Below are 55,629 nucleotides of genomic sequence, written 5' to 3'. Positions count from 1 at the left end.
AGGTTTGGGAGATGACCCAGGAACAGGGTGAGGACATCCTGTTCGTCGATGTGCGGGATCCGGTCGAGATCATGTTCATCGGGTTTACGGACGCGGTGGATGCCAATATTCCATTCCTGCTGGTGGATCGCTCCCGATTCAGTGAAGACCGCGGAGTGTTCGCGATGGACATCAATCCGGATTTCGTTGCGGATATCGAGGCGGCGTTGGCGGAGAAGGGGCTGAACAAGGAATCCCTCATCGTCACCATGTGCCGCTCCGGCTCCTCCCGTGGCAAGCCCAGCGCGGAATACCTGCGTGAACGGGGCTTCCCGAACGTGAAATACATTAACCACGGGTTCCAGGGCAGTGCTGTCAGCAGCGGCGAGATGGCAGGGTTTCGTGTGAAGAACGGATGGCAGAATGCCGGGCTGCCGTGGTCGATGAACATCAACCCAGAGAAGATTTATCGTCCGTGACGGTTGCTCTGCTGCCTGATCGTTGGCCGTGATGGTGAGAGAAAGTGAATGCGCCGGTCCGTTGCGACCGGCGCGGTTGCTCAAAACGTAAAGACTCTTACATTCGAATCCAGCATCTGCCCTGACATGCCGTCAGGCATGGCCACAGCAACGCCGTCCAGCAGGTCGGTTTTCTGATGGTGGCTGTTGGGCAGGTACAATGCGCAGACTTGAGCCGATCCACCTTTTTTAAGCAATGAGCGGAGCATCTGTCCCGGGGTGATGCCTTTGGGGTTCAGAGCCTCTCCCTCGTAATGCCTCAGCGCCAGGTCGCCCGCCTGGTCGCACAACAGGACATCCACGTCCGCACCCTGCTTTGCCATGGTATTCGACAGGACCATGGCCATGCCCTGCGTTTGGGGGGAATCGCTGGAAAGAATCACAAGTACGTCTTCCACTTCCGGGCCGTGATTTTCGGCCTGAAGGCTGAATGGTGCGGCGACAAACAGTGCAGCGATCATTAGCTTGCGGATGGTGGTCTTCATAACTCGGTCTCTTTGTTGCGAAAAATGGGGTCAGTGCGCTGGTGATGCTAAATCGCGTGCTCGTGATGGTCAGTGACATTATCACCGACGAGTCGCGTCCGAACTGAAAAGCCGGGCGGCGCGGGCCCGGCTTGGTAGAGGAGTCAGTCCCAGGCCGCGCCGTCCAGAGCATCCAGTGGGATCTTGAGGTAGCGTTTGCCGTTACTCTCCGGTTCCGGGAGTTGTCCTCCGCAGGTGTTCACCTGGAGAGCCGGTAAGATCAGCTTGGGCATCGGGAGTTCACGGTCACGCTGTTCGCGCATGGCGACATACTGAGCTTCGCTCGTCCCTGCCAGATGTTTGTTGCGAGTCCTCTGTTCGGCAACGGTGCTCTCCCATTCCGGCTCCCGTCCACCGGGTCGGTAGTCATGGCCGGTGAAAAGCCGCGTCTCGTCAGGCAGCGACAGGATATCCCGGATGGACGCCCAGAGCTGGTGGGCGCTGCCGCCCGGGAAATCAGCCCTTGCTGTACCAAAGTCCGGTTGAAAAATCGTGTCGTGTACAAAAGCGGCATCGCCAATCACATAGGTCACCGATGCCAGCGTGTGCCCGGGTGAAAACCGGACATGGCCGCTCAGGCTGCCAATGCGGAACTCATCGCCTGCCTGAAACAATTGATCCCATTGGCGCCCGTCCGCCGGAAAGTCGGGCCAGTTGTAGATGTCTTTCCAGAGCGATTGAACATCCCGAACGTAGCCTCCAATCGCCGTCGGTGCGCCGGATTTCTCTTTCAGGTAGTGAGCGGCTGAAAAGTGATCCGCGTGCGGGTGTGTGTCCAGAATCCATTGGAGCGTCAGACCCTCTCGTTGGATGTAGTCGAGAAGTTCGTCCGCGTGATGGGTGGCTGTTGCGCCGGACTTTTCATCGAAATCGAGTACCGGATCAATAATAGCGCACGCGCTCGTCTGCGGATCACTAACGATGTATTGCACGCTGAAGGTGCGTGGGTCGTAGAACCCCGCAACATCTGGCGTTCCCGGTTTTCGTGATTGCGATAGCCGAAACGTGACCACGGTCATCCTCCTGTGAGTTGAGGGAGTGTTTTCTTTCTGGTTATAACGATATAACCGAAAAGTCGTTTGCGGCCAATTGCAGGTGATTATCCGGTGTGTTGTTGTGAGCTATCGTTAGTGGTGTCGTTATTGAAGGTGTAAATTGATGGCGGTCGATCGTCCTCAGCACGCCGGTGTTGGGTCTCGCCGACCGGCCTCACCTCAAGTAATCATGGGAGTCTGTTGTGCCGTAACACCGATCGAGATGACTTGGCGTTAAACCCCGCACGGGAGGTGATCCGTGCATGGAAAAGGGGGATTGCAAGGCCCCCACCTCATGGTGATAGGGGCAACAGAGCCGCCGGATAGCGGCCCTGAGGCCGCTGGGTTACTGCCCGGTCTGACAGGTTCGAATGCCGAGCAGCGAATACGCCGGGCAACGACTGAACGCGGCAGTGGCCAATGGAATGACACCAACCCAGCCCCAGGCCGTCTGCGGTCCGACAAACACCAGGGCAATCAGTGCCAGCCCAAGCAGTGTGCGCAGTGAACGATCGATGGTGCCGATATTTTTGCTCATAACGAGATCCTCTTATCCGTTTCGATGGATCGAAATCCCCGGTGTCCTGTTATGTCTCGAGTCGTCCGCAATGTGCGATAGACCAGCAAATGAACGACACGGACCCGTCGCCAGGGAGGTGGTTTCAACATACCGGTATGGCCACCGTCACTCAGTGATAAAGTCACATCGTCCCGTACAATTGCCGGGGTAATGTCAGGGTTTTCGGATATAGGGGTGTCAGGCGATGGAGGAAACGGTCATCCGGTGGTTAACGGCGCAAGAGCGTCGATCGTTGAAACGCCTTGACCTGCCGGCGGCGGCGCCCGTGTTCCAGCCCGGCGATGCCTGTCAGGGGTTACCGGTGGTGCTTGCCGGGTGTGTGCGGGTGGAAATGACCGGCGCCTCCGGGCATCGAATTGTTCTTTATCGGATGGAAGAGAGCGATCTTTGCACTCTTTCCATCGGTTGTTTGATGACAGGCAGAGGCTATCGGGCCGAAGCGGTGGTTGAGGAGCGTGCGACGGCCGTTCTGATCCCCCGGGCGGTCTTCCGTTCGGCGATGGCGCGCTCGGACGGGTTCCGGCAGGCCGTTATGGCAGCCTACGGTCGGCGTCTGGACGACTTGATGATGCTCGTCGAGGAGGTCGCCTTTCATCGGATGGATGAGCGGCTTCGTGAATGGCTCGCTGAGCGGCGTCAGAAGAGGGTTCTTAATCTGACTCATCAGGCGGTTGCCGTCGAGCTGGGGACGGCCCGTGAAGTCGTCAGTCGCTTATTGAAAGAAATGGAAAAACAAGGGTGGGTCAGACTGTCCCGTGGGACAATCGAGGTGTTGCCAGCGTTGTGGGCAGACCATGGAGACGGTTGATTAGCCCGGCGGAGGCGTCCGCTCCGCCGGGAGGGTCGGCGGCTCAGAATCGGTAACGCGCGCCGATCATGTAAACCAGTGGGTCGATGTCGACATCCACTTCGCTGGTCACCGGGCCAATGTTGGTTTGAGCGTCAATGGTTCCGGTCGTGTCGAGATCGACCCACCAGACGCCCGCGTTGAGTCCAAGCCGCTCGGTAATGGCGTAATCCGCACCAACTTCCACTGCGACGCCCAGAGAGTTGTCGAGATCCAGGCTGGTTGATGACGCCGTGACACCCAGGTTCTGGCCACTCGCCAGATCCCCCAGTGCCCCGATGCTGTTGGTGAGTGTGCTGGTTGTCTGCTCATCGAAAAAGATGGTGTAGTTCAGGCCAACGCCGGCATAGGGCTGAAAGCGGCTCTGGCTGTCCATCGGGTAGTACTGCAGGGATACGGTCGGTGGCAGGTGTTTGATGTCGGCGAGTTTTCCGGCCCCCGAGAGGCTCCCGGCGGCATCAATATCGTGCGAAAACGGTGTCGACGCGAGCAGTTCCACGCCCCAGTGATTGCTCACCATATACGTGCCCGCCAGGCCAAGTTGTGTGTTGCTGTCAACGGAAACCCGGGAGCCGGGCACCTCGCCGAGGTTAGGCTGTGTGATACGGATCGCGGAGCTGTTCTCGTGAGGCTGTACATGGGCAATCCCGCCGCGGATGATGACATCGCCGCTTTCATAGGCCAGTGCGGGAAGGCTCGTAAGCAGCATGGGAACTGCGATCGCGATTGAATGACGTGCTTTCATGTCCGACTCCTTCATGAATGACAACGGATTGCGTTGCATCCTATAGAGTGCGGCGACTGAGTGTCTTGATTTGGCTCAACTCAGGAGCGGTCTGGACGACGTCTGCAAAACGCCCTATGTTCCAGGGGACTGGAGGAGCGAGTGCAATCCCTCCAGGTCGAGCGACTCAACGGAACGACCGTTAATGGTTGCCAGACCCTGGCTCTGGAACCGGGTGAGAACCCGACTCACGGTTTCCACGGCCAGCCCCAGAAAATTCGCGATATCGTTTCTCGCCATCGGGAGGCGGAATGCCGTGGGAGGCATCTGGCGCCGCTCGTATCGACTCGATAACGACAGCAGCAGGGAAGCGAGCCGCTCCTCCGCCGTCTTCCGGCTCAGGAGCAGCGAGAGCTGCTGCCCGTTTTGAATCTCCTGGCTCATCAACTGGAAGAAGTGGTGCTGTAGGGTGGGAATCTCAAACGACAGCGATTCAAGCTGATCCATAGGGATTTCACAGACGCTGCTGCGCTCCAGAGCGATTGCCGAGCCGGCATATTCCTCGGCGTGCAGGCTGTCCAGACCGATGATTTCGCCAGGCAGGTAAAAACCGGTGATCTGATAGTCGCCTTCGGCCGTCTCCACACTCGTCTTGATCGCCCCACTGCGTACCGCATAGCAGGAGCGGAATGGGGTATGTTGCTGGAAGATCGCTTGACCCCGATCATAGACCGCGCCTCGATTGACCACTTCGTCCAGCCGACCCATATCGCCGTCAGAGACGGCAAGGGGCAGGCACAGATTGCTCAGGCTGCAGTGGTTGCAGGAGGGGCTAAGGGCAAGGCTGTGTCGCGTGGGAATCCGTTCGCCCATGAGTACCTCGAATCGGGGCCGAAAGGGGGCGGTTCTTTGACCTGAATCAAGGATATCAAACCTCTAGTGTTCCGTCTGGTTCATTCGTTGATCGACTGCGTACCGCCGACGCCTCTGGCCAAGGCGCCAGCCCGCCGGTGTGGTGGTTCCAGGTAGAAGTCATGCCAGGAGACGGGCCCCCAAACAGGGCCCGCCATGCAACGGGCCGTCAGTGAACGGCGTGGGCCACATTGTCCTGGTGTGCGCTCTTGAACGGCCGCACCTCGGCCTTTTCACCATAGACGACATCGTAGTCTTTCAGGCGGAACACGTTCAGGCGGCGTTTCAGCGCGCTGAGCGACCATGGCCAGGCGGCGAAGTTGCGGCCATTCTGATCGAGGTAGTAGCTGCTGCATCCGCCGCTGTTGAACACGGTGCTCTGCAGGTTCTTCTGGACCTTCCGGTTGTGTTTACTGAGCACCGAGGGTTTGATCTTCAACTTGCTGACCCGCTTCTCCTTCATCTTCCACAGGCCATCGATGATGTAATCAAGCTGCGCTTCGGCCAGGCGGATGAACGAGTCGTAGACCAGCACGTTCGGGCCGAGAATCAGAAAGGCGTTGGGCGTGTTTTCGATGCTTGTGCCGAGGTAGGCTTCCGGAGAGCTGTTCTTCCAGAGGTCGGCCAGCCGTTCGCCGTTCTCGTTGACCACCTTGTTGCCGATGGGCGGGTGGGCCACATCGAAACCGGTGCCCCAGATGATCACGTCCACCTCGCGCCGCTCGCCGTTGGCGCCAACGACCGTGTTGCCATCCACCTCAACCAGTCCGCTGGGGATCAGTGAGGTGTTGTCCGCCTGAAGCGCCGGGTAGTAGTCGTTGGCGAACAGGATGCGCTTGCAGCCGAGCAGGAAGTTCGGGGTGACGGCTTTTCTCAGTTCCGGGTCGCGGATCTGCAGGCGCAGCAGTTGCTTGGCGGCGACACTGACCGGCTTCATGGCCACCGGGTTGCGAAGGCCGAAATTGATCACGCTCAGGGATCCTGCCACGGCCTTTCGCCAGGTGCGCTGGATAACCGGGAACCGATCGATGGCCTGCTTGCTGGTCTCGTCCAGTGGCATGTCCGGCTTGGGCAGCACCCAGGGTGGCGTACGCTGGAACACATGCAGTTCTTTGACTTTGGGCTGGATCTGCGGGACGAACTGAATGGCCGATGCCCCGGTGCCAATCACCGCGACGCGCTTGCCAGTCAGATCGTAGTCATGGTTCCAGGTCGCTGAATGGAACATCTCGCCCTTGAACGTTTCCAGGCCGGGGATGGGCGGCGTCTGCGGTTCGGTGATCGGGCCGGTTGCGAACACCACGGAGCGGGCCAGGTACTGGCCGTTGGTGGTGTCCAGGCGCCACAGATGCCGGTCTTCGTCCCAGGCCGCCTCGTCCAGAGCGTTGTTGAACTCAATCAGCGGGGTAATGCCGTAGTGATCGCTGACCTCTTCGAGATAGTTCAGGATTTCCGGTTGCTTGGCAAACAGGTGGCTCCACTTGCTGCTTGGGGCGAACGAATAGGAGTAGAGCGATGAGGGCACATCGCATCCACAACCGGGATAGGTGTTCTCGCGCCAGGTCCCTCCGACCCGGTCCGCTTTTTCAATAATGCGGAAGTTGTCGTAGCCCGTTTCCCTGAGCTTGATCGCGGCGGCCAGGCCGGAAATGCCAGCGCCCACGATGAAGGTGTCGTAGATATGCGAGTCTGTGCGTGCCATGCGTCGTGTTCACCTGTCTGAAAGCGTAAAAGGCCCGGATCCCGGGCCGTTTATCAAGTTGTGTGGTTGGATCAGGCCCGGACGGGCGGCACCACCTCTTTGGTCAGGTAGGGCGTCAGCAGGCCCTTTTCCGGGTCGAGGAGACGCTCCTTGTAGTACGCCAGATACTCCGACGTGTCGTGGTCGTTGGGGTGGAAATCCGGGCGCAGGTAGTCAAAGACGTGACTGATGGTGCTGCCATAGACGCCGTCCTTGCGACCGACGATCAGATCGAGACTGCGTTTGGCGTCTTTCCAGAAGCTCAGGCTGATCAGGTTGCGGGGCTTGCGGATAAACGGAATCAGGACGCCGCCCAGCGGCACCAGGAACCAGATGGTCACCAGCGCCATCGCGAACCCGCTGATGCGCAGTGGATAGTTGCCGGACAGTTGCTCGAAGACATCATAGGCAATGTCCTTGTGCTCGGACTCCTCCAGCATGTGCCACATCCAGAGTGCGCGCTGTTTTTCGTCCTCGCTGTGAAAAAAGTGCGCCTCGTGCTTCATCATGAACTCGGCAAGCACGGCGGTGAAGTGTTCGATCCCCGCCATCAGTGACAGTTTCATTGGCTGAGGAAAACGCCGGAAGCCGTGATCGAACACATTGCGGGCCAGGAACCGGTAAAAGGTGACGGGGAACCGGTGCGCTTTCAGCACCTCATTCCACTCTTCATGGACCTTGGAGTGCAGCGCTTCCTGACCGATGAGTGCCGTCACGCGCTGTTTCAGATACGGATCCTTGATGAGATCCCGGTGATAGCGGGCGGTTTCGATCACCAGATCCTCGCCGTAGGTCAGGAAAATCGACAGGGCCTCGAAGTAGGCGCTGGCCAGCTCCGTATTGACGAAGAACCGGGTGTCGGCCTCCTTGGCGTCGAACCCGAAATTCATGTGGCGGATGGGAATGTCCGGCCGGTCCTGATCCGTGGTGTGCTCTCGGGCTTGAGGCGGCGTCATTGTGGCTGCGGTCATGTCGACTACCTGCATTGGAAAACGAAAAAGTGAGGTATTTTCTAGCATTCAGGCTAGGGCGCTTTTGTGTTCGGGTTCAATTCGGAGCCATTCGCCCTACGAGGGCGCTCCGGTTCGGTAAGGGTAATGCCATCGACTGCCCCGAAACGCCTCAACCACGGGGTCTGGCGACGAACAGTGTGGCTGCCATCACGCTGCCTCATGAGCGCGCCCGCGAAGTCAACCGAATGCTTGTTCGGATTTTGTTTGGCGTATCCAGGAGCGATTGCGACAGTGGAATACGGGATGTGTATTGAATGGTCGACGGCTTTTCTCTAATTTCAGCGGACAACCGATCAACAACCATAAGAATGAGGCAACTATGGCCGAGCAGGCGGATGTCATTGTCGTGGGTGCGGGCCTGGCAGGTCTTGTCGCCGCCACTGAGCTGGCGGATGCGGGTCGCCGGGTCGTGATCGTCGAGCAGGAGCCCGAACAGAATCTGGGCGGTCAGGCGTTCTGGTCCCTGGGGGGCCTGCTGTTCATCGATTCGCCCGAGCAGCGACGGATGGGCATCAAGGATTCCCCTGAGCTGGCATGGGAAGACTGGCTGGGTACGGCCGGTTTCGACCGGGAGGAAGACTACTGGCCGCGCCGGGTCGCGGAGGCCTACGTCGATTTTGCTGCCGGTGAGAAACGCGAATGGCTGCGGGCGATGGGGCATCGGGTGTTCCCGGTGCTCGGCTGGGCGGAGCGGGGTGGTTACGATGCCGGTGGCCACGGGAATTCCGTGCCACGGTTCCACATTACCTGGGGCACCGGCCCCGGGATCGTCGAGCCGTTTGAGAAACGGGCGCGCGAAGCCGAGAAGAAAGGCCTGATCCGGTTCTGCTTCCGGCACCGGGTTGATGAGCTTCTGACGACCGGCGAGCACGTCGATGGGGTGCGCGGTCAGGTGTTGGCGCCCGACCACGCGGAACGCGGCGTGCAGACCAACCGGGATGAGCAGACACCGTTTGAATACCAGGCGCAGGCCGTGATCGTGGCGTCTGGCGGCATTGGTGGTAACCATGAGCTGGTACGTCGCAACTGGCCGGACCGTCTGGGCAAACCGCCGGAGCGCATGGTCAGCGGTGTGCCCGCGCACGTCGATGGCCGGATGATTGGCATTACCGAATCCGCAGGCGGGCGTGTGATCAATCCGGATCGGATGTGGCACTACGTGGAGGGCATCCAGAACTGGAACCCGATCTGGCCGAATCACGGCATCCGGATCCTGCCGGGGCCGTCCTCACTGTGGTTTGACGCCGAAGGCCGACGCTTTCCGGCGCCGCTGTATCCGGGGTCCGACACGCTGGGCCAGCTCGCGCATATCCAGTCCACCGGCTACGACTACAGCTGGTTCATTCTCGATCAGAGCATCATCAAGCGGGAGTTCGCCCTGTCCGGTTCCGAGCAGAATCCGGACATCACCGGTAAGAGCTGGTTGCAGACGCTTCAGCGCCCGTTGGGTAAAAAAGGCACGGGGCCTGTCGAAGCGTTCAAGGAGCACGGCGTGGATTTCGTGGTCCGGGACAATCTGGAGGACCTGGTGAAGGGCATGAACGAGCTCAGCGGGGACCACCTGCTGGACCCGGTCGATATCCGGCGCCAGATCGAAGCCCGGGACCGACAGCTTGATAACGCCTTCACCAAGGATTTCCAGGTCATGGCCATGCACAACGCCCGTCAGTTCACGGGCGATAAGATCGTGCGGACTGCCAAGCCACACCGACTGCTGGATCCGAGCCATGGACCGTTGATCGCCGTCCGGCTCAACATCCTCACCCGTAAGACGCTGGGCGGTCTTGAAACCGACCTGGACGCGCAGGTGCTCAACGAACAGGGCGAGCGGATTCCCGGGCTCTATGCGGTCGGAGAAGCCGCCGGCTTCGGCGGCGGCGGCATGCACGGCTACCGGGCGCTGGAAGGCACCTTCCTCGGGGGGTGTCTGTTTTCTGGCCGTAATGCCGGTCGGGCAGCGGCGAAGGCGATCGGGTAACGGCCCACCGGATCAGGGGGGTGTGGTTGGATCGATCTCGAACCGACCCTGTCTGAGAAACGCGCGGATCTGACGGTGCACCGTTTCCGAACGTCGGATCGATACATGGGATTCGGGGAGCACAATAAAATCGTCCATGCCGTCCAGAAGCGTGGAGGCGACGGAGACCGTGCTGTCATTCGGTGAGTCCAGGAAAGGAATGGGCACCGGCGACGGATTGTTGTTACCGGCGATGACGCCGATCGGCGTCGTCAGCGTGGCGCCCGGCAGTCGCTGTGGCCGGGATTCGCTCAACGGGGCAGCGGCGCTGCCGATCAGGCACGCCAGAAGCGGGTGCCCCTCGAAATGGCTCACCACAGAGGAGCCATCATTGGGTGGCGCGAGCATAACGACGCGTCCTCCGGGCGGGAGGGCGTGGGTGGCCAGGTAATAACGAGCGGCGAGGCCGCCCATACTGTGGGTGACCAGATGGACGGGGCCACTCGTCAGCGTCTGGCATTGCCGGACCGCTTCCGCCATTTCCTCTTTGGCGACCGCCTCCAGGGCCTTGCCGGTGGAATCGTAATCGATACTGACGGTGTGGAAACCGCTTTCCCTGAGGCTGTTGGCCAGCGGTTGCATCGCCCACGCGTTGCGCCAGAGGCCGTGGACCAGCACCACGCATTCGCCTGTGGCGACCTCCGGTGATGGCTGCGTCGTGGTACAGCCGCCGGTGGTGATCAGAAGCGCCAATGCCCACAGACAAAGCCGATATCGTTGCACGTGCGGATGACAGTAAGCGATAGTCAACGTCCCTTCGTACGTTCCGAAGAACAATGGTACCGAATGTCCACAGCCAAGGAGAATCTATGTTTATCGCAATGAATCGATTCCGGATCACGCCCGGCGAAGAAGCCGCTTTTGAAGACGTCTGGCGCAATCGTGACAGTCACCTGGAAGGTGTCCCCGGCTTCCGTGAGTTCAAGCTCCTGCGCGGCCCGGAACGTGAGGACCACACACTCTACGCCTCCCACACCATCTGGGAGTCCCGGGAGGCCTTCGAGAACTGGACGAAGTCCGAGTCGTTCAAGGCCGCTCACCGCAACGCCGGTGACAACAAACACATGTACCTGGGCCCCCCGGAATTCGAAGGCTTCGACATCGCCGTGGGTTGATCGTGACCTTTGAATCCGACGTTGATCGCATCATCGCGGATCGCCAACACGGCTCCTCGTGGCTGGTGGCGGAGATGATCCGCGCCTGCCGGTCGCTGAGGGGCGATCCACAGGCGACCGGGCGTCTGCGCGATGCCTTCGGTCGGTTCCGGGCCATCGACCGGTCAATGGCCGTCGTTCACCATTTTCTGGACGCATTGGAGCCGACCCTTGGGGGCGACTTTTTTGGAGCACTGCAAGCGTATGAGCATTATTGGTCCCGTGTTCCTGAGCGCGTGGTCCAGACGCTCACAGACCAGCTTGATACCGGTCCGGTCCGGCTGCTGACGCACAGCCACAGTCAGGTCGTGATTGATGCGCTTGTCGGTTTGTTGGAGTCCGGTGTCGATCTGTCGGTCTGGCAGACCGAGTCCCACCCCGGAGGTGAAGGCCGCGCGGCGTTGAAGGAATTGCGCAGACATGGAATTGAGGCGGAGCTGGTTCCGGACCGGCCCGCCGATCATGACCTTGCCGATGTCACGGCCCTGGTTCTTGGGATGGATCAATACACCGCTGAAATGTTTGTGAATAAGGTGGGGAGTGCCGGCCTAGTGGCGACGCTACTCGCGTTGGGGAAGCCAGTCTACGTGCTCGGTGATCCGCGCAAGCGTGTCTGTCGACTCAGACATTCCGATGCGCTGTTCGAGGCGGTCCCCTGGCAGCCGGGCGTCATGCTGGTGACCGGAGAAGGAATGGCATCAGCCGACCCGGGGGTGGCCGCGGGATCGGCTGATGGAGATCGTTAGACCAGCCCCTGCTCCTCGGCGAGCGCCCGGGCCGCGCGCGGACCGGTCCAGAGTGAGGGCAGGATGATGAACGACACCGGGATGGCGGTCAGCACGATAAACTGCTGCAGCACGCCAATCTGACCGGCGCCCATGTAGAGCAGTAGCGCCGCCATCAGCGCCATGGCGCCACCCCAGAACACCCGCACACCTGGATGCGGTTCGTCATGCCCGGAGCCGACCATTGCAATGGCGTAGCTCATGGAGTCACCGGTCGTCGCCACGAAAATCGTCGTGAGCAGCAGGATCGCGGCCGCCATGAACGTGCCGCCGGGCAGGGCCTGCGCCACGGTGAGTGTCGCGACGTCGAACTGGAAGTTGGACAGGGCGTTGGTCAGGTCGAACACGCCATTGAGCTGGTAGTAGATGCCGGAGCCGCCCAGCAGGGTGAACCACAGGGTCGTGGCAACGGGGGCGAGAATCGCCACGGCGAGAATGGTCTCGCGGATGGTCCGGCCCCGGGAAATCCGCGCCACGAACACCGCCATCAGCGGTGTGTAACCGATAAACCAGGCGAAGAAAAAGACGGTCCACCACTTCATCCACCAGTCCGGGGCGGACTGGGAGGTCATCGTTGCCATGGTGAAGAAGTCGTCGACGTAGGCACCCATGGACTGGAGGTACGTGTCGGCGAGAAACAGTGTGGGACCAAAAACAATGATCACGGCGGCAATCGCCAGCGCCAGGAAGACGTTGAAACGGCTCAGCATCTGGATGCCCCGGTGAAGGCCGGTCATGGCGGAGGTCATATACACGGCAGCCAGCACGACCAGAACGATCAACTGCGTCCGGAAGCCGTCGCTCAGACCGAACAGCTCGCTCATGCCGAAGCTCATCTGCGTGGCCAGAAACCCGATCGGGCCGACCGTACCAGCGACGACGGCAATGACGCAGCAGGCGTCGATGATCGCGCCCAGTTTGCCCTGAATAGCACGCTCACCGAACACCGGAAACAGCAGCGTTCGCGGTTGCAGCGGTTTGCCCTGACCGTAATGGGCCCGGGCAAGCACAACGGCCGTTAGCGATCCGAGCACCGCCCAGGCGAGCACCCCCCAGTGCATGAAGGACTGTGCCATGGCAGGCGCGACGGCGGCGGGCGTGCCAGCCTCGGTGGCTGTTGCGGGAGGCGAAACCAGAAAGTGGTAGACGGGCTCGCCAGCGGCGAAGAACACGCCGCCACCGGCGAGGAGCGTGCACAGGATCATCGACAGCCAGCGGAACCGGCCGATTTCCGGTCGATCCAGACCGCCGAGGCGAGCCTGTGCGCTTTTGCCGAGTGCGACCGCCATGGCCACAAAAAAGGTGCCCAGAAGAAGAAGCTGAAAGAAGGAACCAAAGTAGGCGGCCGTCCAGGTGAAGCCCTCGCCAATCAGAGAAGCGAGCCACTTCGAGTCGTAAATCGAGGCGCCGACGAAGAGCACGATAAAGCCAATGGTGAGGCTGAGGACCAGACGGTCCGTACCAGCCTGTGGCCGCTCGCTCGCGGCGGAAGACAGGGTGTTCGGAGATGACATTAGGGAGCTATCCATCAGGGAAAGGGCCGCGGAGGCTATCTGAGTTGATTGACCGGGTCAAAGTGTTGCGGTCGCGGATTGTACGAACAGGCGGGGATACGTCGCGAACGGGCCTCTGGATGGTAGGAACAGCAAAAAAGCCCCGGCCGGGCAGGACCGGATCGGGGCTCGTCACCGAGTGGGCGGATTAGCATCAGGCCGTTGCGGATTCCTGTGCGGGAGTGTCGTTCTCTGTTTCGGTGGCCGCTTTGCGATCCGCCCGAGCTTTTTCGGCCACCGCTTCTGCGTAGTCGGCGTATTTCGCGATCAGCTCTTCCTTGCGGTCCGGGTCCCAGTTGATCTTGCTGAGGTCGCCCTCGTAGTGGTCGATAACGCGCTTGTCCATCATCTCGTACCACCAGGACGGTAGATACGCGGGGAGCAGCATGGAGGCATACCCACCCGGCAGCTGCGGTGCCTCTTTGAAGTGCCGCAGGGCCTGGAAGCTCCGGGTCGGGTGCGCATGGTGGTCCGAGTGGCGCTGGAGCTGATAGAGGAACAGGTTCGTCACTGTGTGGTTGCTGTTCCAACTGTGCTCCGGCTGGGTGCGCTCGTACCGACCGTTCTCTTTCTGCTCGCGTTTCAGGCCGTAATGTTCCAGGTAGTTGACCGTCTCCAGCAGGCTGGCACCGTAAACCGCCTGACCGGCCAGGAACGGAATGGCGCGGGGGCCACAGACCAGGGTCGTGGCGCCGAAGAAGCCGGCACTCATGGCCCAGCCCTGAAGCAGCTCGTTGTCCAGTGACCAGAACCCTTTGCCACGGCGCTTGAGTCGGGCCTTCTCGATCTCCACGGCGGACTTGATGCCGCCGACGACCGTGCGCGGCAGGAACTTCCAGAAGCTTTCGCCCATGCGGCTGCTGGCCGGGTCTTCCGGCGTCGCAACGCGCTTATGGTGGCCGAAGTTGTGCTCGACCACGAAGTGGGTGTAACCGGTCGGTGCCAGCGCCATCATCGCCAGCAGCTTCTTGCTCTTCTCCGGCTTATGGCCCAGTTCGTGGGCGGTGTTGATGCCGATGCCGTTGATCGCGCCCACTGTCAGAGTCAGTCCGAGCTTGTCGGACGTCGGCGTCTTCTTGCGGCTGGCCAGCCAGGCGCCAAGCGCTGTCACGGCGTACTGGGTTGGAATGAACGCCTTCACGATGCGCTCGTAGTACTTGTCTGCTTCCAATTCGCTGACCGCGGAATCGGGCGGGTTGCTCGGGTCCTCGCCAATCGCGCGATCCAGCGCGGGGATGATGCCGTGCACCAGTGCCGGGCCGGTCCAGGCCAGACCGCGCAGCTTCTTCGGTGCAATGGCATAGCCACTCAGGGCCACCAGGCCAATGCCCGGCAGGGCGGGGCCCATCAGCCAGAGGTAGCGCTTCGGGTCCCGCCAGGAGCGGCCCTTCTGATTGGTCTCGGTTGGCTGGGCTTCGTCCAGGTTGTCTTGGATCTTGGCATTCATGGGAGACGACTCCTTGCTGATCTGTATCATTGACTTTATGTCAGACAATATAACAATTCAACAAGAGAGGCGTATTTTTTCTGAACGGAATCACAAATGTCCTGTCTGGTTCGGTGAGATCCGACTGGGTAACGGGCATTCTGCAGAGACGAGAGGGATTGTCCGCCGTTAGACTGGCGTTTTATCGGTCAGGGAGGCCGCATGCTGGCGGACATGACACTGTCGGAAATGGCCGGTCAGGTCGTCGGGCTGATCGCGCTCGGCTTCTGTATCGCAGGCTTTGCGAGCACTCGGGATGAGCGGCTCATGGGCCTTCTGATTGGCGCCAATGTGGCCTTTGCCACTCAGTACGCGTTGTTCCAGAGCTGGACGGCGGCCGCGTTGACGGTGCTGGTGATTGTCCGCATTGGTCTGGCCCGGCGTTTTCTCGGCAGCGTGCCGGTGATGATGGGGATGCTGGCGGTCAGTGCGGTTGTGGTGGTGCTGACCTGGCAGCGCTGGATTGACGTGTTTCCCACGACCGCGATGCTTCTGGGCACGATCGGTATGTTCATGCTGCGCGGCATCCCCATGCGGTTGTTCCTGGCGGGGGCAGGGCTGGCATGGATGGCGAACAACATCGCCATTGGCTCGATTGGTGCGACCCTGGCGGAAGGACTGGTTGTGGTGACCAACCTCGTGACCATCGTCCGGCTGTCGCGGATGAAACGCCGTTACCCGGATCTGGATCTGTCCTGACCCGGTTCGTGGTGAGACGGCTATTTCAGGAACGGCAGCTCCGACCGGGACAGCCGCCCGAGAACGCCGGGCGTCAGCCTTTTTGCCACATACAATCCCCAGGCTTCCGGCGAGACCGGCTGAACAGCGACATTGTGGCGCACGGCCTTGAGAATGGCCTGGGCGACCTGCGCTGGGGTGTAGTTGCGCTTGTGGTAGAAGTCCACGATCTTCGACTGCCGGTCACCCTCGCTCATTTTTCCCTCCATCACCGATTTGGCGACGATGGGCGTGTCGATGATGCCCGGGCAGATCGCCGTGACGCCAATGCTGTGCTGCGCCATGTCGGCCCGCAGCGCCTCGGTAAACCCCTGCACGGCGAACTTGCTGGCAGCATAGACGGGAATGTCCGGTGCGGCATAGTAGCCAGCGGCCGAGGCGGTGTTGATGACATGTCCGCCTTCCCCCCGCGCCACCATGTTGGGGAGGAACGCGTGACAGCCATGGACGACGCCCATCAGGTTGATGTCCAGGGTCCGGCGCCAGTTCTCCAGCGTGGTGTCCAGAAACCGGCCAGCGGTGCCGACGCCGGCATTGTTCATCAGCACATCCAGAGCTTCGATCTCGCCATGCACTTCCTCTGCCATGGCCCGCACGGACGTTTCGTCCGCGACGTTGCAGTGCAGGGGGTGACCAGTCGTGCCTTTGTCCCGGACCAGACGGGCGGTTTCCTGGTTGCCGGTCTCATCAATGTCGGCCAGCCACGAGCGGGCACCGGCTTCGGCAAAGGCGAGCGCAGTTTCGCGGCCGATCCCGCTGGCACTGCCGGTGATCAGTACTTCCTTATCGCGAAAGTCTTTCATTGGCATGGGCTCCTCGTTCGGCGGCTGATGAACATGGCACCGCCGCCTCAGTGGCGACTGAGCCAACTCATCGTCCATTTGGTGGATCGGCTGGGCAGCACCTTGTCCATCAGGGTCATCAGTCTGAAGAGACCGCCCACCGGATTATGGACCGGAGTCGGGCCGTTGGCTGCTTTGTACACCTCCCCGGCGATGTCGTCGGCCGAGAGGTTCACCCCGAGCCGGTCCACCACGGGGGCCCGGTATTCCGCTTCATCCAGCATCGGCGTTTTTACGAAGGGCGGCATGATGTCCACCACGCGGATGCCCTGGCGTTCCCACTCGATATTCAGTGCTTCGGTCAGCCCCCGTACGGCGAACTTGCTGGCGGAATAACTGGCAAAGTCGGGCGTGCCGTACAGCGCCGACGCCGAGCTCATGTTGATGACGGCTGGCTGATCGCCTTTTTTCAGGTGCGGCAGGGCGGCCAGGCTCATGTTCATCAGGCCGTTCACATTGACGTTGATGATCTGCGCGTGCTGATCGGCGGCGATGTCCTCGAACGCGCCCATACGCAGGATGCCGGCGCAGTTGAAGAGCACATCGAGTCCATCATGCGCCTCGGCAAAGGCCTCGCAGGCCTCGATGCAGTCGCTGTGACTGGTGACGTCCAGCCGCTGGTACCAAGCGCCGGCCAGTTCGTCTGAGAGCGAGACCAGCGCGTCGTTGTTCACGTCCAGCAGACCCACAGTCCAGCCGTTGCGGGCAAACAGGGTGGCGGTCGCGCGTCCGATGCCGCTGGCGGCGCCGGTGATCAGGATGCGTTTCATGCGTGTGACGACCCTTGTGATGGTTTGGCGGGGATGAAGTCGTAATCGTCCGTGGCAATGGCCCGGGTCCGGCGCCGGTAATCAAAGGTAAAACCCGGCCAGTTGTTCGTGTTTTTACCGCTGGCGGTCTTGTACCAGCTGTCGCAACCCTGGTCCCAGACGGTGTTGCGGATCTGCGCCTGCAGCCGGTCATTGAAGCGGGACTGGGGTTCCGGACGGACTTCCATTGCCTGTACGTCCGGGCGGTCAAGTGCGTCAATGCACTGCAGGACGTAGTCGATCTGGCTCTCGAGCATGTAGATGATGGAGTTATGCCCGAGGTTGGTGTTGGGCCCGTAAAGCATGAACAGGTTGGGGAAGCCGTGGACGGTGATACCCAGGTACGCTTCCGCGCCGTCTCGCCAGGCGTCATTCAATGACTTCCCGTCACGCCCGGTGATCGTCATGGGGGAGAGGAAATCCGTGGCCTGGAACCCGGTGCCATAGATGATCACATCCGCCGGGTGGTGGGTGCCGGTGTCGTCCACCAGTCCGTTGCGGGTCACGGACTCGATGCCGTGCCCGACGACCGAGACATTGTCCCGGGTCAGCGCATCGTAGTAGTTGTTGGACATGAGAATGCGTTTGCAGCCCATCGGGTAGTCTGGTGTCAGTGTCCGGCGCAACTCCGGGTCCTGGACCTGCTTTTTGAGATGGCGCTGGAACAGCCACTCATAACCGACCATGGCCTTTTTGAAGACGGTAAAGCCGAGCACCCGGGTCTCGAACGTGGTGTACAGTTTCAGCCGATCCAGAGTCTGGGTCACGGGCAGTTTGCTCATGACCCAGTGCTCGGTGGGATGGTAGAGCCGGTCGGGCTTGGGCAGCACATAGGCGGCGGAGCGCTGGAACAGGGTGAGGTGACCGGCGGACTTTGCCACTTCCGGAACAAACTGGATGGCACTGGCGCCGGTGCCGACCACGGCGACGTTTTTACCGGTCAGGTCCACCCCGTGATCCCAGCGGGCGCTGTGGAAGTGCGCTCCCGCAAAGTCGTCAATGCCAGAGAGCGGCGGGTACGCGGGCCGGTTGAGCTGCCCGGTTGCGGTAATCAGCGCCCGTGTCGTCAGCGTGTCGCCGTCGCTCAGCGTCACGGACCAGAGCCCGTCCTCATCCCGGTAATGCGCTTCACAGACCTCGGTGTTGAACCGGATACGGTCGTCCACTGCGTACTTGCGGGCACAGTACTGCAGGTAATCGAGGATCTCGGCCTGGGGCGCGAAGCGTCGGCTCCAGGGGTAGTGCCGCTCGAACGAGAAGGAATACAGGTGTGAGGGCACGTCGCAGGCGGCGCCCGGATAGGTATTGTCCCGCCAGCAACCGCCCACATCGTCGCCTTTTTCGACGATCAGGAAGTCATTACGGCCGCGCTCTTTCAGTCGGATGGCCATGCCAAGACCACCAAAACCGGCGCCGATGATAAGAACGGGAATATCGGGCTGCATCTGTTTCACCTCTCCAGATTAGTGTAATCACTCTAACCGGAAAACGCCCGTCGGGGGATGACTGCAGCGACCAACAAAGTGTTCATATCCGCCAAGGCAGTGTCCTGGCCATGAACCAGCGGCAAGCGAGTCGATGACATGGACCGGGCCTGCTACGCTTGAGCCCGATGTTCGCTGGTGACGACTCACAATGTTGATTCTCAAAGCACTGCGCCGACCCTCCCGACGGGCGATGACCCGCCATATCCAGGTGGACATGGGCGCGCGCCTGCGTCGTGTGCTGGGGTGGCTGCTGTTGCTGTCCGGTCTGCACGTGGTGGCGATGACTGGGTTCGAGTCCCTTGGGGTCGGCGATGCGGTCTGGTTGACGCTCACCACACTGACCACCGTGGGCTACGGCGATTTCTCGGCCACCACGGCGATGGGGCGGCTGGCGACAACCGGCTTCCTTTATCTGGCGGGCATTACGCTCATGGCGCAGCTGGCGAGTGACTACATCGACTACCGCCTGAAGCGCAAAGACGACATGATTCAGGGCCGCTGGAGGTGGCAGATGCAGGACCACTTGCTGATCATCAACAGTCCCAACCGCAATCCCGACGTGTATTTCCGCCGTTTGCTGGACCAGCTCAAGGCCACGCGGGAATTTGCGGACACGCCGGTTCAGATTCTGACGGATGGGTTTCCCGATGGCTTGCCGGCCGGTCTGCGGGAGCAGGGGGTCGTTCACCACCACGGTGATGCGACCGATCCGGAGGCACTGGCGGCGGTGACACCAGCCCAGGCGCGGGCCATCATTGTGCTTGCCGCGGACGAGGACAGCCGCACCTCGGACAGTGTCACACTGGATGTGTTGATGCAGATCGACCGGCAGTGCGACGGGCGCCAGCCGCTGACGGTGGCCGAATGCGTGACCACCGATAACCGCGAACGGGCCGAGCGCCTTGGTGCCAGCTCAACGCTGCGCCCGATCCGGGCGTATCCGGAGATGCTGGTGCGGGCGCTTGTGGCACGGGGGTCGGAGAAGGTGCTTGAGAACCTCTTCACCCACCACGACGACCATCCGGTCCGTTACGAGGTGACGCTGGAGAATGTGGTCTGGGCGGACGTTGCCTGTCGTCTGCTGGTTGCCGGCATGGGCACGCTCATGGCCTACATCACCGAGGATGAAGAGGTCGTGTGCCACCCGGCTCATGATCATCGGTTCAGCGCACGGGCACTGATCGTGATGGTGCGTGAGGAGGCGATCCCGGACCCGGCTCAGGTCGACGACTGTATCCGCGGTCCGATGCCGGATTTACCCGTTTCGGCCTCCTGAGCCCGACGGGACACTAGCGTCCGGCGGCGTGGGTGCTCTCGAAGATCTTGTCTGCCGAGGCCGGTACGAAGCCACCGTACAGCTTGCCGTCTTTGTCCGGATAACGCTTGGCGAACTCGTAGAAGCAACTCGGGATGCGTGCCGTTCGGTCACGAAACCGGACGTCGGCCTCGTCGGCCAGCGTTGAGGACTGTTCCAGCAGGACTTCCGGCGAGCCTTTGATCTCGCCGCCGGAGTCGTTGAGACGGTAGCCGGCATCCTTCAATGCCTCGTTGACTGACGCCAGGGTCGTGTACTGCTCCAGCGCATTGACGCTCACAGTGAAGTGATTCGGTCGCCAGCCCCAGGCGGCCATCCAGGCTGCGTATTCGCTTTCCTCAAGCAGCGTCCGGTACGTGGCCTCATCGATGGACCAGTGGGCGCCGGAATAGAGAAAGTCGTCCGCATCCACGGCTGCAGGATCGACCTGCGCGACAAGATCCCCAACGATTGCCTGCAGTGTCGGCGAGCATTGGTCGACGAGCAGTTCCGAGATAAAGACCTTCGGCGCCGTCGGGTCAGGATGCTCGTAGTGGCGGGCATACAGTTTCTTGGCATCAAAGTGATACTCGCCGCCCCTCTGATAGCCGAGTACCCGGAAGTGCTCGGCCAGCCGGTCAAGGCGCACCGGGTCAAGGTTGAAGGTGCGCAGGGCGATGTGATCATTGACGATGGCTTGCCCCTGGGTGCCGCCCAGCAGCCGGTGAATGTCCTTTGCCGAAGGTGTCACGGTCAGGTAGTGCTCCCACAGCTTCTGGAACAGGGTGTGACGGTCAGAGTGCATGGGAAACCTCCTTTGGCATGGTGGCCTGAGCCGCAGGGCTCAGACGGGTGAATCCAATGGTGTCGCCGCTGGCGCAGTTCAGTTGTTCGAGAACGTGGCCCGGTACCAGCAGGCGATTGTGGCGCGGCAGGTAAACAGCCTGGTCGGTCACCGTGGCCCGGAAATCACTCACGCCGCCATTGGCAATGGCGATGGTGTCATGATGATGCGTTCCGTGAGCCTGTGCCAATGTGGCGTCGGTGTCTTCCAGGGGCTGGACCGAGCATCCGATGCTGTCACGGATGCTGCGGATGTCGTCTCGCCGGACTTCGAGCGTCGGGCCGGCATCGAATGGGTCGACATAGCCCGTATACCGGAATCCCTCTGACTCCAGCATCTGACGTGCGGGGCGGGTCTGCTGATGCACCTCACCGATGGCCCGGCAGGCCGCGTCATCCAGAAACCGTGAGTAGATCGGGTGGCGTGGCATCATATCGGCAATGGCCCGGGTGTGGCCCAGACCCGCCAGCCGGGTGACGGTCTCGAAATCAAGGTTGACGAAGTGGCGCTGGAAGGCCTGCCAGAACGGGGATTCGCCATTGTCGCCGGAAACGCCGCGCATTTCTGCGATCACCGTGTCGGCGAAGCGTTCCGGATGCTGGGCCATAAACAGGAACCGCACACGCGAGAGTAGGCGGCCGGCATTGGCGCGCCGGAACTGTGGCCGCAGAAACAGGCTGCAGACTTCGGAACAGCCGGTGTAGTGATTGCACAGGTGCAGCACATCCTGCTGGCAGGCCAGCCCCAGCTCCGGTGAGCGATGACGGACATGGGAGATCTGGAAGTGGTAAAGCGGGTTGCGGTGCCCCACGGCGGCTTCGATGCCCGTTGTTCCCATGATGTCGCCGGTATCCGGGTCCTCCAGAACGAACAGGTATCCCTCGCGGTCCGGGGCGTCCACCGAGCGACGGAAGCTGTCCATGGCGTGGGCGATTTTCTGCTCGAGAAACACGCGGTCATCAATCAGTGAGTTGAATCCGGGTCCGGATTCCACTGCGATGGCCTGCAGAGCGGGCAGATCGCTGTCAGTAATGGGGCGGATGATCATAAGCCATTTCCTGCGCCGTTTTCAGTGCGTTGGCGCCAGTATGGCGATCGTGACTGTCAAATTGTAGTTTCGAAATGATCGATTTGATGCCAGTATTGATCAAAATAACGAAGTAAGTGATCAATATGATTGGTTCGCAGGATGAGCGCCTGATTGCGCTGCTACGACGCAATGCCCGCGCCAGCATATCGGACCTCGCCCGGGCCCTGAATCTGTCGCGCTCCACAGTCCAGAACCGCTTGGAGCGGTTGGAAACCCGGGGGGTTATCCAGGGTTACTCGGTTGAGCTGGGCGGTGATTATGCGGCCCGGCGGGTGCAGGCTCATGTGTCGATCAAGGTCCACCAGAAACTGACGGTGAAGGTCAACGCGGCGCTGGAGCAGCTCAGTCACGTTACCCAGCTCTATTCCGTCAGTGGCGAGTACGACCTGATAGCCATCGTCGAGGCCCAGTCTCTGGAGCAGCTGAGTGCCGTGCTGGATGATATTGGCAACCTTGACGGTGTGGAACGGACCAACTCGGCTGTGGTTCTGGAAACCCGTTTCCGGCGATGACGGGTTTGACCGAGGTGACCGGTTCCGTTGCATCGCAGCCAATGTCGCCTGACAGCGCACGGGGAATACTGGGACCGATCGATACCCAATCGCTGACGACGACAAAAACGAGGCTGCCATGAGCGAGAAAACGGCCTACTGGGGGTTCCCCATTCGAAACGAGTTGCACGAGGAAGCGCGGGAAACCGCCGAGCGCATTCACAGAGGCGACGCCGGTGCGAAGAGGCTCAGCGGTGACGCGGCGAACATCGTCATCCAACTGACGGACCATGGGCTGGAAAGTTATTACCAGCGCCCGACGGAAATCGTGCCCCTCAGTGGTGGTATGCAGAAGACCGCCGATTCCGGAATCAAGGCGGTCATGAGCGCCATTCGGATGGTGATCCGTCAGTTCTTCAGCAAACGAAGCGAAGATGAGCTCCGGGAACTGAGCACCTATCTCGAGAGCATGCTCTGGGTTCACCCGGAGACGGGCGAGGCACACCTGGTTTTCACTATTGATGCCGATCTGCATCGGCGGGCGACCGACCTGATCGCGCAGACCCGCAATGACAGCAACCCCGAGAATTACATCGGTGATGTGATCGACACGCTTTGCGAAGTGGTTGAACTGAGCATCCATCATTACTACCACCAGCCGACCAACAAGGTGGCGATGGGCGGTGTGACCAAAAAGAGCGCCGATATGGGCATCAGCACCGCAGAGAAGGGGATTCGTCGGTTGTTGGACAAGCTGCTGCGGTCACTCAAACACGAGCAGCTTGTGGAGTTGTCCCATCACCTGGAAAGCCTGATTCACGATGAGAGCCGGGCGTCGTGATCATACCATCGGATACGCGATAAAAAACGGGCACCCCGAGGTGCCCGTTTTTTCGCCATACTCTGTGGCGGTTCACTTGGTCTGGCGTCTCACTTGGCACCGATCTCACGGCGCCAGCGATGTAGCAGAAATTGCGTATCGTGCTGCCAGGGGTGGAAGCCCGGCTTGAAGTAGTCCAGGAACTCCGGAATGGTCCGGCTGAATAGGCCGCGACGGCCCCAGAGTCGGGAGAGCCCGCGGACCGTGGAACGAATGTTCAGCAACTGGCGATCCTGGCGCATCAGCTCCAGTGTGAACGCATGGATGGCGAACAGGATGAAGGTGGTTGCCAGCACCATGATGCCCATCCGAAGCGCATAATCCACCACGTCCTGATCGTAAAGGGCCTGGTAGGTGTCAAAGGCAACGGCCTTGTGCTCGTTCTCCTCAATGCAATGCCAGACCCAGAGTTTGCGCATCGATGGGTCAATGGCCTCGACCATGTCTTCCTGTTTCATCAGCTGTGCCGACAGAATACCGGTAAAGTGCTCCAGAGCGACGGTCCCGGCCAAGTGGCACCGCTTGTTGTTCAGAAAGGGCACTTTCTTTACGTCCAGCATGCCGCGAATCCAACCCTCAAGGCGCTTGATGTTGAACCCATGGGTAAGCGCCGCTTCATTGAAGGCGCCATGTTCCTTCGCGTGCATGGCCTCCTGGCCGATGAACGCACCAATGTCTTTCTGGAGCTGAGGGTCGTCGATCTGATCCCGGACAGCGCGGACACTGTCCACGAAAAACGTCTCCCCATCCGGAAACAGAGAAGACAGCGCATTGAAAATGTGGGTCATGAACGCGTCATTATCGACCCAGTGCTTTGGCACGGATGAAAACTCAAAGTCCTGCCGCCGTACCGGGAAGGACGGTTTCGCCGCAGCGGTTGCCATTGGGTTGCTCCCCTGTTGTGTGTCGTTCTGGTACTCAGTTTACGGCCAACGGGAAGGGAGCGACCGATCAATGGGGGACAGATACCGGTCCGGCCAGTGAGGTTTCTGGCCGGACCGTATCAGACATCACTCCAGAAACGCTGGAGATTGGCGAGCGATTTGGTCAGCAGATCGAACTCATGGGTTTTTCCCTGCTTTTCGAAAAGCTGGCGGCGGGCCGTGTCCAGATCGAACAGGACCTCCCGTTGTGCCGGATCCCGAATGGTGCTCTGTGCCCAGCCGATCGCCACGCGACGCTCTCCCCGTGTGACAGACTCGACCCGGTGCAGTGTGGATGAGGGATAGACGATGGCGGCGCCCGCCGGCAGTTTGTAGGTCTGCTCGCCGGCGGTGGTATCTGTGACCAGTTCGCCACCGTCGTAATCCTCGGGGTCATCGAGAAACACAGTGAACGAGACGTCTGTTCTCAGACGGCCGGGTCCCTGGCCCATGATCGGATCGTCCACGTGGTTGCCATAAGTCATACCATCCCGATAGCGACTGAAGACCAACGGTGTGATGCGGTGAGGGCGGACGGCCATCTGGAATACGGGATGGTTTTGCAGGTGTTCAAGCACCTCCTGACGGAGCGCGTCCATCGTAGTGTCACCGGTGATCATCTGTTCGTTCTGTTTCACCAGCCTGGCGTGCCAGCCGGCCGTTTTCCGGCCGTCGGCAAAGGATGCCTGGTCGACCGCGCTTCGAATTCGTATGAGCTGCTCTTGAGAGAGAATGTTGCCGATGTTGAGAATCATCCCGGTTTCCGTATTGAGTTATTAATGCGAACTATTTACATTGTTGGCCCTGTACACCCAATAATGCGATGCCGATGCTCACTGTGGCAACTAACACGGGGGCCGAAGCGTCGTGGACACCTCAGAAACAGGATGCGTTTTCGATGAAGACAACAACCAAACTCTGGATGGGCATCGGTGTTGCCACTGTACTGACAGGGCAATACGCCGTCGCTCATGAGGGCGAACACCACACCGATTCAAAAGAGGCCGAGGCGAGCGCTTCGCACGGTGGAGAATCCGCCGGGCATCAAGGCGGCGAAGGCGGTGAACACCACGGTGGTGAAGGCGGCGAACACCACGGTGGTGAAGGCGGCGAACACCACGGTGGTGAAGGCGGTGAACACCACGGTGGTGAAGGCGGTGAACACCACGGTGGTGAAGGTGGCGAACACCACGGCGGCGAAGGCGGTGAACACCACGGCGGCGAAGGCGGTGAACACCACGGCGGTGAAGGTGGAGAAAACCATGCCGGCCTTGGTGACGCCTTCAGTTACTTCGCTGCGGGCGGCGAAGGTGGTGAAGGCGGAGAAGGCGGAGAAGGCGGAGAAGGCGGAGAAGGCGGAGAAGGCGGCTCCGTCCCCTCTGCTGTTGAGTCCGATGGCGTATACCTGGCTCTCCTTGGCCAGATGCGCGGTCACCTGATTGCTGCGCGAGAGCTGTTGACCGCGGATCAGGTCCCGGCCGGTCGTCCCCACCTGACACATCCATGGATTGAGCTGAATGACGCGGTTGAGGCCGGTGCTGAAGCCCGTGGTCAGGATGCTCTGAGTGGCAAGCTCAAGGCATTGGCGGAGGAAACGGATTCGGTCACCAACTGGGCAGGCGTCAAAGCGGAGTACCAGGCGGCGTGGTCGGCGATTGATCAGGCCGCTGATGCCGTCCCCGCGGATGTTCGCTCTGAGCCGGCCACGATAGCCCGAGTGGTGCTCGTGCTGACCAAGCAGGCGGCACTGGAATACGACGAAGCCATAGACGGTCAGAGGTTCGTCGCGGATCATGAGTATCAGGATGGGCGTGGATTTGTGCTTGCAGCTCGGGATTACCTGAAGGAACAGTCCGCCAGTCTGAAAAAGGTGGATGCGGATGCCTACCGTGACGTGATGCAGTCGTTAGAGAGCCTCTCTGCGGCCTGGCCATCGGCCATTCCTCCGAAAACACCGGCGCTGCAGCCCGGCGACGTGTATGCGAACCAGTCACGGCTGGAGTTGAGCCTCTCCGATTTTTTATAGCACCCGTCGACCTTTGCCGGGCTCCGCCGGGAGCCCGGCCTATTCCCTCCCTTCTCTGCTGACACCGGCAATGCTCAAATCAGTTTGCATCCTGATATGGTTGTGCGAAAATTGATCACCACACGGCAGTTCCTTGTCTGATCCAACCGGTGTGTGGAAACCGGTCCTGGAGAGGGGAGTTGACCATGACATTGACGCGGTACTACTTCATCAGCGACGACCTCGATGACCTTGAGGCCTTTGAGGAAGAACTGGAACGGGAGAACGTCAGTACCACCCAGATTCATCTGCTGACCCTGAACGAGTCAGAAGCATCCCGTCACCATCACCTGCATCAGGTGACCTCGTTCATGAAACAGGACATCATTCATTCAACATTGATCGGCATCGGCGTTGGCGTGCCGTTGGCGTTACTGGTGCTGTTGGTGGCTTACACCGCCGGCTGGACCGCAACGTCGGCTGGCTGGGCGCCGTTTGTGCTGCTGTCTCTGATCGTCTTCGGGTTTTGTGCATGGCAGGGCGGACTTTGGGGCATCCAGACACCGAACGTGGCGTTCAAACGCTTTGACAAGGCGCTGAAAGAGGGACGTCACGTGTTCTTCGTCGACGCGGCCCGTGATCAGGGCGACACACTGAAACGGGTGGCCGCACGGCACACGACCGTTGAGGCGGTTGGTTATGAACGGGGCGCTCCCGCCTGGCTGGTGTTTTCCCAGTACCGACTGAAACGGTTCTTCACCGAAACGTTCCCCTGAGTCCATTGTTGGGTGTGGACGACGGGGTGTCTTTCGCGGAAGGCGGTCTCCTGTGTTATAACAGGTAGGTAGCAACGAAACTAAACGCCTCCCGGTCGGCTTGATGATGAGCGACAGCAACCGGGAGACTGGTCGGGTGGGCCAAAGGATGTTTCCGGTGTCGTTCATGAGGAATCGACTGAATCTGGTTCTGCTGCTGGTGGTGCTGTTTGCCGGTGCCACGGCGTGTTACCAGGCCGATCTTGCATCCGGGCCGGCGTACAGCCATATCGGCATTGGGCTCTCCGAAGATGCCGGTGTGGGCGAGGATGGTACGTCTCCCCTGGGCATCCTGCCCGTACTCTGTTGGTTTTTCCTCCTGGCGATTCCCCGTTGTCTCGGGCGCCTGCCGCTCCTTCCCGGTCGCCGGGTCCGGCCCAGACTCATTACATACCCCGCTTTGCCACAGGGGCCGCCACGCCGCGCCTGAATCCGGTGTTGTCATCGTGACGATCCGCCAACGTCAACGTGCGTCTGAGGACCGTCCGAATCATCCGATTTCAGGAGGTGTGCCATGAGCAGCCACTATCATTCCCTGCCCACTGTGGAACAGCTGGGTACCCAGCACATCGCTCACCCTGAGGTTCACGCGGACCTCGACAGCGAAGATCCCGCCCGCTCCGTGATGACCGATTTCCGGGACCAACGCCCGCCGGTCATCAGCGAGAACATGGACGTGGGCGACGCCCGTCTCCGTATGAAAATGGCCGACTCGGCGCTCAAACTGGTGGTCAATGGCGCCGGTGACTGCATCGGCCTGGTCACTCTCAAGGACGTACTTGGCCGCAAAGCCATGGCCAGGGCCTATCGCATGGGGATGAGCCTCGAGGACGTGAATGTCCGCGACATCATGCAGCCGATCGGTCAATTGCCGGCTATCGATATCCGGGCTCTTAAGGACGCCCGGGTCGGGGATTTGGTATCCACCTTCAATAAGGCCCATGCTGAGCACATGCTCGTTGTGGATCGACAGTCGCAGGACCCGGCGCTCGCCGGCCTGCGGGGGCTGATCTCAGCCAGCCACATCACCCGACGCCTCAAGGTGTCGTTGGACAGCCGCGCCCGGGCGACGTCGTTCTCGGAGATCGTGAATGCCGTTCAGGGCCGGTTCGATTAACGGAGGGTTTTCCATGTCCATAAAAAAGGTGCTGATCGCCAATCGCGGTGAGATCGCGGTGCGGATCGCCCGGGCCTGCCAGGAGCTGGGCATCAAGGCAGTGGCCATCTATTCGGAGGCGGATCAGTACTCGCTTCACGTCAAGAAGGCGGACGAGGCGCACTGCATCAGTCGCGATCCGTTGTCCGGCTACCTGAACCCGCATCATGTGGTGAATCTGGCGGTGGAAACTGGCTGTGATGCCCTGCATCCCGGCTACGGGTTCCTGTCGGAGAATCATGAACTCGCGTCTGTCTGCCGTGATCGGGGCATTCAGTTCATCGGGCCAGCGGCTGAGGTCATCCGCTCCATGGGTGACAAAACCGAGGCGAGGACCACAGCCATCAACTCCGGTGTGCCCGTCACGCCGGGGTCGGAGGGGAACCTCCGGGATGTGGAGGATGCCGTCGTGCAGGCCAACCGCATTGGTTACCCGGTCATGCTCAAGGCCACCTCCGGTGGGGGTGGTCGTGGCATCCGGCGCTGCGATAACGATCAGGAGATGCGACAGAACTATGAGCGGGTGATTTCCGAGGCCACCAAAGCCTTTGGCAGTGCCGAGGTATTCCTGGAGAAGTGCATCGTCAACCCCCGCCACATCGAAGTGCAGATCCTCGCGGACCGACAGGGCAACGCGGTGCATCTCTACGAGCGGGACTGCTCGATCCAGCGCCGTAACCAGAAACTGATTGAGCTGGCACCTTCGCCCCAGCTCTCCGAAGAGCAACGGGAGTACATCGGGGATCTGGCCGTGCGGGTGGCCAAAGGCTGCGGGTATGAAAACGCGGGCACTGTCGAATTCCTGCTGGACGATACGGGCGATTTCTACTTCATGGAAATGAACACCCGCGTTCAGGTCGAGCACACCATCAGCGAGGCAATCACCGGGATCGACATCGTCAAGGCGCAGATCCGAATTGCCGCCGGTGAGCCGTTGCCGGTCGACCAGTCCCAGATCCGCTACCGGGGCTTCGCCGCCCAGTTCCGGATCAATGCCGAGGATCCGAAAAACGGCTTCCTGCCCAGCTTCGGGCGGATCACCCGGTATTATTCAGCGGGCGGTCCGGGCGTACGTACCGACGCCGCCATGTACACGGGGTATGAGATTCCGCCTTACTATGACTCCATGTGCGCCAAGCTGATTGTCTGGGCCATGACCTGGCAGGAGCTGCTGGAGCGCAGCCGGCGCGCGCTCAATGACATGGGCATCTACGGGGTGAAAACCACCATCCCCTACTACCAGCAGATCCTGCAGCATCCGGACTTCGGGGCTGCCAACTTCAACACCAGCTTTGTCGAGAATCATCCGGAACTGCTGGACTACAGCACCAAGTCCCGGCCGGAATCCATTGCCACCGCCATTGCCGCCGCCATTGCCGCGCAGGCCGGCCTGTAATTCGCGAATCGGGAGAGATCACCATGGCAAAACGCAAGATTCACATCACCGACGTCATCCTGCGGGATGCGCATCAGTCCCTGATCGCCACCCGGTTGCGCACCGAAGACATGCTGCCGGCCTGCGAATGGCTGGATCAGGCCGGTTACTGGTCACTGGAGTGCTGGGGTGGGGCGACCTTCGACGCCTGTGTGCGTTTCCTGAAAGAAGATCCGTGGGAGCGGTTGCGCCAACTGAAAGCCGCCTTGCCCAACACCCGGCTGCAGATGCTGCTGCGGGGGCAGAACCTGCTGGGGTATCGCCATTACGCCGACGATGTGGTGGAGGCGTTCGTGCAAAAGGCCGCTGACAATGGCATCGATGTGTTCCGGATCTTCGACGCGTTGAACGATGTTCGGAATCTGGAAACCAGCATCAGGGCGGTCAAAAAGACCGGTAAGCACGCCCAGGGCACGCTCTGTTACACAGTCAGCCCGGTGCACGGGACCGAGGCGTTTCTCGATCAGGCCAAAGCGATGGTCGATCTGGGTGTCGACAGTATCGCCATCAAGGACATGGCCGGGTTGCTCACGCCCTCAGCGACTGCGGATCTGGTCAGCGGCCTGAAAAAGGACTTCAGTGTTCCGGTATTCCTGCATTCCCACTACACCTCCGGTATGGCCACCATGTGCCAGTGGGCCGCCATCGAGGCGGGTGTGGACCATATCGACACGGCGCTGTCGTCGTTCGCTGGTGGCACCAGTCACCCACCGACCGAATCGCTGGTGGCGGCGCTGCATGATGCCGGTTATGACACCGGGCTGGATCTGGAGACTGTGGACAAGGCCAACAACCATTTCCGGGAAGTGCGCAAGAAATACCACCAGTTCGAGAGTGACTATAACGGTGTCGATACGGGCGTTCTGCTGTCCCAGGTGCCAGGTGGCATGATGTCGAACCTGGCCAACCAGCTGCGGGAGCAGGGCGCTCTGGACCGGATTCGGGATGTGTTCGCCGAGATTCCCAGGGTACGGAAGGATCTGGGCTATCCGCCGCTGGTCACGCCCACGTCCCAGATCGTCGGTACCCAGGCGGTGATCAACGTCCTGTCGAGCGCTCGCTACGAGACCATCACCAACGAGGTGAAGAAGTACCTCCAGGGCTGGTACGGCAAGGCGCCGGGCGAAGTGGACAAGGCGCTGCAACGTCGTGCCGTGGGCAAGGAGGAGCTGATCGATGAGCGGCCGGCGAATCGGCTGACCAATGAGTTCCACAAGCTCAAGGAACAGGTGGGTGATCTGGCGACGACCGAAGAAGACGTTCTGACCTACGCCATGTTCCCGGATCAGGCCCAGACCTATCTGGAGCAGCGCCGGGACGGCACCCTGCAACCGGAAGTCCTCGAGCCGGTGCCCTCCGGAGAGACGAGTGGGGTGTCCACTGAGTTCAAGATCCGCGTGCACGGCGAGACCTACGACATCCACGTCACGGGCGCCAGCCCGTCCGGCGACTCCGAACGCCGGTTCTACATGACCGTGGATGGCGTGCCGGAGGAGATCCAGCTGGAGTCGATTGGCGCGCCTGCCGGTGCCGGAGGTGGCAGTGGCCATCGTGCCCGGGCGAGCAAGGAAGGCGATGTCACCACGACCATGCCGGGCAATATCGTGGACGTGCTGGTTCAGGAAGGGGACTCGGTCTCCGCCGGCGATCCGGTTCTGATTATTGAGGCGATGAAGATGGAAACTGAGGTCAAGGCAACCGTTTCGGGAGCCGTCGCCGCCGTTCATATCCAGAAAGGGGACCGGGTCACACCCGGCGACGTGCTGGTCGAGATTGAGTAGATCGGCCGCTGACCGGATGCGAAGGGTTATTCTGCATCCGGTCGGATCACGCCCTCGGAGGGAACATCGCGCAGATCGGCATACGGTCGGTAGATGGCGTCGGCGTTGACGGCGTCGATGGCGCTTTCAAGCCGCTGGTGCAAGGCGGTGTCACTGGCCCTAATGGCGAATCCCGCGTCCACCTGTTCGATTCGGCGGTAATAGACCGGCTGCTCCGCTTCCTTGCGAAGCCGTGTCATGACCGAAACCCGCTCAAAAACGACCGTATCCACCCGACTGGCGAGTAGCATGTTCACCACATTCTCCAGTGTGCCCTCCACAAACCGGTCCTGATCCAGCCCGGTGAGCTCGGCGATGAACCCCGTGTTTCCGAACGGAGTGCCAACGAAGGTGTTGGTCGCCTCTTTCAGCGCCAGGTGATCCCGGGACAGACTGAAGGCTTCCAGCCGGGTGGTGACGCGATGGCTGAGCTCCTGAGCAAATTGGTAGAAACGATCACTCTCCAGGCCGTATGGGGTGTGGCCGATCAGATCCACTTGGTCGGCCATCAGGGAGATCTTCGCCCGACTGTAAGGCATGATGTTCAGGCGAAGCGTCATGCCCGCTTCTCTGGCGACCGCGCGCAGCCATTCCACGCTGTATCCGGACGCCTCCTCCGTAATCAGTGGCGGAAACGGCTCCAGCCCGACCCGGAGTGTGTCTGTCGCACTCCGGACTGGGGCCGATACTGCCAGGATCATCAGGACCAGCGCAGCGCCGTGTCGCAATCGGGGTGAAAGAGTCTGTCGCATCACGGTTCATCGTAGCACCTGTGCGCCGCCTTTTCGGTTTACGATCGGTAAAAACCCCCCGCAACGGATGGCCAGAAAGCGATCCGAAACGTCCCCGGGTGACGCAATGGTCATCTCCCGGTAATGGCAGGGACGGGGCCGCTGTGTAGACTACAAAGCCGCTTTACATCAGACCAACGCGAAGGAGTCGTTATGACACGTGAATGGATTGCCGGATTATCGCTTGTCGCCATGCTCGGCCTGGCCGGTTGCAGTGACAGCAACGAAGGCGTCGATATGGATGAGGCGGCGGATAATGCCGAGGAAATGGTTGAGGATGCCGGCGACAGCATGGAAGAGACGGCCGAAGACGTGACGGGCACTCAGGAAGACACCATGGGCCAGATGAAGGAATCGGCCGAAGAGGCCGCTGAGGAAGTGGAAGAAGCCGCCGAGGAAGCCGGCGACGAAATGGAAGAAGCCACCGACGGAGACAGTCACTACTGATCCGACTCGGATGCGATCAGAGCCGGGCCTTCGGGGCCCGGTTTTTTTTGTCGGGTCGAACCGGGCGTTTTGTTGTATCGTGGCGTGTTTGGTTTTGTCATCTGCTCATGTCGTCCGGAACGTCTCTTATGTGGTTCAAGAATGCGATGGCCTATCTGGCCCTGGGCCTGATTCATCTGTTCTCCTTTCTGCCTCTGCCTGTCGCCCGCGGGATCGGCGCGGGGCTGGGCTGGCTGATCTGGCGGCTGAACGTCCGCAAAACCCGAATTTCCCGGAAAAACATTGCCATCTGCTTCCCGGAATGGTCCGAGGCGGACAGGGAAGCCCTGACCCGACAGAGTCTCATTGACTTTGGAAAAACCTGCGCGGAGATGGGCATGATCTGGTGCGGCTCCCGAAAACGGGTGGATCGTCTGATCCAGCGCGTGGATGGTCTGGAGCACCTTCAGGCGGCCAAGGCACAGGGCAAGGGCATTATTCTGCTGGCGCCGCACCTGGGTAACTGGGAAATTCTGAACCATTTCATTGCCTGGCACCTGCAGGCCACCGCCATGTACAAACCGGCGAAAATTCCGGCACTGGATCGGTTCATCTACAAAACCCGCAAACGGGTCGATGTCGGGCTGGTGCCCGCCGACCGCGATGGCGTGAACGCGCTATTCCGCCTGCTGGATGAGGGGGAGACCGTGGCGGTACTGCCGGACCAGCAGCCGAGCCGTCGTAGTGGGGTGTTTGCACCGTTTTTCGGTCACACCGCCTTGACGGGAAAGCTCACGGGTGAGCTGGCGCGTCACGGCTCGGCCAGCCTGTTGATGTGCTACGCATGGCGTCTTGAGGATGGCCGCTACGGCGTGTGCATGAAGCCCGGGCCTGAGGCCATGCGGGACCCGTCGCCGGAGCGCTCAGCCGCCGCACTGAATCAGGCCATTGAGGATTGTGTCCGTGCCTGCCCCGTGCACTATCAGTGGGGTTACAAACGTTTCAAGTATCAGCCGGATGACCAGGAGTTGCTCTACCGGTGAGGCGTTCGTGCGTCTGGCGGGACAGCTGCGCCCTGATGGACTCTACGGCCTGTCCGAACGCATCGCGGTCGAACGATTCAGAGGGGCGGAAACCGCCGGGCTCGTAGGGGCGGGATCCCCGGAACAGGTCGCCGCCGCGTGCGATGAGCCCGCAGTCGATCATGAGGTTGTCGCCCAGACCGAAGGGCTCGATGGCGGCACCGTTGTCATCCGTCGTTTCCCCGCGGCGCACACGATCATGGTAGGGCGTCGAGCACACCGTGAATCCCGCAGCCGCCCGGCCTCGAGCGATCATATAGCCGACTTCGAAGATGGTGCCGGCATCCGCGCTGGGTCCGCGGAAAGGGGTCAGGTTCGCAATGATGGCATCGCACCGGCCCATCAGCGCCCGGTTCGATTGATAGATCGTGGCGGCCTGCTCGCCGTCGGTGCCGCTCAGTTCAGGATCGTTGTCCGTCGGGGCAAGGCCTTCCAGTCCGAACCGATTGAGTAGCGCTTTTTTCTGCTGTGTAATGGACTCACGGGTGGCCGTGTCGAAGAAGACTTCCGGGCCGGCAAGGTAGACGGTCGCCATAACGCTGGGTTCCGGTGGCTGATTTCGGAAAATGATGTCACAGGAGGTTACCGTGGCTGGTGGCTGGGCGAAAGACGGTGCGGTTCAGGAGCAGATCGACAGCACCGTGGATGATGAACTGCAGCGGGCCCGCGCCCGCCTGCCGGAAGGCGAAAGCCTGACGCACTGCGAAGACTGCGACGAGCCGATTCCCGAGGCGCGCCGTATCGCGCTCCCCGGCGTACGGTTATGCGTGCAGTGTCAGGCTGAGCGGGATCGTCTCGATGGCCCGGCGAGCGGCTACAATCGTCGGGGCAGCAAGGACAGTCAATTGCGATAAGAAGACCAACCGGAGACGCAATCAGATGAAGGCGATGGTATTGGGCGCGACAGGACTTACCGGCCGGCAGGTATTGGCTGGTCTGCTTGAGGCACCGGAGGTCGAAACCGTGGTCGCACCGGTTCGGCGTCCGCTACGGACGCATTCAAAACTGGTCCAGCGGACCGTCGACTTCGACCATCTGGCCCCGGAGGCGGATTTGTTCGCCGTCGATGCCATCGTCTGCTGCCTGGGAACGACGATGGCCCGTGCCGGATCGAAAGCGGCCTTCCGGCGGGTGGATTACGACGTGCCGCTGGAGGCGGCGCGTCTGGGGCTTGAAAATGGCGCCCGCGCCTTTTTGCTGATGTCCGCTGTGGGCGCCTCGGCCCAGTCGCCGGTATTTTACAGCCGGGTGAAGGGGCAACTGGAGGAGGCGCTGGCCGACCTCGGCTACCCGCGCCTGTCCATTTATCATCCCGGGTTGCTTCTGGGGGAGCGACAGGAGCAGCGGACGGGTGAGTCGGCCATGGGAACCGTCATGCCGACGCTCAACGCGCTGCTTCCCGGCCCATTGAAACGCTATCGCGGGATTCCCGCCTCGACGGTTGCCCGGGCGATGGTCACGGAAGTGCGCCTGCTGAGTCCGTCCGAACTGCCTGATCCGCAGGTGATCGTCCGCCATTACGACGAGATGGAGAGTCTGGCGGCGGGACCGTTGACGACACCGGCATAGCACTGGTGCGCAAGCCGACCCTTCGGTTTTTACGGATGGGGTGCGCAGGGCGAACTCGTTAGGTTGCTTTGATGTTACCTGCATCCGCCTCTCAACTCCTCAACCCGACTGACGTGGGTCGCGAGTTCCTGCGCCTGCTGCCGATTGCGCTGTTCGTGATCGTGTTCGGTATTGCGTTTGGTCTGGCGTCGGTTCAGGCGGGGCTGACCGATTGGCAGGCCATTCTGATGAGCGTGACGGTGTTCGCCGGTGCCTCGCAGTTCGCCACACTGGAACTCTGGGGCCAGCACGTCTCCCTGCTGCCGTTGGTGGCGGTGGTGTTCGCCATCAACGCCCGGCACATCCTCATGGGTGCGGCCCTGTACCCGATGCTTCGTGAGCTGCCGGCCGGGCGTCGCTACGGCATCCTCTTCCTGCTGACCGATGCCAACTGGGCGGTGGCGAGTCAGGATTATCAGAATGGACGGCAGAACCTGTCAGTCATCCTCGGTGGCGGCCTGGTGCTGTGGCTGGCCTGGGTGGCGGGTACGGTGTTTGGCGTGACGTTTGGGGGGCTGGTGGCCAACCCCGAGCAGTACGGACTCGACATGGTGCTGGGGTGTTTTCTGCTCTCCATGGTGCTGGGCGGCAAACGCTCTCCCCGCGTGCTGTTGATCTGGACGGTGGCGGGCCTGAGTGCCGTTGCTGCTTACTGGTGGTTGCCGCCGCATACCCATGTGATTGTTGGTGCGCTAGCCGGCGGGGTGCTTGGCTACTGCTGGAAGGAGCGCCGCCATGGCGGTTGAAACCACGCCTTTCGCCGTGATCGCGATCATCATTCTGATGGCTCTGGTGACACTGGCCACGCGCCTGGGCGGGGTGTTCGCCATGTCGTTTGTGCGCATCCGACCCGGTGTGGAACGGTTCATCAACGCCATGGCCAGTTCGGTTCTGATTGCAGTCGTGGTGCCCATGGCCGTCAGTGGCGATGCCGGTGCCCGCGCAGCGCTGGGGGCGACGACGGCCGTGATGCTGCTGGTTGGGCGCCCCATGCCCGCCATTACCGCCGGGTTGGTGACGGCCGCGTCCGTCCGCTATCTGGTTGGCGCCTGATCACTGAAACCGGCTCGTGAGAGCAGATCGTCGTGGTTCACGTCATCCTGCTGATCCGCATGCAGGAAGCGTTCGCCATACTGACGGTAGATCCCGCCCTCCAGGAACAACCGGAATACGGTCCCGTCCAGATGCCCCTCCCACACCATCTTCGCCATGATGCTGAGCGCCTCTGAGAGCGTCTTGCCACGCTTGTAGGGGCGATCGACGGCGGTCAGCGCCTCGAAGACGTCCGCCACCGCCATGGCTTTTTCAGGAATGGTCATGGCGCTGCCGTGCAGTCGGTACGGGTAGCCTTCGCCATCCATTCGTTCATGGTGGGTGCCCGCCAGGCGTGGGACGCGGGAGAGGTGCTCGGGTAACGGCAGATTATCCAGCAGGCGGATGGTCTGGACGATGTGGTCGTTGATGTGAAAGCGCTCTTCCGGAGTCAGTGTGCCGCGCGGAATGGTCAGATTGTAGCGTTCGCCGAAGTGATAGGAGTACGGCGGCAGTGCCATGTCGAACCCCCAGCGGTTATGGGGATCATCGGGGCGCACCGGTGGGACGCGGTCTCCCCACGGCACGAGGTGCTGCGGTTTGTCGTCCAGCAGACGCTCGACGACCGGGCCATGTGGTTCGGGCGTGTCGGGCAGGCGCCGTTCCTCTTCCTGTGACAGGCCGATGCGGTCGCTGAAATGCCGCAGCCACGTGCGGTCTCCGATGCGGTGGATGGTGGCGATGGTCTCGTCATCGAGTGCTTCGCCGCCAAGATTGGTTTCGGCGATGACCCGGAAATCCCGTTGCAGGGCAGCCTGTTCCCGGTCCCGGATCTCACGCGCCGCCGCTTCGGGCTCTCCCTTGAGGCGGGCCTGTAGGTAGCGGATGTGGCTGTCGCGGTGGAGGACTTCAAAGCGGGTCCGGATTTCGTGGATACGGTCGTGGATGGTTTCCAGCTTGGTGGCCTTGTCCACGACGTATTCCGGGCTGGTGATCTTGCCACAGTCGTGCAGCCAAGCAGCGATGTGGAACTCGTAGGCTTCGCTGTCGTTCATGTGGAAGTCGGCGAAATCGCCGCCAGTCTGATGCCTGGCGGAGTCGATGATCATTTCCGCCAGTTGCGGCACCCGTTCACAGTGGCCGCTGGTGTAGGGCGATTTGGCGTCGATGGCGTCCGCCACCAGGTGAATCACACCATCGAGAAGATCGCGCTGGGACTGGATGAGCTGGCGGGTCTCGATGGCGACGGCGGCAGAGCCGGCCACTTCCGAGACAAAAGTGATCAGATCCCGGTCGAGGGTCTCATCGTCCGGGGTCAGGTCGATGACCAGAGCGCCCAGCAAATGGTTCTCGCGATCCCGGAGAATGGAGAAGACCGATTGCTCACCAAGCTCCGAGCGAAGCCGGTCCACCAGCGTCTCGTCATCGGTTGTGGTATCGACTGGGTCGAGTTGCTCCGGGTGATGTCCGGCTTGGCATTCCGCGGCCCGGTTCAGAACATGGGTCTTCCGATCAAGGAGGTAAATCGCGCCACTATGGCGCCCCAGTACCCGAATCAACTGTTCCAGAACGCCCTGAAGCATGACGTCCAGCCGCTGTTCCCGGTTGAGCGTCAGTGCAAGTCGCTGGAAGCCGCGGATGGTATTGGCCATGCTGCTCAGCGCACGAGCCAGCTCGCCGGCCTCGCGGATGCGCGAGCTCGTGTCGATCCCTTTGTCAAACCGGAAGTGCGCCAGCTCGTCCACTTGCCCCGCCAGATGCTTGAGCGGCTGACCAATCCGACGCCCCAGAAACCAGCCCAGCAGGAGCAGAAGGATCAGGATGGCAGCGGCGATCAGTGCCTGGCCGCGCACAACCTGCCAGGCACCGGCGAGCAGCTCCTGGGATGGGATGGCCAGACGAAGGCTCAGCTTGTCCGTTCCCAGATCGCTCAGGGGGACAATCATGCCGAACCAGTCCTGGCCGTCGGCCCGGAAGGGCTGGGGCTGGCTGGTGCGAAGGGTCTGCTCGGGGATGCCCGCCAGAGCCGGGGAGGTGAGGTCGGGCAGTCGTGCGAGCCCGTCGTTGTCGTTCGCCGCCATTAACCGATGCAACTCGGGATGGGCAATCACCGTACGGGTACCGTCAACAACAGCCATCTGCGTCCCGGGAGTGAGCTTCAGTCCCGTCAGTTGCTGGCTGAGGTCCGACAGGGTCACATCGAGCCCGACGACCGCACGGTTGGTGGCGGACTGGCGGGCCAGGGTGATGCCGATGTCCCGGGTTGTGAAGAACACGTAGGGGCCAGCCAGTATCGTGTCTTCGCTGACGGTGGCCTGGGAGAACCAGCCCCTTGTTCGCGGGTCGAACCGGTAGTCCGGCTTGGCTTGTCTCGTCAGTCGTTCCAGATTCGCGTTGAAGAAATGCCACTCGCCGACCGTTTCGCCATTCTGTGTGATCGTCTGGAGTAGGAATCGGGCATTCGGTGGTGCATTGAACCGTTCCTGCAGTGTCGCACTGGAGGCCTCGCGAAGCAGGAAGAAGTCGCCATTGGGGTAGCCAACGTAGGCGGCAGTGACCAGCTCGTTGGTCCGCAGGGTCTCTGCCAGGACCGGCAGCCGTGCCTGACGTTCCGGCAGGCTGCTGGCGCGGGTCAGCGGGTCATGGGCGAGAATGCGCAGGGCAGAGCGTGTGGGCCCGGTGGCGGCCTTCAGGCGGTCATTGAGGGTGGTGGAGAGCTGGCGAGTCGATTGCGAGGCGGCCGAGACGAGCCCGGAGGACATGCCACGATACCCCTGGAACACCAGCACGCTTGCCAGAACAAGCATCGCCAGTGTGATGGCGGAAGCGATCAGGATGCCAAGGGAAACTGACCGGCGTCTCATGGGGTTCGATCTCCGTCATTTCCGGCAGTGGTCCTTTCACTGTAGTCAACGCCGCCACTTCCTGAAGGAATTGATCAGCACGTCCTTAATGAATCGTTCCCTGGCCTTCTGTCCGGTTGAGTCGCTGAGATTGCGCGCCAGAGCCGCGCCCTATCAGGGGGCCAGTCAGGGAATGAACCTAACGTCCAAACCGCGCCCGGTACTGCCCTGGGGACAGCCCCGTATGCTTGCGGAACAGACGGCTGAAGGAGCTGACATCGTCGTAGCCGACCGCCTGAGTGATTCGCGCCAGTGGGGTGTTGGTGGACTCCAGGGACCGCCGAGCCGCTTCGACACGCAGCAGCTGGATGTAATGACGTGGGGTGTCGCCGGTGGCGCGCTGGAAACGGCGCAGCAGAGAGCGTTCGCCCAGCCCCGTGACCTCGCACAGATCAGCGGTATCCAGCGGTCGATGGAACTGCTCTTCGAGCCAGGATTGCAGTTTGTCGATGACCGGATCCTGATGATAGCGACGGTTCTGGAGGGTGGCGTAGGGCGCCTGACTCTGGCGGCCCGCATCAATCACAAAGGACCGGGACAGTTCCCGGGCGATTCGGTCACCGGCGTAGTAGGCCACGAGGTAGACGCCCAGATCCCACCAGGCCATGCCGCCGCCGGCACACGCCACCGGGCCGTCAACCGTGATCAGCCGCTCGGGATGGCAGTCGACTTGTGGGTAACGCGCGCGGAAGTGATCGGCAAACCCCCAGTGCGTGGTGGCGGTGCGACCGTCGAGCACGCCGGCCTCGGCCAGCAGAAAGGCGCCTGTGCAGTTGCTGGCCAGAGCAGCGCCCCGGTCCACCTGTTGGGCCAGATGGGGGAGAAGATCGGAATGTTCAGAGAGAACGTGCTCCATCGGGCCACCAATGGTCGGCACGATGACCAGATCGGCCTGGTCCGCATCCTGCCAACGACCGTGCGCGTCCAGGGTGATGCCGTTGATGCAGCGGCATGGACGACCATCGCGGGTCAGCAGCCGTACATGGAATTGCGGGTCTGGCTCTTCGTCCTGAATGCGTGCCCAGGTGACGCCGGCGAGCCGGAACAGGTCCATCATGCCCGTCATGGCGCTTGCCAGTGCTCCGGAGAAGCCGATGATTGCGACCTGGATCATGCCACTCACCCATGTGTCGGTAACGGCCATGATTATGTCAGGAATGACGGTTTTATGCAGGCCGCGGGTGTGACAGTCTGCCGTCAGATGAGGAGGCACATCATGACCGACACACTGATCGACCGCCGTGATCTGGCGTTCCAGCTTTACGATGTTCTCGATACCCAATCGCTGCTTGAACGGGACCGGTTCGCGGATCACAACCGTGAGACATTCGACGCCGTCATCGAGACGGCGGATCGCATGGCCCGGGAAACCTTCGCCAACCATAACCGGGACGCGGACAGGGACGAGCCGCGTTTTGAGAATGGCAAAGTCACCATGCTGCCCGAGGTCAAAGAAGGCTTTGACGCCTACGCCCAGGCCGGCTTCATTGCCGGTCGATACGATGAGTCATTGGGCGGGATGCAGTTGCCCGAGTCCATTATGGCCGCTTGCAATGGCTTCTTTACGGCCGCGAATCCCGGTACGGCCGGATACCCGTTCCTGACCACGGCGGCGGCCAACCTGATTCGTGTATTCGGTAATGACGAACAGAGGGACGCGTTCCTGCGCCCGATGCTGGAAGGGCGTTTCTCCGGCACCATGGCACTGACCGAGCCCCACGCAGGCTCCTCTCTGGCGGACATCCGCACGTCGGCCGCACCCACGGATGAGGGGCACTACCTGATCAAGGGTGCCAAGATTTACATTTCCGGCGGCGAACAGTCGATCACCGATAATATTGTGCACATGGTGCTGGCCCGGGTTCGTGGAGCGCCGGCGGGCGTCAAGGGTATCTCGCTGTTCATCGTGCCCAAGTACCGGCTGGACGATTCCGGGCAGCCGGGCGAGCGCAACGGGGTCTCGCTGGCAGGGCTGATCCACAAGCTGGGGTATCGTGGCACCACCTCGACGGCACTGAGTTTTGGCGACGACGCGCCTTGCCACGGCTACCTGGTGGGCGAGCCCAATCAGGGCCTGAAATACATGTTCCAGATGATGAATGAGGCCCGGGTGGGTGTCGGTTTTGGTGCGGCGGTGATCGGCTACCGGGGCTATATGCACAGCCTGGCGTACGCGCGGGACCGGACCCAGGGGCGCCAGGTATCCGACAAAGATCCCGAGTCTCCCCAGATCCCCATCATTGAGCATGCCGATGTCCGTCGCATGCTGCTGGCTCAGAAAGCCTATTGCGAAGGCGCTCTTGGGCTTTGCCTCTACGGCGCCCGGCTGATGGATGACCAGCAGACCCATCCGGACCCCGAGAAACGTGCGGCGGCCGGCACCTTGCTGGATCTGCTCACGCCGGTCATCAAGGCGTGGCCGTCGGAGTACGGAACCAAAGCCAACGATCTCGCCATTCAGGTCTACGGTGGCGCGGGCTATACCCGCGAGTACCCGGTGGAGCAGTGCTGGCGGGACAACCGTCTGAACCCGATCCACGAGGGCACGAACGGCATCCAGGCCATGGATCTGCTGGGCCGGAAGATCTGGCAGAACAAGAGCGAAGGGCTACAGCTGTTGATTAAGGAGATCCAGACCGACCTGGAAGCGGCCACCGAAGGGCGCCGCCAGCAATGGGCCCTGTCACTGAGTGAAACCCTTCAGCGGGCCGTGAAGGTGACGCAGGAACTCGGGGGCGCGTTGATGAACGAGGGGCCGGAGCCGGTGCTGGCCAACGCTCACTGCTACCTGACCCTGCTTGGGCACATCACGGTGGCGTGGATCTGGCTCAGGCAGGCGAACGCCGCCGCTCAGTACCTCGGCAATCACGGTGCTGAATTGACGGCCAGTGATCGGGCCTTCTACGAGGGCAAGATGCAGGCGGCCCAGTACTTCTTCCACTGGGAGCTGCCGACGGTGGCGCAGGATCTGATGCTGCTTGAGCGGCGTGATGATACGTGTCTCAACATGGAGCCGGACTGGTTCTAGGCGTCTGGGCAGGTGCCTGAGGCCCTGTCATTGCTTAGGTTGGCAAGAAAAAGAGGATCAACGATGTCACTGGTGACCGTCGAGAAGCACGAAGACGGCATTCTGACCATCGGTCTGAACCGACCGGAGAAGATGAATGCCATGAACCGGGCGATGTATCACGAGATCGCCGCCGCCTATGGGCAACTGGAGCGCGACCCGGACCTGCGTGTTGCGGTGCTGCATGCCGAAGGCGACCATTTCACTTCCGGACTGCAACTGGACGACTGGGCCGATGTGTTTGCCACGGGCGACGGGCTGCCGTTGAACGAGGGTGAACGGGACCCGCTCGGGATCGTGGATGAACCGCTCTCCAAGCCCGTGATTTTCGCGGCCAAAGGCATCTGCTTTACCTGTGGCGTCGAGATGATGCTCAACACGGATGTCCGGGTGGCGGCTGAGGGGACGCGCTTTGCCCAGCTTGAGGTGAAGCGCGGGATTTTCGCCTGCGGCGGTGCCACCATCCGTCTCCCCCGGGAGATTGGCTGGGGCAATGCCCAGCGGTATTTGCTGACTGGCGAGGAATGGACGGCAGAACAGGCCCATCACTGGGGGCTGATACAGTCGCTTGTGCCGCACGATCAGGTTCTGGAGACGGCCATGAGCATCGCCCGAAGCGTCGCAAAGGCCGCGCCGCTGGGCGTTCAGGGCAGCCTTAAATCGTCGCGCCGGGCGGTCTTGGAAGGGGAGCGGGTCGCGAAACAGCGCCTGTTCCCGGACCTGCGACCGGTCATGGCGAGCGACGACGTCAAAGAAGGAATCCAGTCATTCCTCGAGCGCCGTGAGGCGCGCTTTCAGGGGCGTTGATGGCTGGCGGCTCTGGGTGATCTTGGATACCCTGTCCGCAGTGCCCATTCAAGGAGGTCCCGATGAGCGATGCGGAGTTTCGCCCTGCGCCGGATGACGACCCAATTGTTCGACGTGGTGATTCCGGACGGAACCTGGCTGTATTGGTCTACATTCTTCAGGCGCTGTCATTCTTCACCAGTGGGTTGACCGGGCTGGTGGGTGTGATCGTCAACTACGTCAAGCTGGACGACCTGCAGGGCACCTGGCTGGAGCCGCACTTCCGCTGGCAGATCCGCACCTTCTGGATTGGCCTGTTGTGGGGGGTGATCGGTGTGCTGACGACAGTGCTGATCGTCGGCTGGTTCATACTGCTGGCGATCAGCATCTGGGTGATCTACCGCATCGTGAAGGGGGCGCTGGCGCTGAACGATGGCAAGGCGCCGTTTGGACGCTGACCCTGGTTATCGTTAGTGTCCCGTCTGGTTCAGGCGCTCAGTCGGTCAGGGAATGAACCAGACTCCTAGCGCTGGGAATTATCATCGGTTGCCCCCGCAACCAGCGACAGGGCCTCATGGCACAATGCACACGTTTGTTTCGAACAGGTCGACACATCGTGGACAGCCATCCCGTGGCTTAACTCGATTGAGAAAGTGCGTTCTGTCTGATCCTGATGCGTTTGGATGTGTTTGTGCAACGCTTCTCGGGCATCGCTGCCGGTCGGATAAGGCCCCAGATCCTGCGATTCGCGGGTTTTGACCCACCAGCCAGAGTGGGTTTTCATAAAGCGCCTGGATCGCAGCTGGTTGACGTCACTCGATCGGACGAGTGGTCCTGTCGTTGTCGTCAAACGCTCGCCTGATTGATGATCAGTAAAGGGCTCAAAACCGCGTTGAGGGTGATTCAAAGTGTCATCCTTTGCGTTGCACGCCAAGCCATTTAAAGCCGTTATTTTCAGGACGAGCGACCCGTTCAGGCAATTCGGAAAACCCGTAGTTTGGTGGCGAACGACGGTTGTTCCGTTCATTTGGCTCAAAAGGACAGGTGCCTCGGTTAGAGGCGGGCGTCGTTCTGGCCCCATCGTCTGAATGTCGATGGGGCGTCAGGGCGCCTGAGTGGTGCAAAGCGGAGCTTCTGAGGCTCGCACGTCGCGTTGGACGTCCCGGTCACGATTCCTGTGGAGAAACGTCTTGCAATCGAGCGGCACTGACAGCCCCAAGGGCTCCCATGCCCCCGAGAATCAGCACAACGACCGGCACGGAGGCAAGTGCCGCTAGGCTGGATAGGCCACCTGTCATGAGCAGCATAAAACCAATGACCGTGTTGCTGACTGACGTGTAATCGGTGCGCTTATTACCGCCCGCCATGTCGACAAGATAGGTCTTGCGACCCAAACGAACGCCGGCATGGGCAATCCCCAGCAGGAAGAACCCTACCAGGTAGAGCCAGATGCTGCCGGTGCCAGCTGCGGCCAGTGCACCAACCAGCAGGCAGACGGCGCTGGCGAGCGTGGCGCCCCGGATCATGACCTGACGGCTTGAGCGGTCCGCCATCCAGCCCCAGACACTGGCGCTGACCGAACTGGCAAGACTGCTTACCAGCAGGAACCCGCCGAGCATCCAGCCATTGGTGCTATGATTCTGGGCAAGAAGGACGAAGTACGGCGATGCCAGTGCCGAACACAGAAGCAGGGTGCGGGCTATCACAAAGTGGCGAAACGGCGGGTCATCGCGCAGCAGTGACAGGTTCCGGAGGGCATCCCGCAGGGCATTTCCGCCGCCTTTGGTTTCGCCGGCGTATTCTTCCACAGTCAGGAACAGTCCTCCGGCAATGACCCAGAACGCGGCTGCGAGCAGCAGCAGCGCGGCATAGAACGCCACACCGGGATCGCCCCGGTCCCAGAACAGCAGGACCGTCAGGACCACCGTTGCGCTGCCGCCCAGCGTTGTGGCCAGCCCCGACAGTCGGCCCCGCCGACTCCTGGGGATGCACTTGCCCTGCACATCCTTCATGGACACGGAACAGAAGCCGCGGGCGAGAGAAAAAAGGATCAAGGCGGCGATAACGCCATACCCAGCCGACATTCCCTCAAGAAACCACACGCTGGCAGCCATGCCTGCGACACTGATCGCCTGCCCAAAACTGCCGAGCGCCCAGAAGCCCTTTCGGACGGGCTTGCGGCGAACCCATGCCCCAATCACCATCTGGGGAATCAGCGAACCGGATTCGCGAATCGGAACCAGCCAGGCAACCAGAGGTGCTGCCCCCAGCGCCCCCATCAGCCAGGCCAGCACCGTCTTGGGGTTGACCAGCAGATCGCCCAGCTTGGTCAGCACGTTGCTGAACAGGATCAGGAAAAAGTTACGCGGGACCTCTTCACAGGCGTCGTCCGGGATGTCGGTGCAGACCCGGGCATCCTCCTCGTTGGCGACAAGTGAATAGAGTTCCTCGGTCAGATCGCGGTCACGATTCGGCAAGTCAGGGGCTCCTGTTCAGCGGGATGCGCGGTTTCCAAACGGACCGAGCATAGCAGAACGACGTGCCGGATCAGACGGTGAGGTGGTTATCCCAGCGGATGGCGTGATGATTCAGGCGCACAGGCGACGTTCCGGAGGCCGGCAGATCCCAGACGCTGCCGTCACCGCCCGTCAGGACAAAACCGCTGGGGTGGGGGGCCGCACCAGAGACATCGGTAAGCGGGTGTGTCCCTAGATGCATGCTGTGCAAGCGGTCAATGATCAGCACCTGATCGCCACGTGGTGCCGTGATCGCCGCGAGTGGGCTGCCTTCATGGCAGGCCACACTGGCCGTGTACTGACGAAGAGCAAGCGCCGCCTTGTCCGGCAATTGGATCTCACGGTATTGGAGCGTCCGTGTGTCGAGCGTGGCAATCAATGGGATGGGCTCCCACTCCGGCCCCTGAAACTGAAACCCAGCCACGACGATGCCCTCCGGCCCAATGTCCAGGTGGCGGCAGCTCAGTTGGTGATGAGATGGGCTGATTCGGTGCTGCACGGCCCCGGAGTGGCGGTCCACCAGCAGCAGCGCGGGCGCCATGGTATCGAGGTTGAGTTTCGCACGGCCGTAATCCGGATGAGTCCGGATACCACCCAGGGCGACGACCAGCGTGTTGCCATCCGGATGCAGGCGTAGTTCGTGGGGGCCGACACCGTCCAGTTCGATATCCCCGGCGATGGTGTACCCATTGGCGGCATTGAATACCCGGACGATCCCCTTTCCGCTTGGGTAATGGTTCATGGTGGTGTACAGGCGCGTACCGTCAGGGCTGAACACGCCGTGGCCATAGAAGTGGTATGCCTCACCGGCAGCGATATGGTGTGTCAGCTCGCCGCTGCGGGTGTCCAGTACGTAGAAGTGTCGTCCGGGGCGGCGGGCGAACAGAATGGCGTGATGGCCAGAGGGGTGATGACAGCCGCCATGGCAGCGCTCTGGCACCGTTGTCCGGAACAGGACATCGCCCTGTCGATTGCCCCCGACAATCAGGTGGTCGCCACGGGGGGTGTCGGCTGCGCTGAACAGCCAGGCCCGATTGAGTCCGCCGATGTCTCCTGCGCCCCTTCCGGCGCACCCCGGCAGACCGGAGAGTGCAGCCAGTCCGGCGATGCCGCTCAGCAGAAAGTCACGACGGTGCATCCGGATCAGTCTCCATCACTGCTGTTGAAACCACGGCGGATATCCAGTGTCGAGGCCAGTTGGCCGATGAACAGTGGCTCCAGCTGGCTGACTTCAATATAGACGCCCTGCAGTTGGCGATAGCCCGCTTCTGTGTCCAGCAGGGCTTTGAGGGGTCGACCGAGTGACTGGTATTCGGAGAGGGTTTCGTTGGCCTGATGCGTCAAATCGTCGAACAGCGCCTTCTGATCCGGTGCCGTCAGCAATGGCTTGAGTCCCGGCAGGAAATGATTTGAGAGCCCGGCAACGGAAGCCTGCTGGGCAGCCAATGATTCCCCGCTGCGCCAGGCGTCCCCCAGATAGGCGTTGGTACTGGTATTTCCCCTGAGGCCCATCGCTGCGCCTAACCGACGTGACCGCAGGTGTTCGACGGCGTTCATGGCCGCCTCCACCGTCGTGGCGGTAAAGTCGTCACGAGAGCGGTAAAAGTTCCCATACGCCTGCCAGTCCTCTGCCAGTCGCCGGGTGACCTTCTCGAGGTGGGCCCCGATGGCGGTGAGCAGAGCGCACCGCTGGGTCCAGCCAGTGGCGTTGCCGGTCCTGAAGCGCTTGTCGAACAGCAGGTATTCGATCGCCGGCAGGCCCTGGATCGCCACTCCGGCGTCCGCAATCGCTGACGCTGAAACCTTGTCCGCCTGCTCGAGCCAGGCATCGACCTTGCGTCCAACGAGGTTCTTGCGGTCCGGCCAGAACTGGATCTGCCAGGCCCGGCTGTTCTGCTCAATGGGACCGAAGTCGACGAACCGCACTTGCTGCCAGGCGAGGAACGCATCACGCCAGGCCATTTTCATCCGCGCCACGCCATCTTCTTGCCTGTTCGGCATCGGGCACAGTCGGGACAGGGTCGAAGACAGTACGGCAGAGTGGTCCGCAAGCCTCTGATAGCCCGACCCGATTGAGTCGTGCCACTGTGTTCGGGCGGTCTGCCCGGCATCATTCTGGGCGAGCGCGGGTAATGACAGCATCAGTGTGAATGCCATGAGCGCGGTGACAAGGCCTCTGGACCGTGGCATCGGTTCACTCCCTATAATGACTTCAGAAAACGGATCAGCGCTTGTCGCTGATTCTGCTCCAGTTTCCGATAACGTTCGCGGGCGCGTCGGGCTTCGCCACCGTGCCACAGAATCGCTTCCTCGAGTGTTCGTGCCCGCCCATCGTGCAGGAAACCGGCACGCGGGTTGACGGTTTTGGCGAGCCCGATGCCCCAAAGCGGCGGCGTACGCCATTCCCGCCCATTGGCTTCAAATACCGGGCGATTGTCCGCCAGTTCCGGGCCCATGTCGTGCAGTAACAGGTCGGTATAGGGCCAGATGGTCTGTTTGCTGAGGTCCGGTCGCTCCGTAACGCTGCCGGTGACATGCCTAGGTTGATGGCACGCGGCACAGCCGATCTGGTTGAAGAGGGTCGCTCCCCTCTCGACGGCCGGGCGATCCATGTCCCGCCGGGCCGGTACGGCCAGGCTGGTGGCGTAGAACGTGATGAATCGGAGAACTTTTTCGCTCACCTCGGGCTGGCCCCCATGAGCGAAGCGGTCACAATCCTGGGCCGGCGTGCAATCCGTTTGGGTATGGAAGCTGGAGGTCAGTCCCATATCGCCGGCAAATGCGCCGGCCGATTGCTGACGGACATTGGGTTCGGCAGCTTTCCAGCCGAAGCGCCCCAGTGCCCTGGCGCCGTTAACACGGTCCCAGACCCGGTTGGGGCGGCCGGAAATGCCGTCGCCGTCCTGGTCGTCGGGATCGGCCAGCGCGGTGATGGCGTCGTCGGGAATGGCCTGGAGCAGTCCCATGCCGGTCATGGGCGGCGCGACCCGCGGGGACACCAGAAGGTTGTCAGGAAGCGGGCCGTAGTTTGGCTGCTTGATGCGGTAACGTGGTTTACGGAGTTTGACGGTCGTTCCGTCTGCCAGTGTCTGGGTGACCGGTTGCCAGTCAATGACGAGGTCGGCCTCCGGTTTCTGTCCCGGGATGGCGGCGGTCTGGAGCTGACTCCCATAAACCGGTGCTGGCCGGAAGCCTCGGGTCCTGAGCAGGTCCGCGTGCTGCTCAGGGTCTGCCGGGACGGACAGGCGAAGGAACAGCGATACCGCATCGTTGCCGGAGACCGGCGCATGGCCGCGGCCATCCTTGATGTGGCACCCCTGGCAGCTGTTGGTGTTGAACAGTGGTCCGAGCCCGTCCCGCGCCTTGGTGCTGGCTGGTGCCTCTACCCAGGGGTTTCGGAAAAAACTGTTGCCCACACTGAAGTCCAGCCGTTTCATGATCGGCAAATTGGCATTGGGCAGTGAAAAGGCGTTGGTATCGAACTGCCGGACCGTCGTCTCACCGCCGGTGGCTGGGGTAGTCTGGCGCTCGTACGCGATGACCGGCGGGGTTGACGCCCCCAGGATGGCAAGCAGGGCGATGGCAATGTGCCGGTTCTTCGATGATGGGATCATTCGTTGACAGGGATTGGTGAATGATGGCGAGCCGGGAGTCGCGCTCCCGGCTCGATGGATGGGGTCGGTCAGAAAGTATGCCCGGCCGTATCTGGCTGAAGCGAGGCGAGACCCAGCGTCGAGGCGGCCTTCTCGATGGATGCCGTCTGAACAACCAGCGCTTCGATGGCGTCAGTGATGATGCGGCTGCCTTCCTGATTGGTCGGCGCGATCATCATGTCGAAGGGCATGGGCTTGCTGCTGGCTTCCGCCCGCTGTTTCAGGTCGCCGAGCTCCGCCATGGACTGATTCAGACGACCGATTAGGGTCTTGTGGAGCTGTGGATCCTGTTGCTTCACCAAATCGGCCAGTGACGGTCCGGTCAGCTCGCTGCCATCCACCCGCTCGTAGGTGCCGGTGTAGATGTTCCGGATGCCAAGCCCATTGTAGTAGTGGGAGTTATGGGTGTTGTCGCTGAAGCAGTCATGCTCATCCTCATAGGAGTTGGCTTCGAGCGCGACTTTCATGCGCTCACCCGCCAGCTCGCCCAGCGACAGGGACCCCATGCCAAACAGCATCTTCTGGATAACGGCGTCTGGTTCCATGGCCAGCAGCCGGGTCCGGTAGTTGTCGGTCTGACCCGGCGCCCACTGCGCGACCATCCATTCCAGATCATTGATGAGCAGGTCTGTGACCGCGTCCAGGTAGGCAGCGCGGCGTTCGCAATGACCGTGTGTGCAATCGCTGCCGCGAGCATAGTCCGTTGCCGGTCGGTTACCGTTTCCGGCACCGAAGCCGTTCAGGTCCTGACCCCACAGCAGGAATTCCGCGGCGTGGTATCCGGTTGCCACGTTCGCCTCGGAGCCCCCGATTTCGTTGAGGTCGGCGAGCAGTTCGGGCGTGATCCGGGACACATCAACGGTCTGACCACCGACGGTGATTGACTCTGCTGAGATGATGTTGGCTGTGGCTCCGGCGTTGCCCAGCTCATGCTGATAGTTGTCGCGGTTCACATAGTCGATCAGGCCCTCATCCAGGGGCCAGGCATTCAGCTGGCCTTCCCAGTCGTCAACGATGCCATTACCGAACCGGAACACCTCGCTCTGCTGGTAAGGGATCCGGGCGGTCCGCCAGGCCTCCCGGGCGGCCTTCATATTGGCCGGGGTCGGGCTTTCAAGGAACGTATCCACGCTCTGATCCAGGGCGCGGGCGGTGTTCAATGCATCCTGGTAGTTGGCGTGGGCGATATCGGCGTAGTGGCTGGCCACGGATGCTTTGGTGGCCGGCTCCTTGCTGTCGCTGAAGGAGAGTGATCCGCAGCCGCTTAGCAGCAGCGTCGAGGCGGCCAACGCTGCCGCCAGAGGGGTGGTGAGTGTGTTTGGCATAATGGCTCCCTGATTGTGAGATGCAAAACCGATACGTAATAAAAGTTATTATCATTTACAATGATAGGGAGTGGTGAACGAAATGCAACATATCCTGAGAACAAAAAAAGGCACGACAAGTGTCGTGCCCGCGTGCTTTCTCCAGTCTCTCGTCGGGCCCTGGCCGATAACAGGCCAGCCAGCGCCCTACTGGCTTTCCAGTTCTTCAACCATCGACGTGACCGTGTCCAGCAGTTTCTGACCGGTCTCGCCTGCCTGCTCAACGTAGGTCTGGCGAACACCCATGCTGGCCTGACGGAACGCTTCGCGCTCGTCGTTGGTCAGAGTGATTACTTCGGTGCCACCGGCGTCCTTGATAGTCTGCAGCCGCTTCTCGTTAAATTCGGCCTGTTTCCTGTAGATATAGTCAACCATCCCGTCACGCGTGTCATCGAGCCAGGTCCGCTGCTGCTCCGGCAGGTTTTCGTACCACTTGTCATTGGTAACCAGGGTGGAAATGAACTGTGCGTGGTTGGCCATGATCATATAGTCCTGAACTTCGTAGAAGCTCATCTCCTCGATCGCGAAGATCGGGTTGACCTGCCCGTCAATCTGTTCCAGTTGCAGGCCGCTGTAGACCTCGGAGTAGGGCATTGGCGTCGGGTTGGCACCATAGGCCTTGTAGGACTGGGTGAGGATCGGGGAGGTCATCGTGCGCATCTTGAAATCGCTGAAGTCGCCCGGCGTGCGCAGTGGCTTGTCGGCCGTCCAAACCATCCAGCCTTCCGGGACAATGGTCAGCAGTTCCATGTTCTGCTTTTCGTACTGTGGCTGAAGGATGTCTTTGACTTTGTCGCTGGACAGCACCTCTTTGTTGATGTCGTTGTCGTCGGACAGCACGAAATGCAGTGTAAACAGGCCCACTTCCGGAATCACCGAGGCCAGGTGACCCGGCGACGCAAATGCCAGTTCGATGGCACCCTGTTGGATCAGTTCGGTCAGCTGTGACGATGTCCCCAGCGAACCATACGGATAGATCTCAAGTTTCAGCTGGCCGTCAGAAGCGTCCTGAAGCCGTGTCTTGAATTCCTGAGCGTAGGCATCCTGGACACTGCCCTCGACCTCTTCCAGGGCAAAGCGCCAGATGATGGGGTCGCTGGTGCGGTCCGCGCTCTGTGAGGACGTGCTGGATGTGTTGGAGGAGGGCTGGGCGTCTGAGGGTTCATCGCCCGATCCACTGCCACCCGAGCCGGACGAGCGACCGGACTCGGAACAGCCGGCCAGGGCCAGCGTCAGCATGATGGTAAGGCTTCCAAGCCAGCGAATGATGTGTGGCATGTTTCGTCTCTCCGTTGTTCTTCGGTCCCGCATCGGAAAGATAACACACTATGGCTGAACTGCTTTGTCCGGTCGGCCACGGATGGGCAGGGAGGCCGTCCTCAGCCGTGAGGGGAGGGTTGGAACGTGTTGGACAAGAAAGCCCCGGCGCGCCGGCCGGGGCTCCTGTTCGAGGCGTCTGAATTCGCCCCCGGCTGGCAATCAACCAAGCGGTTTACATCATGCCATTGATTTTCTCACGCAGGTCCGCGTTGCTTTGATACGCGGTTGCGATGGCGTTGTAGGTCTTGATGTCGAGACCGGTCTTCTTGATGACTGACACCATCTCGTCATTGGCGGACATCTGCAGCTCACGCTGCTTGTCCTTCTTCTCGGCATTCTTGATCTTCGGCATGTATTCGTTGCGAACCTCCTTGATGCCGCTTTGCGCTTCAACGAACTTCTGCAGATCGGCCTCGTTGTAGCTGGCCTTCTGCTGTTGCTGCTGCGTTGAGGCCTGGCCGCTGTTGCTGTCCTGTGCCATGGCTGGTGCGCCCGTCAGTAGTGCCAGAGAAAGGGCCGTCGTGGTCAGAATGGTTTTCATGAAGTGTGCCTCCAGTGAGTGTGCGACACGTCAGAGGCCAACTGGATTGGCGTGACTTCTACGGATTGAGAATGGCTCAACTGGCTGACACCGTGCCATTGTCCTCTCAGGGCATTCAATGACCATCGTTTAATCTGGATCACACATGGCGAAAAATCAGTCCCGCGCGCTGGCGTTTGGTATCGGCACCGTGCTGCTGTGGTCGACGGTGGCCACCGCGTTCAAGCTGTCGCTGAGGGAGTGGACGCCGCTGCAACTGCTGATGGTTGCGTGCGCCATGTCGGTTGTTGTGATCGGCGGCGTGTTGCTCGTCCAGGGGCGTCTCCGAATGCTGTTCCGGCTGAGCCCTCGGGATTACGCGCTGTCGGTCGGGCTGGGGCTGATCAACCCCGCGCTCTACTACGTGACGCTGTTTGGCGCCTTTGACCGTCTCCCGGCACAGGAAGCGCAGCCGCTGAACTACACCTGGGCGCTGACGCTGGCGTACCTGGCCGTGCCTTTCCTCGGGCAGCGGCTCAGCCGGTGGGACATCCTTGCCGGACTGGTCTGCTACGCCGGTGTGGTGGTCATTGCCACGCGCGGCGAGGTGCTGTCGCTGACGTTTTCTGACCCGGTGGGAGTGGGGCTGGCTCTGCTGAGCACTCTGGTCTGGGCCGCCTACTGGATTATCAGCACACGGGACCGTCGTGAGCCTGTTGTGGGTCTGTTCCTCAATTTCCTGTTCGGTCTTCCTGTCATCACCGTATTGTGCCTCTGGCAGGACGGCTTCCCTGCCGCCGATGGTGTGGCGCTGGGGGCGGCGCTCTACGTCGGTGCGTTCGAGATGGGGCTGGCCTTCGTGTTCTGGCTGATGGCCATGAAACTGGCGACCAATACCTCTCAGATCAGCAACCTGATCTTTATCTCACCCTTCCTGTCGCTGGTGTTCATCCATTTCATTCTGGGCGAGACGATCTACCACTCCACGTATACCGGACTGGTGCTGATCGTCACCGGGCTCTGGCTGCAGCAGTGGGGCCGTCGACGCGTCCGGGCCTCATGATGTTGGGGTGACTATGGTAGATTGGGGCATCGGTTTATCCTTTCCCATGATCAAGAGCAGGAATTCCCCGCGTGTACTGGAAAACGGACCACCCAGAAAGCCCGGACTGGGAACGCGACTCGGTCATCGCGGACCTGACCCCCTTCCAGCCCGGTGAACCGACTGCCCTGACGGGGGAGGCGGCCGCCTACTGCCGTTACTACGGACTGGATCTATGGGTCGAGCATCCCCAGGTCGATTATCACTTGGGGACCATGCCAGCGGCGGGCCACTCAGTTGCGGTGCACTACTTCCACCAGCCATCGCCACGCGGCACCGTGTTCGTCTTCCATGGGTATTTCGACCACATCGGCCTGTACAGTCAGCTCATTGACCGGTGTCTGGAAGCCGGGTTTGATGTGCTCGCCTACGACCAGCCCGGTCATGGTCTGTCCAGCGGCACACCGGCGGCGATCACCAGCTTCACCGAGTATCAGGCGGTGCTGGCGGATGTGCTGGTCCGCGTCCGGATGCTTCCTGCCCCCTGGTACGCGGTGGGGCAGAGTACCGGGGGCGGCATCCTGATCGACTACCTTCTGGCCCATGTTCCTTACGACAGTCACTGTTTCCGCCGTGTGGTTCTGCTGGCGCCGCTCGTGCGCCCGATGGGGTGGATTGGTGCCAAAGCGCTGCATACTGTGGTGAAGCCTTTCCTGAGTCGATGGCGTCGGGTATTTGCCGAGAACAGCAACGACTCGCGGTTCCTGCGATTTCTCCGGGATCATGATCCCCTCCAGGCGCGGGCCGTTCACGTGGACTGGGTGACCGCCCTGCGACGGTGGGTGCCGCATATCGAGTCGGCACGACCGGTCCCGTTTCCAGTCACCGTGATTCAGGGGGAAAAGGACCTGACCGTCGACTGGCACCACAACCTGCGCATCATCCGGAACAAATTCGAGCCGGTTGTCGTCAGACGATTACCGGACGGTCGCCATCACCTGGCGAACGAAGCGCCGGATTTGCAGGCAACGGTGTTCAATGTGATGATCAGGACCTTTCTGGATGACGCCGGGCGTGGTGATGCGGGAACCTCCGAAAGCGTTTCCGAGCCGTCAGACCAGATGGACAGGACCGAAGGAGAAGTCTCGTGAAGAAAATGGCATTGGTAGTGGCGATGACCAGCCTCACCCTCGGTGGGTGTATGACGTATGATCCGTACACCGGCGAGGAAGAGGTGTCCAAATCAACAACGGGTGCCGTTGTTGGCGCCATTGGTGGTGCGGCGGTTGGCGCGGCCACATCAAGCGACAGTGACCGTGGCAAGGGTGCCCTGATCGGGGCGACGGCGGGTGCAGCCGCTGGCGGCGGTATCGGTTACTACATGGACCGCCAGGAAGCGAAGCTGCGCAAACAGCTCAAGGATTCCGGCGTCCAGGTGAAGCGCGACGGTGACCAGATTCGCCTGATCATGCCCGGGAACATCACCTTCCAGACGGATCAGGCATCGATTCAGTCCTCATTCACGGATGTGCTGGTTTCGGTGTCCAAGGTATTGAAGGAATTCGACGAGACGGCGATTCGCATCTCCGGTCACACCGACAGCACCGGCAGCGCCTCGTACAATCAACTGCTGAGTGAGAAGCGGGCCGGCTCGGTTCGGGACTTCCTGCTCAATCAGGGCATCGCGCCGGCGCGTACACAGGCTGTCGGCTATGGCGAACGCCAGCCGATCGCCAGCAACGAGTCGGAGTCCGGTCGCGCCCAGAATCGCCGCGCCGAGCTCAAGCTGGTGCCGATCAAGCAGTAAGCGTCCAAGCGGCACCAATGAAAAGCCCGCGCCGGTTGTCCGGGGCGGGCTTTATTATGAGCCACGGAATCCATATATGGTCTCCTCCCCGTTTGCAAGGCTCCAGAGTCTGATGAGGGACAGGTTGCTGCCATATATCCGGCCTGTTGACGAGGCGGCGTTGCCGCCTCTGGCCCTGATGAGGATTCGCCGCGCGCCTGCCTAATCACTGAAGCG

At 61.2% G+C, this 55,629-nt stretch carries 57 protein-coding genes (1 of these 57 only partly in view); 27 read left to right on the top strand and 30 right to left on the bottom strand.

Annotated features, from left to right (window positions below):
- Positions 1-458, top strand: partial view of a rhodanese-like domain-containing protein gene (locus C8D92_RS14325; RefSeq protein ID WP_095612160.1) — the 3' portion only. 94 nt of this gene lie to the left of the window's left edge; only the last 458 of its 552 coding nucleotides appear in the window; the start codon falls outside the window, past its left edge; its stop codon occupies positions 456-458.
- 80 nt (positions 459-538) lie between these two features.
- Here C8D92_RS14325 and C8D92_RS14320 read toward each other — a convergent pair whose 3' ends face one another.
- The 3 genes from C8D92_RS14320 to C8D92_RS14310 all read right to left on the bottom strand — a co-directional run bounded on the left by C8D92_RS14320 (position 539) and on the right by C8D92_RS14310 (position 2,593).
- Positions 539-982, bottom strand: coding sequence for a DsrE family protein (locus tag C8D92_RS14320; RefSeq protein WP_095612161.1), 444 nt, complete (start codon positions 980-982; stop codon positions 539-541).
- Between the two features lie 143 nt (positions 983-1,125).
- Complete coding sequence (locus tag C8D92_RS14315) at positions 1,126-2,034, bottom strand: MBL fold metallo-hydrolase (RefSeq protein ID WP_228151293.1); 909 nt, start codon at positions 2,032-2,034, stop codon at positions 1,126-1,128.
- Positions 2,035-2,401: 367 nt separating this feature from the next.
- Positions 2,402-2,593, bottom strand: a complete 192-nt coding sequence (locus C8D92_RS14310) for a YgaP family membrane protein (protein ID WP_095612163.1) — start codon at positions 2,591-2,593, stop codon at positions 2,402-2,404.
- A gap of 274 nt (positions 2,594-2,867) precedes the next feature.
- Between C8D92_RS14310 and C8D92_RS14305 the strand changes: the two genes are divergently transcribed.
- Positions 2,868-3,443, top strand: coding sequence for a Crp/Fnr family transcriptional regulator (locus C8D92_RS14305; RefSeq protein WP_243402461.1), 576 nt, complete (start codon positions 2,868-2,870; stop codon positions 3,441-3,443).
- A 43-nt stretch (positions 3,444-3,486) separates the two neighbouring features.
- Here the strand turns inward: C8D92_RS14305 and C8D92_RS14300 are convergent, their stop codons facing one another.
- From C8D92_RS14300 to C8D92_RS14285, 4 genes are all read right to left on the bottom strand, one after another.
- Positions 3,487-4,227, bottom strand: coding sequence for an OmpW/AlkL family protein (locus C8D92_RS14300; RefSeq protein WP_095612165.1), 741 nt, complete (start codon positions 4,225-4,227; stop codon positions 3,487-3,489).
- Between the two features lie 114 nt (positions 4,228-4,341).
- On the bottom strand, positions 4,342-5,079 hold the full coding sequence (gene fnr / locus C8D92_RS14295; RefSeq protein ID WP_095612166.1) for a fumarate/nitrate reduction transcriptional regulator Fnr: 738 nt from the start codon (positions 5,077-5,079) through the stop codon (positions 4,342-4,344).
- Positions 5,080-5,287: 208 nt separating this feature from the next.
- On the bottom strand, positions 5,288-6,820 hold the full coding sequence (locus C8D92_RS14290; RefSeq protein WP_116919765.1) for a flavin-containing monooxygenase: 1,533 nt from the start codon (positions 6,818-6,820) through the stop codon (positions 5,288-5,290).
- Positions 6,821-6,891: 71 nt separating this feature from the next.
- Positions 6,892-7,830: a metal-dependent hydrolase gene (locus tag C8D92_RS14285; RefSeq protein WP_243402460.1), complete on the bottom strand. Its 939-nt coding sequence runs from the start codon at positions 7,828-7,830 to the stop codon at positions 6,892-6,894.
- A gap of 361 nt (positions 7,831-8,191) precedes the next feature.
- Between C8D92_RS14285 and C8D92_RS14280 the strand changes: the two genes are divergently transcribed.
- A complete protein-coding gene (locus tag C8D92_RS14280) occupies positions 8,192-9,850 on the top strand; it encodes an FAD-binding dehydrogenase (RefSeq protein ID WP_116919763.1) in 1,659 nt (552 codons plus the stop codon).
- Between the two features lie 12 nt (positions 9,851-9,862).
- On the opposite strand, the gene C8D92_RS14275 is transcribed toward C8D92_RS14280, so the two are convergent.
- Positions 9,863-10,582 (bottom strand): alpha/beta hydrolase family protein, encoded by a 720-nt coding sequence (locus tag C8D92_RS14275; RefSeq protein ID WP_116919762.1) that lies wholly within the window; start codon positions 10,580-10,582, stop codon positions 9,863-9,865.
- A gap of 116 nt (positions 10,583-10,698) precedes the next feature.
- Between C8D92_RS14275 and hmuQ the strand changes: the two genes are divergently transcribed.
- Complete coding sequence (gene hmuQ / locus C8D92_RS14270) at positions 10,699-11,004, top strand: heme-degrading protein HmuQ (protein ID WP_116919761.1); 306 nt, start codon at positions 10,699-10,701, stop codon at positions 11,002-11,004.
- A gap of 2 nt (positions 11,005-11,006) precedes the next feature.
- Complete coding sequence (locus tag C8D92_RS14265) at positions 11,007-11,789, top strand: eIF2B alpha/beta/delta subunit family protein (RefSeq protein ID WP_133243133.1); 783 nt, start codon at positions 11,007-11,009, stop codon at positions 11,787-11,789.
- On the opposite strand, the gene C8D92_RS14260 is transcribed toward C8D92_RS14265, so the two are convergent.
- Both C8D92_RS14260 and C8D92_RS14255 read right to left on the bottom strand, forming a co-directional pair.
- Complete coding sequence (locus tag C8D92_RS14260) at positions 11,786-13,342, bottom strand: BCCT family transporter (protein ID WP_116919759.1); 1,557 nt, start codon at positions 13,340-13,342, stop codon at positions 11,786-11,788. The genes C8D92_RS14265 and C8D92_RS14260 overlap by 4 nt on opposite strands.
- 193 nt (positions 13,343-13,535) lie before the next feature.
- Positions 13,536-14,828, bottom strand: a complete 1,293-nt coding sequence (locus C8D92_RS14255) for an alkane 1-monooxygenase (RefSeq protein ID WP_116919758.1) — start codon at positions 14,826-14,828, stop codon at positions 13,536-13,538.
- A 201-nt stretch (positions 14,829-15,029) separates the two neighbouring features.
- On the opposite strand from C8D92_RS14255, the gene C8D92_RS14250 reads away from it, so the two are divergent.
- Positions 15,030-15,566: a YgjV family protein gene (locus C8D92_RS14250; protein ID WP_116919757.1), complete on the top strand. Its 537-nt coding sequence runs from the start codon at positions 15,030-15,032 to the stop codon at positions 15,564-15,566.
- Positions 15,567-15,586: 20 nt separating this feature from the next.
- Here C8D92_RS14250 and C8D92_RS14245 read toward each other — a convergent pair whose 3' ends face one another.
- Genes C8D92_RS14245 through C8D92_RS14235 form a run of 3 tightly spaced genes read right to left on the bottom strand, consistent with a single transcriptional unit; the run spans position 15,587 to position 18,701 of the window.
- On the bottom strand, positions 15,587-16,408 hold the full coding sequence (locus C8D92_RS14245; RefSeq protein WP_165819288.1) for an SDR family NAD(P)-dependent oxidoreductase: 822 nt from the start codon (positions 16,406-16,408) through the stop codon (positions 15,587-15,589).
- A gap of 47 nt (positions 16,409-16,455) precedes the next feature.
- A complete protein-coding gene (locus C8D92_RS14240) occupies positions 16,456-17,217 on the bottom strand; it encodes an SDR family oxidoreductase (RefSeq protein ID WP_116919755.1) in 762 nt (253 codons plus the stop codon).
- Positions 17,214-18,701, bottom strand: coding sequence for a flavin-containing monooxygenase (locus C8D92_RS14235; RefSeq protein ID WP_116919754.1), 1,488 nt, complete (start codon positions 18,699-18,701; stop codon positions 17,214-17,216). The genes C8D92_RS14240 and C8D92_RS14235 overlap by 4 nt, the downstream gene beginning before the upstream one ends.
- Before the next feature lie 190 nt (positions 18,702-18,891).
- Here C8D92_RS14235 and C8D92_RS14230 point away from each other — a divergent pair, with 190 nt between their 5' ends.
- Positions 18,892-20,019 carry a potassium channel family protein gene (locus C8D92_RS14230; RefSeq protein WP_116919753.1) on the top strand — a complete coding sequence of 376 codons (1,128 nt, stop codon included), beginning with the start codon at positions 18,892-18,894 and terminating at the stop codon, positions 20,017-20,019.
- Between the two features lie 13 nt (positions 20,020-20,032).
- Here C8D92_RS14230 and C8D92_RS14225 read toward each other — a convergent pair whose 3' ends face one another.
- Both C8D92_RS14225 and C8D92_RS14220 read right to left on the bottom strand, forming a co-directional pair.
- Entirely contained in the window at positions 20,033-20,842 is an 810-nt protein-coding gene (locus C8D92_RS14225; protein ID WP_116919752.1) for a DUF1338 domain-containing protein, read from the bottom strand.
- The gene (locus tag C8D92_RS14220) at positions 20,832-21,929 is read right to left on the bottom strand and encodes an arginine N-succinyltransferase (protein WP_116919751.1); all 1,098 of its coding nucleotides are present in this window, start codon (positions 21,927-21,929) and stop codon (positions 20,832-20,834) included. The genes C8D92_RS14225 and C8D92_RS14220 overlap by 11 nt, the downstream gene beginning before the upstream one ends.
- A 125-nt stretch (positions 21,930-22,054) precedes the next feature.
- On the opposite strand from C8D92_RS14220, the gene C8D92_RS14215 reads away from it, so the two are divergent.
- Positions 22,055-22,483, top strand: a complete 429-nt coding sequence (locus C8D92_RS14215) for an Lrp/AsnC family transcriptional regulator (protein ID WP_095612182.1) — start codon at positions 22,055-22,057, stop codon at positions 22,481-22,483.
- A gap of 118 nt (positions 22,484-22,601) precedes the next feature.
- Entirely contained in the window at positions 22,602-23,303 is a 702-nt protein-coding gene (locus tag C8D92_RS14210) for a hypothetical protein (RefSeq protein WP_095612183.1), read from the top strand.
- A gap of 89 nt (positions 23,304-23,392) precedes the next feature.
- Here C8D92_RS14210 and C8D92_RS14205 read toward each other — a convergent pair whose 3' ends face one another.
- The 3 genes from C8D92_RS14205 to C8D92_RS15720 all read right to left on the bottom strand — a co-directional run bounded on the left by C8D92_RS14205 (position 23,393) and on the right by C8D92_RS15720 (position 25,700).
- Positions 23,393-24,226, bottom strand: a complete 834-nt coding sequence (locus tag C8D92_RS14205) for a metal-dependent hydrolase (protein WP_116919750.1) — start codon at positions 24,224-24,226, stop codon at positions 23,393-23,395.
- Between the two features lie 119 nt (positions 24,227-24,345).
- Positions 24,346-25,020, bottom strand: a complete 675-nt coding sequence (locus C8D92_RS14200) for a Fe2+-dependent dioxygenase (protein WP_116919749.1) — start codon at positions 25,018-25,020, stop codon at positions 24,346-24,348.
- 239 nt (positions 25,021-25,259) lie between these two features.
- On the bottom strand, positions 25,260-25,700 hold the full coding sequence (locus tag C8D92_RS15720) for a hypothetical protein (RefSeq protein ID WP_165819287.1): 441 nt from the start codon (positions 25,698-25,700) through the stop codon (positions 25,260-25,262).
- 21 nt (positions 25,701-25,721) lie between these two features.
- Here C8D92_RS15720 and C8D92_RS15715 point away from each other — a divergent pair, with 21 nt between their 5' ends.
- From C8D92_RS15715 to oadA, 6 genes are all read left to right on the top strand, one after another.
- Positions 25,722-26,291, top strand: a complete 570-nt coding sequence (locus C8D92_RS15715; protein ID WP_165819286.1) for a hypothetical protein — start codon at positions 25,722-25,724, stop codon at positions 26,289-26,291.
- Between the two features lie 185 nt (positions 26,292-26,476).
- Positions 26,477-27,046, top strand: a complete 570-nt coding sequence (locus C8D92_RS14190; RefSeq protein WP_095611683.1) for an NAD/FAD-utilizing enzyme — start codon at positions 26,477-26,479, stop codon at positions 27,044-27,046.
- Between the two features lie 166 nt (positions 27,047-27,212).
- The gene (locus C8D92_RS14185) at positions 27,213-27,515 is read left to right on the top strand and encodes a hypothetical protein (protein WP_133243132.1); all 303 of its coding nucleotides are present in this window, start codon (positions 27,213-27,215) and stop codon (positions 27,513-27,515) included.
- Between the two features lie 84 nt (positions 27,516-27,599).
- Positions 27,600-28,202 (top strand): CBS domain-containing protein, encoded by a 603-nt coding sequence (locus C8D92_RS14180; RefSeq protein WP_116919747.1) that lies wholly within the window; start codon positions 27,600-27,602, stop codon positions 28,200-28,202.
- A gap of 13 nt (positions 28,203-28,215) precedes the next feature.
- On the top strand, positions 28,216-29,637 hold the full coding sequence (locus C8D92_RS14175) for an acetyl-CoA carboxylase biotin carboxylase subunit (protein WP_095611669.1): 1,422 nt from the start codon (positions 28,216-28,218) through the stop codon (positions 29,635-29,637).
- Between the two features lie 23 nt (positions 29,638-29,660).
- Complete coding sequence (gene oadA / locus C8D92_RS14170; RefSeq protein ID WP_116919746.1) at positions 29,661-31,457, top strand: sodium-extruding oxaloacetate decarboxylase subunit alpha; 1,797 nt, start codon at positions 29,661-29,663, stop codon at positions 31,455-31,457.
- 26 nt (positions 31,458-31,483) lie between these two features.
- On the opposite strand, the gene C8D92_RS14165 is transcribed toward oadA, so the two are convergent.
- On the bottom strand, positions 31,484-32,248 hold the full coding sequence (locus C8D92_RS14165; RefSeq protein ID WP_116919745.1) for a substrate-binding periplasmic protein: 765 nt from the start codon (positions 32,246-32,248) through the stop codon (positions 31,484-31,486).
- A 192-nt stretch (positions 32,249-32,440) separates the two neighbouring features.
- On the opposite strand from C8D92_RS14165, the gene C8D92_RS14160 reads away from it, so the two are divergent.
- Positions 32,441-32,734 (top strand): hypothetical protein, encoded by a 294-nt coding sequence (locus C8D92_RS14160; protein WP_095611672.1) that lies wholly within the window; start codon positions 32,441-32,443, stop codon positions 32,732-32,734.
- Positions 32,735-32,862: 128 nt separating this feature from the next.
- Entirely contained in the window at positions 32,863-33,756 is an 894-nt protein-coding gene (locus C8D92_RS14155) for a lysophospholipid acyltransferase family protein (protein WP_165819285.1), read from the top strand.
- On the opposite strand, the gene C8D92_RS14150 is transcribed toward C8D92_RS14155, so the two are convergent.
- Positions 33,716-34,330 (bottom strand): nucleoside 2-deoxyribosyltransferase, encoded by a 615-nt coding sequence (locus tag C8D92_RS14150; protein WP_116919743.1) that lies wholly within the window; start codon positions 34,328-34,330, stop codon positions 33,716-33,718. The genes C8D92_RS14155 and C8D92_RS14150 overlap by 41 nt on opposite strands.
- Positions 34,331-34,382: 52 nt before the next feature.
- On the opposite strand from C8D92_RS14150, the gene C8D92_RS14145 reads away from it, so the two are divergent.
- The 4 genes from C8D92_RS14145 (at position 34,383) to C8D92_RS14130 (ending at position 36,456) form a co-directional block, all read left to right on the top strand.
- Entirely contained in the window at positions 34,383-34,649 is a 267-nt protein-coding gene (locus tag C8D92_RS14145) for a DksA/TraR family C4-type zinc finger protein (protein WP_095611684.1), read from the top strand.
- Positions 34,650-34,674: 25 nt separating this feature from the next.
- The gene (locus C8D92_RS14140) at positions 34,675-35,364 is read left to right on the top strand and encodes a Rossmann-fold NAD(P)-binding domain-containing protein (protein ID WP_207775188.1); all 690 of its coding nucleotides are present in this window, start codon (positions 34,675-34,677) and stop codon (positions 35,362-35,364) included.
- 71 nt (positions 35,365-35,435) lie between these two features.
- Positions 35,436-36,149 (top strand): AzlC family ABC transporter permease, encoded by a 714-nt coding sequence (locus C8D92_RS14135; protein WP_116919742.1) that lies wholly within the window; start codon positions 35,436-35,438, stop codon positions 36,147-36,149.
- Entirely contained in the window at positions 36,139-36,456 is a 318-nt protein-coding gene (locus tag C8D92_RS14130) for an AzlD family protein (protein WP_095611676.1), read from the top strand. The genes C8D92_RS14135 and C8D92_RS14130 overlap by 11 nt, the downstream gene beginning before the upstream one ends.
- On the opposite strand, the gene C8D92_RS14125 is transcribed toward C8D92_RS14130, so the two are convergent.
- Complete coding sequence (locus C8D92_RS14125; protein WP_243402459.1) at positions 36,438-39,299, bottom strand: HD domain-containing phosphohydrolase; 2,862 nt, start codon at positions 39,297-39,299, stop codon at positions 36,438-36,440. The genes C8D92_RS14130 and C8D92_RS14125 overlap by 19 nt on opposite strands.
- A gap of 178 nt (positions 39,300-39,477) precedes the next feature.
- Positions 39,478-40,482, bottom strand: coding sequence for a GlxA family transcriptional regulator (locus tag C8D92_RS14120; RefSeq protein ID WP_243402458.1), 1,005 nt, complete (start codon positions 40,480-40,482; stop codon positions 39,478-39,480).
- 72 nt (positions 40,483-40,554) lie between these two features.
- Between C8D92_RS14120 and C8D92_RS14115 the strand changes: the two genes are divergently transcribed.
- From C8D92_RS14115 to C8D92_RS14105, 3 genes are all read left to right on the top strand, one after another.
- Positions 40,555-42,366 carry an acyl-CoA dehydrogenase gene (locus C8D92_RS14115; protein WP_116919741.1) on the top strand — a complete coding sequence of 604 codons (1,812 nt, stop codon included), beginning with the start codon at positions 40,555-40,557 and terminating at the stop codon, positions 42,364-42,366.
- Between the two features lie 63 nt (positions 42,367-42,429).
- Positions 42,430-43,212, top strand: coding sequence for a crotonase/enoyl-CoA hydratase family protein (locus C8D92_RS14110; protein ID WP_116919740.1), 783 nt, complete (start codon positions 42,430-42,432; stop codon positions 43,210-43,212).
- Positions 43,213-43,274: 62 nt separating this feature from the next.
- Positions 43,275-43,649, top strand: a complete 375-nt coding sequence (locus C8D92_RS14105) for a DUF4870 family protein (RefSeq protein ID WP_095611680.1) — start codon at positions 43,275-43,277, stop codon at positions 43,647-43,649.
- A 65-nt stretch (positions 43,650-43,714) separates the two neighbouring features.
- On the opposite strand, the gene C8D92_RS16040 is transcribed toward C8D92_RS14105, so the two are convergent.
- The 8 genes from C8D92_RS16040 to C8D92_RS14070 all read right to left on the bottom strand — a co-directional run bounded on the left by C8D92_RS16040 (position 43,715) and on the right by C8D92_RS14070 (position 52,585).
- Positions 43,715-44,218 carry a DUF6316 family protein gene (locus C8D92_RS16040; protein ID WP_423837082.1) on the bottom strand — a complete coding sequence of 168 codons (504 nt, stop codon included), beginning with the start codon at positions 44,216-44,218 and terminating at the stop codon, positions 43,715-43,717.
- 139 nt (positions 44,219-44,357) lie between these two features.
- Positions 44,358-45,668 carry an MFS transporter gene (locus C8D92_RS14100; protein ID WP_116919739.1) on the bottom strand — a complete coding sequence of 437 codons (1,311 nt, stop codon included), beginning with the start codon at positions 45,666-45,668 and terminating at the stop codon, positions 44,358-44,360.
- A 70-nt stretch (positions 45,669-45,738) separates the two neighbouring features.
- Positions 45,739-46,845: a DUF1513 domain-containing protein gene (locus C8D92_RS14095; RefSeq protein WP_116919738.1), complete on the bottom strand. Its 1,107-nt coding sequence runs from the start codon at positions 46,843-46,845 to the stop codon at positions 45,739-45,741.
- Between the two features lie 5 nt (positions 46,846-46,850).
- The gene (locus tag C8D92_RS14090; protein WP_116919737.1) at positions 46,851-47,897 is read right to left on the bottom strand and encodes an imelysin family protein; all 1,047 of its coding nucleotides are present in this window, start codon (positions 47,895-47,897) and stop codon (positions 46,851-46,853) included.
- An 11-nt stretch (positions 47,898-47,908) separates the two neighbouring features.
- Positions 47,909-49,321: a di-heme oxidoreductase family protein gene (locus tag C8D92_RS14085; RefSeq protein WP_116919736.1), complete on the bottom strand. Its 1,413-nt coding sequence runs from the start codon at positions 49,319-49,321 to the stop codon at positions 47,909-47,911.
- Positions 49,322-49,389: 68 nt separating this feature from the next.
- Entirely contained in the window at positions 49,390-50,685 is a 1,296-nt protein-coding gene (locus C8D92_RS14080) for an imelysin family protein (RefSeq protein WP_116919735.1), read from the bottom strand.
- Between the two features lie 186 nt (positions 50,686-50,871).
- Complete coding sequence (locus C8D92_RS14075; RefSeq protein WP_095611038.1) at positions 50,872-52,002, bottom strand: TRAP transporter substrate-binding protein; 1,131 nt, start codon at positions 52,000-52,002, stop codon at positions 50,872-50,874.
- Positions 52,003-52,216: 214 nt separating this feature from the next.
- Entirely contained in the window at positions 52,217-52,585 is a 369-nt protein-coding gene (locus C8D92_RS14070; RefSeq protein ID WP_116919734.1) for a DUF4168 domain-containing protein, read from the bottom strand.
- A gap of 145 nt (positions 52,586-52,730) precedes the next feature.
- Here C8D92_RS14070 and C8D92_RS14065 point away from each other — a divergent pair, with 145 nt between their 5' ends.
- From C8D92_RS14065 to C8D92_RS14055, 3 genes are all read left to right on the top strand, one after another.
- On the top strand, positions 52,731-53,627 hold the full coding sequence (locus tag C8D92_RS14065; RefSeq protein ID WP_116919733.1) for a DMT family transporter: 897 nt from the start codon (positions 52,731-52,733) through the stop codon (positions 53,625-53,627).
- Between the two features lie 71 nt (positions 53,628-53,698).
- Complete coding sequence (locus C8D92_RS14060; RefSeq protein ID WP_116919732.1) at positions 53,699-54,757, top strand: alpha/beta hydrolase; 1,059 nt, start codon at positions 53,699-53,701, stop codon at positions 54,755-54,757.
- Complete coding sequence (locus C8D92_RS14055) at positions 54,754-55,413, top strand: YiaD family glycine zipper/OmpA-like lipoprotein (RefSeq protein WP_409456174.1); 660 nt, start codon at positions 54,754-54,756, stop codon at positions 55,411-55,413. Before C8D92_RS14060 ends, C8D92_RS14055 begins: the two co-directional genes overlap by 4 nt.
- The last annotated feature ends 216 nt before the right edge of the window (positions 55,414-55,629 follow it).

It is taken from the genome of Tamilnaduibacter salinus (genome assembly GCF_003096655.1).
In the GTDB taxonomy this organism is placed as follows: Bacteria; Pseudomonadota; Gammaproteobacteria; order Pseudomonadales; family Oleiphilaceae; genus Tamilnaduibacter; species Tamilnaduibacter salinus.
The sequence above is the reverse complement of the archived record's forward strand: the minus strand, read 5'-3'. Positions and strand labels throughout refer to the sequence as shown.

Bases quoted from the DNA above. Each gene is read 5' to 3' on its own strand.
- C8D92_RS14320 (WP_095612161.1), bottom strand. From the start codon at position 982: ATGAAGACCACCATCCGCAAGCTAATGATCGCTGCACTGTTTGTCGCC.
- C8D92_RS14310 (WP_095612163.1), bottom strand. From the start codon at position 2,593: ATGAGCAAAAATATCGGCACCATCGATCGTTCACTGCGCACACTGCTT.
- C8D92_RS14300 (WP_095612165.1), bottom strand. From the start codon at position 4,227: ATGAAAGCACGTCATTCAATCGCGATCGCAGTTCCCATGCTGCTTACG.
- fnr (WP_095612166.1), bottom strand. From the start codon at position 5,079: ATGGGCGAACGGATTCCCACGCGACACAGCCTTGCCCTTAGCCCCTCC.
- C8D92_RS14290 (WP_116919765.1), bottom strand. From the start codon at position 6,820: ATGGCACGCACAGACTCGCATATCTACGACACCTTCATCGTGGGCGCT.
- C8D92_RS14285 (WP_243402460.1), bottom strand. From the start codon at position 7,830: ATGACCGCAGCCACAATGACGCCGCCTCAAGCCCGAGAGCACACCACG.
- C8D92_RS14280 (WP_116919763.1), top strand. From the start codon at position 8,192: ATGGCCGAGCAGGCGGATGTCATTGTCGTGGGTGCGGGCCTGGCAGGT.
- hmuQ (WP_116919761.1), top strand. From the start codon at position 10,699: ATGTTTATCGCAATGAATCGATTCCGGATCACGCCCGGCGAAGAAGCC.
- C8D92_RS14260 (WP_116919759.1), bottom strand. From the start codon at position 13,342: ATGTCATCTCCGAACACCCTGTCTTCCGCCGCGAGCGAGCGGCCACAG.
- C8D92_RS14255 (WP_116919758.1), bottom strand. From the start codon at position 14,828: ATGAATGCCAAGATCCAAGACAACCTGGACGAAGCCCAGCCAACCGAG.
- C8D92_RS14250 (WP_116919757.1), top strand. From the start codon at position 15,030: ATGCTGGCGGACATGACACTGTCGGAAATGGCCGGTCAGGTCGTCGGG.
- C8D92_RS14245 (WP_165819288.1), bottom strand. From the start codon at position 16,408: ATGAAAGACTTTCGCGATAAGGAAGTACTGATCACCGGCAGTGCCAGC.
- C8D92_RS14240 (WP_116919755.1), bottom strand. From the start codon at position 17,217: ATGAAACGCATCCTGATCACCGGCGCCGCCAGCGGCATCGGACGCGCG.
- C8D92_RS14235 (WP_116919754.1), bottom strand. From the start codon at position 18,701: ATGCAGCCCGATATTCCCGTTCTTATCATCGGCGCCGGTTTTGGTGGT.
- C8D92_RS14230 (WP_116919753.1), top strand. From the start codon at position 18,892: ATGTTGATTCTCAAAGCACTGCGCCGACCCTCCCGACGGGCGATGACC.
- C8D92_RS14225 (WP_116919752.1), bottom strand. From the start codon at position 20,842: ATGCACTCTGACCGTCACACCCTGTTCCAGAAGCTGTGGGAGCACTAC.
- C8D92_RS14220 (WP_116919751.1), bottom strand. From the start codon at position 21,929: ATGATCATCCGCCCCATTACTGACAGCGATCTGCCCGCTCTGCAGGCC.
- C8D92_RS14215 (WP_095612182.1), top strand. From the start codon at position 22,055: ATGATTGGTTCGCAGGATGAGCGCCTGATTGCGCTGCTACGACGCAAT.
- C8D92_RS14210 (WP_095612183.1), top strand. From the start codon at position 22,602: ATGAGCGAGAAAACGGCCTACTGGGGGTTCCCCATTCGAAACGAGTTG.
- C8D92_RS14205 (WP_116919750.1), bottom strand. From the start codon at position 24,226: ATGGCAACCGCTGCGGCGAAACCGTCCTTCCCGGTACGGCGGCAGGAC.
- C8D92_RS14200 (WP_116919749.1), bottom strand. From the start codon at position 25,020: ATGATTCTCAACATCGGCAACATTCTCTCTCAAGAGCAGCTCATACGA.
- C8D92_RS14190 (WP_095611683.1), top strand. From the start codon at position 26,477: ATGACATTGACGCGGTACTACTTCATCAGCGACGACCTCGATGACCTT.
- C8D92_RS14185 (WP_133243132.1), top strand. From the start codon at position 27,213: ATGAGGAATCGACTGAATCTGGTTCTGCTGCTGGTGGTGCTGTTTGCC.
- C8D92_RS14180 (WP_116919747.1), top strand. From the start codon at position 27,600: ATGAGCAGCCACTATCATTCCCTGCCCACTGTGGAACAGCTGGGTACC.
- C8D92_RS14175 (WP_095611669.1), top strand. From the start codon at position 28,216: ATGTCCATAAAAAAGGTGCTGATCGCCAATCGCGGTGAGATCGCGGTG.
- oadA (WP_116919746.1), top strand. From the start codon at position 29,661: ATGGCAAAACGCAAGATTCACATCACCGACGTCATCCTGCGGGATGCG.
- C8D92_RS14165 (WP_116919745.1), bottom strand. From the start codon at position 32,248: ATGCGACAGACTCTTTCACCCCGATTGCGACACGGCGCTGCGCTGGTC.
- C8D92_RS14160 (WP_095611672.1), top strand. From the start codon at position 32,441: ATGACACGTGAATGGATTGCCGGATTATCGCTTGTCGCCATGCTCGGC.
- C8D92_RS14155 (WP_165819285.1), top strand. From the start codon at position 32,863: ATGTGGTTCAAGAATGCGATGGCCTATCTGGCCCTGGGCCTGATTCAT.
- C8D92_RS14150 (WP_116919743.1), bottom strand. From the start codon at position 34,330: ATGGCGACCGTCTACCTTGCCGGCCCGGAAGTCTTCTTCGACACGGCC.
- C8D92_RS14140 (WP_207775188.1), top strand. From the start codon at position 34,675: ATGAAGGCGATGGTATTGGGCGCGACAGGACTTACCGGCCGGCAGGTA.
- C8D92_RS14135 (WP_116919742.1), top strand. From the start codon at position 35,436: ATGTTACCTGCATCCGCCTCTCAACTCCTCAACCCGACTGACGTGGGT.
- C8D92_RS14130 (WP_095611676.1), top strand. From the start codon at position 36,139: ATGGCGGTTGAAACCACGCCTTTCGCCGTGATCGCGATCATCATTCTG.
- C8D92_RS14125 (WP_243402459.1), bottom strand. From the start codon at position 39,299: ATGAGACGCCGGTCAGTTTCCCTTGGCATCCTGATCGCTTCCGCCATC.
- C8D92_RS14120 (WP_243402458.1), bottom strand. From the start codon at position 40,482: ATGGCCGTTACCGACACATGGGTGAGTGGCATGATCCAGGTCGCAATC.
- C8D92_RS14115 (WP_116919741.1), top strand. From the start codon at position 40,555: ATGACCGACACACTGATCGACCGCCGTGATCTGGCGTTCCAGCTTTAC.
- C8D92_RS14110 (WP_116919740.1), top strand. From the start codon at position 42,430: ATGTCACTGGTGACCGTCGAGAAGCACGAAGACGGCATTCTGACCATC.
- C8D92_RS14105 (WP_095611680.1), top strand. From the start codon at position 43,275: ATGAGCGATGCGGAGTTTCGCCCTGCGCCGGATGACGACCCAATTGTT.
- C8D92_RS16040 (WP_423837082.1), bottom strand. From the start codon at position 44,218: ATGAACGGAACAACCGTCGTTCGCCACCAAACTACGGGTTTTCCGAAT.
- C8D92_RS14095 (WP_116919738.1), bottom strand. From the start codon at position 46,845: ATGCACCGTCGTGACTTTCTGCTGAGCGGCATCGCCGGACTGGCTGCA.
- C8D92_RS14090 (WP_116919737.1), bottom strand. From the start codon at position 47,897: ATGCCACGGTCCAGAGGCCTTGTCACCGCGCTCATGGCATTCACACTG.
- C8D92_RS14085 (WP_116919736.1), bottom strand. From the start codon at position 49,321: ATGATCCCATCATCGAAGAACCGGCACATTGCCATCGCCCTGCTTGCC.
- C8D92_RS14080 (WP_116919735.1), bottom strand. From the start codon at position 50,685: ATGCCAAACACACTCACCACCCCTCTGGCGGCAGCGTTGGCCGCCTCG.
- C8D92_RS14075 (WP_095611038.1), bottom strand. From the start codon at position 52,002: ATGCCACACATCATTCGCTGGCTTGGAAGCCTTACCATCATGCTGACG.
- C8D92_RS14070 (WP_116919734.1), bottom strand. From the start codon at position 52,585: ATGAAAACCATTCTGACCACGACGGCCCTTTCTCTGGCACTACTGACG.
- C8D92_RS14065 (WP_116919733.1), top strand. From the start codon at position 52,731: ATGGCGAAAAATCAGTCCCGCGCGCTGGCGTTTGGTATCGGCACCGTG.